Genomic DNA, 53,076 nt, shown 5'->3' on the forward strand with positions numbered 1-53,076 from the left:
GTGGCAAAATGGGACGAAACGTAACATTACTTCGTTTGAAACTTACGCTTCGTCCCGTTACCGGCCCGCTACTGGGCGCGCGCCACAGTTTGCGCCACAGTCACCCAGCACAAACCCCGCAAGATGACCCGGACCGCGCACAAACCAGTCCGCAAACGGTACCGCAACCAGTCCGTAATCGGTGCCGCAACCGGTACCTCACACGACCGACACCGGTCCGTCTCCATCAGCAACGTCACTCAGCCAAGCGCCACTCGGCCAACACCACGCGGCCAACACCACGCAGCCAACACCACGCAGCCAAGCGCCAAGCCGATGGAGAGCAACCAGGCATCACCCAGCACGACTACTCCAGCCCCGCTACTCCAGCTCCACCGCGCCGGTGTACAGCTGGTAGTACTCGCCCTTGAGAGCGATGAGCTCGTCGTGCGAGCCGCGTTCGATGATGCGGCCGTGGTCGAGCACCATAATCACATCGGAGTTGCGCACGGTGGACAGGCGGTGCGCGATCACGAAGACCGTGCGCCCCTTCATCAGCGCATCCATGCCGGCCTGCACGACCTCCTCGGTACGGGTGTCGATCGAGGAGGTGGCCTCGTCGAGAATCAGCGCCGGCGGATCGGCCACGGCGGCACGCGCGATGGAGATCAGCTGGCGCTGACCCTGCGAAAGCCCGGAGCCGTCACCCTCCAGCACCGTCTGATACCCCTGCGGCAGCATGCGGATGAAGCCGTCCGCATTGACCAGACGCGCCGCCTCGATGCACTCCTCGTCGGTGGCATTCAAACGGCCGTACCGGATATTGTCCATCACAGTACCGGTGAACAGGTTCACGTCCTGCAGCACCACGCCCAGCGAACGGCGCAAATCGGGCTTGCGGATGTTCGCCACGGAGATGCCGTCGTACAGGATCTGGCCTTCCTGAATGTCATAGAACCGGTTGATGAGGTTCGTGACCGTGGTCTTGCCGGCACCGGTGGCACCCACCAGCGCCACCTTCTGACCGGGCTTGGCGAACCATGTGATGTCGTGCAGCACCGGCTTGTCCGGATTGTAGCCGAACGTCACGTTGGTGAAGCGCACATCACCGCGCAGCAGCGTCAGGCGTCCGTCCGGCGAAGTGACGGCCTGCTCCCTGGCCTTGATGGCCACCTCGCGCGCGGACCCGCGCAGCTTCTCGGCGGCCTTGAGGGACCGGGTGCCGTCGTCGCCGGCCTCGCGCTTCCACGCCCAGTGGCCGGTCTCGTGATCGACCTCGCGCATCGTGCGGCCGTCCTCGTCGAGCTCGACGTTCACCAGCGTCACGGTACCGCCATCGGTCTCGACCAGCTCGTCCATCAGCGCGAAGATGCGGGAGGCACCGGCCAGAGCCATCATCACCATGTTGAGCTGCATCGACACCTGGCCCAGCGGGTTGATGAACGAGCGGGAGAGGGTCAGCAGCGAAATCAGCGTGCCCAGCGTGAGCGGACCCGCACCGGACAGGCCGAAGTTGCCTACACCGGCGAGCGCCATGGCGCCGCCCACGATGGCGAGCAGGATGTAGAGCACGTAGCCCATGTTGCCCACAATCGGCATGGTGACGTTGCCCCAGGTGTTCGCTTCGGCCGACGCCTCGAACAGCTCACGGTTCTTCTCGTCGAAGGTCTTCTGCGTGGTGTCCTCGTGATTGAACACCTTGATGACCTTCTGGCCGTTCACCGACTCCTCCACGAAGCCGTTCACGTCGCCGAGCCACTGCTGCTGCTTGACGAAGTACCGTCCGGCGCGGGAGACGACCGCGCGCACGATGAAGAACAGCAGCACGGTGAACAGCAGCACGAACAAGGTGATCGGCACGGACAGCCACAACATCGAGACGATGGCCGCGAGCGCGGAAACCAAGGAGGCGAACATCTGCGGGAACGACTGCGAGATCGCCTGACGCAGGGTGTCGGTGTCGTTGGTGTAGCGGCTCATGATGTCGCCATGCTCGTTGGTGTCGAAGTAGCGGATCGGCAGGTGCTGCTGGTGGGCGAACATGTCGTCACGGATCTTCTTGAGCGTGCCCTGCTCGACGGTGACGACCAGCCACACCCACAGCCAGCTCGCGACGATGCCCGACACGTACAGGCATCCCATCAGGGTGACCGCGCGCAGCAGCGGACCCCAGTCGGGGTTCGTCTGGCCGACCATCGGCAGGATATAGGAGTCGATCAGGGACTGGAGGAACAGCGCGGAACCGGCTTGGGCGGCGGCGCCGATGAGGATGCACGCCACAATGAGGACCACGCGCAACCGGTACTGCAGGATGTATCCGAAGATGCGCTTGGTGGTGCCGGGCGCGGCCTTGCCCATCGCCGGCTTGCGGTTACGGAAGTTCTGCTGCTTCTGCTGGTCGCTCATCGCGTCTCTCCTTTCTGGTCGGCGCGCTGCCCAGTGCGCTGCTCAGCGCTCTGCCCAGTGCTCTGCTCGTTACGCTGCTCGGCACGCTGCTCAATACGGTCGGCTTCGCTATGCCCGACGGCCTCAACCGTCTTCCCGGCGTCGACCTGCGCCTCGAGCTCGGCCTGCCCGGCCGCAGTGTTACGGGTCTGGGATTCGTAGATGGACCGGTATTCGTCGCAGGTCGCGAGCAGCTCCTCGTGGGTGCCGCGGGCCATGATGCGGCCCTCGTCCATCACGAGGATCATGTCGGACTCCTGCACGGAGGCCACGCGCTGGACGATGATGATCTTGGTGGTGTCCGGGATTTCGTGGTGGAACGCCTCGCGGATCAGTCGGTCGGTCTTGGTGTCCACGGCGCTCGTGGAATCGTCCAGGATCAGGATCTTCGGCTTCTTGAGCAGCGCGCGGGCGATGCACAGGCGCTGTCGCTGGCCGCCGGAGACGTTGGTGCCGCCCTGTTCGATGTACGTGTCGTACTTGTCCGGGAACTCCTGGATGAAGCCGTCGGCCTGCGCGAGCTGGCATGCGTGGCGAATCTGCTCGTCGGTGGCGTTCGGGTCGCCCCAGCGCAGATTCTCCGCGATGGTTCCGGAGAACAGCACGTTTTTCTGCAGCACCATGGCCACCTGGTCGCGCAGCACCTCGAGGTCGTAGTCGCGCACGTCGCGGCCACCCACCTTGAGCGAACCTGCGGAGACGTCGTACAGCCTTGGGATGAGCTGGACGAGCGAGGACTTGGCCGAACCGGTGCCGCCCACGATGCCGATGGTCGCGCCGGAGGGGATTGTGAGGTTGATGCTGTCGAGTACGGGCTTCTCGGAGCTGTCGGAGTAGCGGAAGGTGACGTCGTCGAACTCGATGGATCCGTCCGCCACAGTCGTCACCGGAGCCGCCGGGTCGCTCACGGTGCTCTGCTCCTGCAGCACCTGGCAGATACGCTCGGCGGAGGCCTGGGAGATGATGATCATGACGAAGATCATCGACAGCATCATCATGGCCATGAGGATCTGCATGGCATAGGTGACCAGCGCGGTCAGGTCGCCGGTGGTCAGTCCTACGGCGGCGTTGTTGCCGGAGGCGACGATCTGCTGGGCGCCCAGCCAGGAGATGAGAATCATCGAAGCGTAGACGCAGAACATCATAATCGGGCTGTTGAAGCTCATGATGCGCTCGGCCAGACGGAAGTCCTTGAAGATGCGCTTGGAGATGCGATCGAACTTGTTGATCTCGAAGGATTCGCGGTTGTAGGACTTCACCACACGGATGCCTTGCAGATTCTCGTCCACCACATTGTTGAGCGCGTCGTAGGTGTGGAACACGCGCTCGAACACCGGATGCACCAGCACCGCGAGACCGCACAGGCCGATGGCCATGATCGGGATGCAGGCGAGGAACACCATGGAGATGCTCGGGCTGATGCGGAACGAGAAGATCCACGCCACAATCACCATGATCGGGGCGCGCACACCCATGCGGATCATCATGCCGTACGCCATCTGCAGGTTCGTCACATCGGTGGTCAGGCGCGTGATGATCGAACCGGTGGAGAACCGGTCGATATTGGTGAAGCTGAAGCGCTGCACCTGCTCGAACTGGTCGTGGCGCAGGTTCTTGGCGAAGCCGGCGGCCGCGATGGCGGCGTACTTGCCGGCGAAGAAGCCACAGCTCAGGGAAACCAGCGAACAGATCAGCAGAATCAGGCCGAACTTGACGATGGCGGGCATGGAACCGCCACTGATGCCCTGGTCGATGAGCAAGGCCATGACCGTGGGGATGACGATCTCCAGAATGCTTTCGACCAGCACGAACACCGGGGCGAGCAGGCTCTCCTTGGTGTATTCGCGCATGGACCCGGCCAGCGTGCGCAGGATGTGCTTCGGCTTGGCCGGTTCGACGGCCTTGCGGGACTTCTCGATCGCCGCCTCGGTCGCGGCGGCGCTGGCGCCTGCGCCATTGGGCGTATCGGGAGTCGCATCGATTGTCTTATCGCTCATTCATCTCCTCCTTCGTATCGTTCTTCATGTTGTGCTCCACATCACAATCGGATGGCTCAGAGGCATAGCGGAGCCGCTCGGATTCACGCTCGGGATCGCGCTCGGATTCACGCTCAAACTCCCGTTGCGCCGCGTCCACGTTGTCCCGCAGACGCTGCACATATTGCATGAGCTGCTCGGTCTCCGTCGGGGTGAATCCCCTCGACAGCAGACGCTCCACTCGCTCGCCATTCGCCGTAAGGTCGGCAACGATGGCATCCGCCTTCTCGGTGAGCACGATCTTCTTGAGCCGGGCGTCATGGGCGACCGATTCGCGCACGATAAGCCCTTTCTTCTCCATCAACGCCAGCACGCGCGAGGCCGTGGACCGGCTGATGCAGAACTTCTGCTCGATGGTGTGCTGGTAGATGTCCCTATCCCGGTTGCGGGCGAGGAACATGATGATATGTGCGTTCCCGCCGGTGGCGATGCGAGCCGATTCCGGCATCGTCTCGCCAAGATACCGGTTCACCGCTTTGACGAGCGCCCGCAAATCGAAGCTGAGGATACGACGGTCCACAACCCCTCCATTCGCGACTGTTGCTTATGCACCCTATATGCACCCTATCTGCAACGAAGCATGGTATTACGTCCCATATACAACAGTTCCATATACAACAATCGGCGTGTCGCGAAAACTGCCATCCCAAGGCAAACAGCCCCAGCACAGAAGAAATCAGCCACAAGCCACCGCATACGGCTGAGGGGAGCCCGAAACCCATCGGACTCCCCTCGGCATGCACACGAGCGAGCGCGTGACCTACTTCGTCAGCTTGGCGTACTCCTCGAGCATGAAGGCGGTGAGATCCTTGCCGGCCGCGCCCAGCAGCGTGGGCAGCGAGTTGATCGGCATGGAGTTGAGAAACAGGCGCATCATGGCGTTGTCCGGCAGCTTGGGCAGCTCGCCGCGTTCGCCGGCGGCGTCCACCGCCTCGACCACCTTGGCGCCGACCGGATCGGCGGACCATTCACCGAAGGACGACCATTCGGTCAGCGGCATGGATTTGCCGTCGCCCTCCAACGCCACGGTCGCGGTCGCGGCGATGTCACGGCTGGACGTGCCCACCTCGACCGTGTACTCGCCGGCCTCCACATGCCAGTCACCGTACTTCTCGGACCAGTAGGCGAATGCGCGCTCGTCCAGTTCGATGGTCACGGTCTTGGATTCGCCGGCTCCAAGGAACACCTTCTCGAAGCCCTTGAGCTCATGGACCGGGCGGGCCACGTCGGACTTGCCGGGCGCGACGTACACCTGCACGGTTTCGGCGGCGGGCACGTCGGACGTGTTGGTCACGGTCGCGGTCACGGATGCGGTGTTTGCACCGGTCTTGGCCACGGCCACGCCGCCGATTTCAAACGTCGCGTAGCTCAGGCCGTAGCCGAACGGGTAGTCCACGGCCTTGCCGTAGGTGTCGTAATAGCGGTAGCCCACGAACACGCCCTCGCCGTAGTCCACATGACCCTCCTCGCCGGGCCAGTTGAGCATGCTCGGGTCGTCGTTGATGTCCATCGGGATGGACTGGGCGAGCCTGCCGGACGGGCTCACCTTGCCGAAGATCACGTCGGCGAGCGCCGGCCCGCCGGCCTGGCCGAGCAGCCACGCCTCGAGGATGCCCTTGGAGTACTTGGCCCACGGCGCCACGGAGACGACGGAGCCGTTGGACAGCACCACGACCACGTTCGGGTTCACTGCGGCCACTTGACGCAGCAGCTCGATCTGCTTGGCGGGCATGTCGATGTTCTCGCGATCGAAGCCCTCGGATTCGGCCTCCTCCGGCAGACCCAGGAACATGAGCACGGTTTCGGCGCGACGTGCGGCCTCGACGGCCTCAGTCTCGAGCGCCGGGTCGGCGGGAGCGAGGTCGAGCGTGAAGCCGGGGGCGAAGTCGGCCTTGATGCCGCGCGCCGCGAGCGTATCGAGGAACGAGGTCATCTTGGTGGGGGTGATGTGGGAGGAGCCGCCGCCCTGATAGCGCGGGGTGCGGGCGAATTCGCCGATGACGGCGATCGTCGCGGCATCGTCAGCCCGCCCGTCGGCGGCCGGAGCGAGAGGCAGGATCGCGTCCTCGTTCTTGAGCAGCACCATCGATTCGACGGCGGCCTGATGCGCCACCTCGTCATGGGCCTCCACGTCGAAGCGGTAATCCTCAACGCTCATCGCGGCGCGGGCCTTGTCGGTCAGGTCGATCATGCCCTGGGCCATGCGGTCGAGCTGCGCGGGGTCGATGCGGCCGTCGCGCGCGGCGTAGACGATCTGCTCGTCGGTGTAGCTCGGCGGCATTTCGAGGTTGAGCCCGGCGTTGAGCGAGGCCACGCGGTCGTGGTCGGCGCCCCAGTCGGACATGACGATGCCCTTGAATCCCCACTCGCCGCGCAGCACGTCGGTGAGCAGCCAATGGTTCTGGGCGGAATGGACGCCGTTGATCTTGTTGTAGGAGCACATGATGGTCCACGGCTGGGCGGTCTTGACGATGTGCTCGAAGGCCGGCAGGTAGATCTCGCGCAGGGCGCGCTGGGAAATGCGGGCGTCCACGCGCAGGCGGTCGGTCTCCTGATTGTTGGCGGCAAAATGCTTGAGCGAAGTGCCCACGCCCTTGGACTGCACGCCCTCGACGATGCCGACCGCCTCATGGCCCGCGAGGTACGGGTCCTCGGACCAGTACTCAAAGCAACGGCCGCCCAGCGGGTTGCGCTTGATGTTGACGCCGGGACCAAGGATCACGGCGACCTTCTCCTGCACGCACTCCTCGCCCATCGCCTCGCCGACCTCGCGGATGAGCGCCGGGTTCCACGAGCTGGAGAGGCCAGCGGCCGGCGGGAAGCAGGTGGCCGGCACGGAGTCGTTGAGATCGGTTTCGCTGGTGTTGGAGGCCAGGGATTTCCTCAGGCCGTGGGGGCCGTCGGTGATCATGTAGCCGGGGATGCCCTTGTGCTCGACGCCCTGCAGATGCCAGGCGTCGCCGCCGGAGGTCAGGGACGCCTTCTCCTCGAGGGTGAGATCGCTGACGGATGGATAGGACGGGGTCGTGCTGGTTTCGCTCATGATGCCTCTTTCCTTGAGTCATTTTCCTTGGGTCGTCGCGATGGGTACGCGGGTCCGATGTGCGGTCACGTCGGTTCATTGGATTATGCGCGACGCGTGTGCGGCGTCACGCACCGGCCGGGGTTTCTTCCGTGAATCCCACGGCCGACTTTTCATCGACCAACCGGTTGGTAGGTAGATTATCAAAGCCAGAAGCACAACACGCCGAAATCATTTGGAATCCTTACCAACCAACCGTAAGGTAGCGGATAATCTTGCTTGATACGATGCAGCGATGCACTGTGCAGAAAGCGCCGCGCAAGCCCTATCCTCCGCGCCTGCAACCTGCAACCGCACCAGTTACCAGCTCCCGACCTCGGGAGCGGAGAAGAGAAACGCATGAACGACCCCACCCCCTCCCCCGCCGCGTCGGCGGACGACCGCCGCAACGCCATCATCGAGGCGACCGTCGAATCCTTCGGCAGGCTCGGTTACTATGGCACCTCGCTGCAGCGCATCGCCACCGAGGTCGGGCTTACCAAGGCCGGCGTGCTGCATTACGTGGGCAGCAAGGAGGGGTTGCTGGACCTCGCGCTCACCGAAACCTACGACCAGCAGACCGTGGACATCATGGCCGCGATGGTCACCGAGGAGCGTCCGCTCATCGCCGAGATGTGGCGCAAGGTGGTGGCGGTGAACGCCGCCCGTCCGGCGCTGGTGCACATGTTCTCCACCCTGAGCGCCGAAGCGCTCGACCCCGCGCATCCGGCACACGACTATTTCGCCCGCCGCGAGCACGACACCGTGGCCAACGCGCTCAACATCAACTGGCGCGTACCGGATGGCGTGAACGTGGAGCATCTTCTGCAGGCCGGCTTCTCGATGATGGACGGCCTGCAGCTGCGCTGGCTGCGCTCCCCCGGCCGGGACCTTGCCGCCATGTGGGCCGACTGCGAGGACGCGCTTATGCCGCTGCCGCTGTGGGAGGGGTATCGGTAGGGCACCGGCCGGTTCTGTTTCCGCCGGCACCTCCTCCTCCACCCACACCGACATCCACCCTGGTGCCCCACACCCTCGCCGGCACCGGCCGCAACACCGGATACCAACCGCGGCCACGACCGCAATGCCGGCACCAAACACCAATCCCAAATCCCGCCCCCGAATCGCGATTCCACAATCCAACCCGAATCACGATTCCGTAATCCCCCACCCCCAAATCCGTATTTCAGATTCCGACTGAAGACTCCGGTTCTGGGCATATGCGGCATATATACGAACCCCCACAACGCATTCTGGGCATATGCGGTACATGAGGAACGGATTTCCCCTTCCTCATGTACCGCATATGCCCAGAACCGGCTTCATGGTACGGATATGCCCAGAATAACTGGTCGTCATATGCCCAGAACAGCCATCCCGGCACACCGAACCGTCGTCATATGCCCAGAACACTCACCAGGGCAGATGGGATATGTCTTCTTTTGCCCAGAACACCTAGTTGAAGACGCCCCGAACGATCAATCGGCTGAACCGAGTATCACCGAACCGACCGACAGCGGCTACTTGCACACATAGTGCTTGCAGTAGCCGGCGATGTCACGAATCACCTGATGCGCTTCGGTGGCCTCGGGATCGCCGGCCTGCACGATGTTGAAGACGTGGCCCAACACACGCTCACCGCCCTTAGGCCACACGCTCATCGCATGGTCCCTATGGCGAGCGTGCAGGATGCGCGCCAACTCGTAGGTGTTGTCGGCGATGAAATCCTCCACGCTGGTGATCATGTAGGTGGGCGGCACGCCGCCGTCCACCACCAGCTTGTCGAGATCAAGGTAGCGGTCGATTTTGATGTGGTCGGCCGGCGTCTGCAGATAGCCCTCCATGTAGTAGCCCAACGCGGTGGCGTGCACGCCGCCCGCGAGGCGGAACATGCCGGAGGTGACGACCAGCGCCTTCACATCGAGGCCGGAGGGCCGCAATCCCAGTGCGCCTGCAAGTTGCGCAGAGCCGTTGGCCGCGGTCAGGTACAAGGCCAGCGCGCCGCCGGCGGAGTCGCCGGTCACGCATACGCGCCCAGTGTCGAGCCCGTACGCCGACCCGCGGTCCCGAATCCAATCAAGCACCGCCATGGCGTCGTTCAGCTGATCGGGGAAACTGACCTGAGGCACAAGACGGTAGTTTGCGTTCACCACGGCGAATCCTTCGCGGGCGAGCAGCATGTCGCGGCATTCATTGTTCTCCTTGTTGCCGTAGTACAGGCCACCGCCATGGAAATCGACGATAACCGGCAGTTTGGCGGCGCCCGACGCGCCAGCCTGGGCCGGCCTATAGATATCAAGCAGATGGTTCGTATCGCCATCATCCACGTAGGAGATGTCCTTGATGCGCTCGACGTCCTCCGGCAGCACCTGGGCGGCGAGGTGCTGCGCGTCGCCGGCCGCCATGGCGCTGACGTTCGCGGCGAACAGGTCACGTGCTTCCTGACTGATCATGATTGGCTCCTTTGCATGAAATCACTTCTGTATTTGTATACGATGAAGGCCCCGACTGGTGTCGGGGCCGAGTTCATAGGCATCGTCGTCCATCGGCAGGGCTGCCGACGAACGACGATATCCGATTCCTTACCAGCCGTTGCCTCAGCCGCGCACCGGCAGCACGATCGCGGACGGGGTCGCCCCTCCCATGTGGATGGTCTGATGCGCCACCTGCGTTTCGGTCTGCTCGCTCCACAGGCCTGCATGGTTGGTGTGGATGGAGTACTGCGGGAAGTCGGAGGATGCGATGTCACAGCGGATGCGGGAACCGGCCGGAATCATCCAGCAGATGTCCCACATGTCGATGGTCACGCGGCGGACCTCCCCGGGTGTGTAGGAGGCGGCATTAGGCGTGTCCAACGCGATGGTGGTGATGGACGTGCGGTAGTTGCGTGCGGTGCCGTCCGGGTCCACGCACATGAGCTTGGCGGTGAACGCGGTGTCCGGGGCGCTGGAGGAGACGTACAGCTCCACGCTGATCTTGCCCTGGATGTGCAGGTCACGCTCGAGGGGCGCGGATTCGAAGGTGATGACGTCATCACGGAATCCGGGTTCGGGCTGGATGCGAGCGCCGATCTCGTTCATGGTGGTCAGCAACGCCTCGCCGCCGCGGGTTGGGACCGGGTTTGCGGGGTCGTAGTCATAGGAGACTTCGGACGGCTCCTCCGGAGCGGCCTCGGCGATGCCCGCGCCGGCCGTCAGATACAGGCGCTGTTCCTCGACTTCGCCGGCGGGCAGCGGCCAGGATTCGGCGGTCTGCCATGTGTCGCTGCCGATCTCGTAGTATTCGACCTTGCGCTCAGGGGTCTTCTTCTGCTTGAGGGTCAGGTCGAACCATTCGAGTGCGGCGGGCACCTCGGTGGCGTCCAGGTTTTCGGGCTCGAGTCCCTCCAACGGGTTGAGGAAGTAATGGTTCCAGCAACCGATGCGCAGCCAGGAGTGCTCCTTGATCTCCTCGTTGAGCGAGGCATAGCCGGTCAGGGCGCTGCCGAGGTGGTGGTCGAACCAGCCTTCATGGATGAACATGGGCACCTTCACATGGCTCGGAATCTGCTTGAGCAGACCCCAGAAGCCTTCATCCCAGTACGGATCGTCGCCCTTGGGGTGACTGATCCAGTCGCGGTACCAGTCAAGCCGGCCGCCCCACATATCCTCATCGACGGTCATTTGGGGAAGATGACGCGAGGATTCGAGATAGTCGGCGGTCACGGGATGGCCGGCGTTCTGCATGGCCCATGCGGTGAGCACGTCGCAGCGGAAGGAGCCCTTCTGGTAAGCGGAGGAGAATCGGTCGGTGCCGTAGTGGTTGGCGCAGATGGAGGCGACCTTCGGCGTGGTGATGTCGGCCACGGTCCAGCAGGTCAGGGACAGGTAGGAGGTGCCCCACAGCCCGATCACGTCGATCCAGTCCTGCTCCTCACACCATGCGAGCAGGTCGGCGCCGTCATTGCGCTCGTTGACGTTCGGCTCCCACTTGCCGCCGGAGGTGTAGGTACCCCGGCACCACTCGCATACCAGCGCATATCCGCGCCGGTTGAGCTGCTCACCGTGCAGCTTCCACAGTTCGACCTGCTGCGGGTAGGGGCAGCGGACCACGATGGTCGGATAAGGACCCGGGATGGCGGGCTTGAAGATATCGACGGTGAGCTCCACGCCGTCGCGGCAGGTGACCTTCGTGGTCTCGCGTTCGCCGACCTCATATTCGGGTTTGAACGGGGAGGATTCGTACTGCCTGGTGATGTTGTCGAGGTAGCGGGCCAGGAAATCGTCTACATCGCTCATGATGTACTCCTTATATATGCATCCGTCGCATATTGGACGAGTCGTGTATTGAAGTGTTGTAATGCGCTTGTGAGATATGTGGGTATATTGATTGGCTTGTTCGATTGTCAGGCGAGCTGCTTGGCATCACCCTTGAACGGACGCATGCGGAAGCCGACGATCACGCAGATGGCGGCCACGACGTACAGGGCCACGTTGCCGAACAGGGACGGCACATAGGAGCCGGTGGCATCGAACACGGCGCCATGGGCGGTGACCGCGATGGCGGATGCAACACCGCCGAGCATGCTGACGATGGCGAGAATCTCGCTGTAGTCACGCTGGCCGAAGGACTGACGGATGAACCAGGGCAGGGCGACCAGTACGACGCCTTGGCCGATGCCGGCCATGAATCCGGCGACGATGGCCGGAGTGGGCGTGGTGGCGACGGCCATCAGACCCCAACCGGACAGACCAATCAGCGAGTAGATGACGACGGCGAGCTCGGGCTTGATGTGATCAAGCAGGATACCGATGGTGGCCTTGCCGATGGCCGCGCCGAACATGATGCCGGAGACGACGAGTGCGCCCTGCTCGAGGGACAGACCCTGAGAAATCTCGTGGGCGGAGATGTGCTGGACCACGGCCGCGACGATCTGCAGCAACACGGAGACGGCGGCGAACAGGATGAAGGTCGGGCTGCGGAACGCCTGCTTAGCAGGCAGACCCGGCAGTTCGGCAGCTCCCTTGGAGGCTTCCTCAGTCTCGCCTTCGATGTGACCGTAAGCATATTCGCCCTTGGACTCGTCGGGACGGAACTTGAACACGAACAGGGAGAACGGCAGGATGCAGACGACGAGGAGAAGCGCCGTGATCCTATAGGAGTTCTGCCAGCCGAGGTTGGTGATGAACGCGGAGACGACTGGATTGAAGATGGTGCCGCCAATGCCGGAAAGACCGAGCGCGATGCCCATCACGGTGCCAAGCTTGGCCTCGAACCAATTGGCGAGCAGCACGCTGGGGGCAAGGGTGATCGGGATGACATACAGGATTCCCATCAACGCGAATGATATGTAGAACTGCCAGACCGCGGTGAAGAACGATTGGATGAAGAACAGGACGGCCACACCGGCGACGCACACACTGATGAGGATGCGCGCGTCGACGACCTTCATCAGCTTGCCGGCGAGCAGCATGGCCGGCAAGGCGGCAAAGGCCATGATGGACGAGGCCAGTGCGATCTGCGTGCGCGAGACGCCCAGCACCTCACCGAGCGTGGTGAAGTACAATCCCGGCGTGTTGACGATCAGGCCGAATCCGACCAGCGATAGCACGCAGCAACCAATGAAAATCCACCACGAACGGGCGGATGATTTGTTTGTCGACATCTGAACCTCCATGTCCAGTTGTTATTGATTGTTTCCCTAAACCTCTTCCTCCCCGCTTTGGGAGATATGAGGTCCATCGGCAAGCAGCTAGGTAAGTGACTACTTACTTTTGTTATATCATGTAAGTTAGTAATTACTAACCTATTTGTCAAACGGGGACACGCCGAACATATGGCCGCCCCGTCGATACAATCGACACAACAAATGACTGTTGTATGCACACCGCTCTCACCTCTGCCGCCCTGCGACGATGGGTGGGGCGGCACACGAAGACCGGCAGAGAGGAGATTCATGGGAACCCGCGGAGAGGAGCGCCTTCGGGAAATCATCACGGCGGCCACCGAAGTGGTGGCCGAGCGCGGCTACTATGGCATGACCATCCAAGAGGTCGCGGACCGCGTGGGTATCACCCAGGCCGGACTCCTCAAATACGTGAAGAACAAGAACGGGCTGCTCACGCTCGTTCTGCAGCGATACGACGAGACCAACAAGGCCGATAGGGACTACATCAGCAGCCGTCTTTCACTCACCGCCGAGCAACGGGAGCAAACGCCTCTGCTCATGCCCGAGTACTACCGCATCATCGCCCGATACAATCAGGAACGTCCCAAACTCGCACAGCTCTATCTTGTGCTGCGCGCCGAGGCCATCGACCCCAATCACCCGGCGCATGACTACTACGCTCATCGAGGCGAGCGCATGCGCGCCAAAATCTCGGCTCTTCCCTGGAAACTGCCGCCCGAATACGACACTCCATACAAAATCGGCCGACTGTCCATGTGCATCGGATCGGCCATGGAAGGACTGCAGATGCGCTGGCTCGGTGAACCAAACATTGATTACCTCGCCAGTTGGGCCGAATATGAGGACATACTTTTCCCCCTACCCCACTGGGAAGGCTACCGCTAAGGGCATCGCGACGGTGAATCCGCCGCTCACTCCAGCGCCAATCGCATGAGGTCATCGAAGACAGCCTCGTAGCCGTCAGCATAGAAGTGCAGGCCCTCCTTGCTGTAGTCGGCCTTCAACGAGCCACTCCCATCGCGCAGGGCCTCGGCGACATCGGCATAACGAACACCGCGCGCCTGTGCGATCGATTGAACGACAACATTGGCCTCATCGACACGCGCGTTGGTGCGATGCCGGAAGTCAACGCCCCCGTTCTGCGCCAACATGGCCTCATTCACCGGGTAGTAGGCGAGCATGACAATATCGGTCGACGGCAGCGCATCCTGTATGCGCGCGATGATGCCGTCGTAACGGTCGCGGAACATTTCGGGGTCGAAGTCGGCATCGTTGAGATCGTTCGTGCCGATGTTGATAATCAGGCGACTCGGTTTGAGGTCGAGCACCAGCACATCCAGATTGGCCGCGAAGTCAATCGTCGTGAAACCACCGACGCCCCGGTTGTACATCGGCTCATGAATGCCACAATCGACCATGAGTTCGTTCAACGGAAACTGCTCCATGAGCGATGAGCCGGCGAACACCACCGCTCCGCGCCTGGCAAATCGGTTCAGCCGGCGGTACTGCTCGATCTTCTGCCTTTTCTCAATTTCGAAATATTCCCGGATATCCACTTCGACTCCTTCGCTTGACACGTACCCGTATGAATCATTGAAAAGTTAGTAATCGCTTACTAACATACATCTCATGGAATCCTCTCGCAACAGACCGTGGCAAAGAGACGGCCAAGCAACGGCCACCAATTCCAGCTTCGTCGGATCAACTCCCATGCGCATGGCCGAAACACCGCTTCCTCAAGCCGGGGTGGCGCTGGCTGTGTTCTCCTTCGGCAATCTCGCATCCTCCCTACTGCCGGACTCATGGTGGGGGCCGGTGCACGCCGCCTGCGCGGTGCTGGGTTTGGCACTGCTTGCTCCCGTATTGGCCAGACATGGCATCGCCGTCCGTGACGCTTCGGTACGCGCCACCTTGGCCAGCGACTATCACAACCCGATGATCGCACCGCTGGCCACCACCATGCCGATGGCCTTGATCGTCTTGGGAACCTATCTTGTTCGCTTCGGCACCCCCGGCCTGCTATGTGCGCAGGTCATCTGGTGGTTCGGAGTGCTGTGCATCGTGGCGCTGATGGCGTATCTGGCATGGCGATTCGTGCTATGCGGATTCTCGCTGGCCGACGTATGCCCGGCTTGGCTGGTCGGATTCGTCGGCATTCTGGTGGCTGCGGTAACCTCCGGTACCGTCGGACTCGCTTGGGCGGGGCAGATTATTTATGTAATCGGCTTCGCTATCGACATCATCATGTTGGTATTGATTTCCAACCGCATCGCATGGCATGGTTTGCCGGCGGCCATCAAACCTACATTGACCATCTACAGCGCGCCGATCAGTCTTCTGGTCGCCTCGTATTTCAGCACCAGTACGCGGCATGATCCCGTGTTCACGCTGGTGCTGCTCACCTGTTCCCAGCTGTTGTTCGCGTTCGCGGCGATACTGCTGCCATGGATGCTGACTACCCCGGCATCCCCCGCCTACGCGGCGTTCACTTTCCCGCTGGTCATCACCGCCACCGCACTGCATGACGCGCTGACGATCTTCAAGGACGCCGGTTGGCATGTACCGTCGTGGGCATATTGGCTGCAGGTCGGCGAAACCCTGCTCGCCGGTGTCATGATTGTCGTCGCCATGGCGGCATTCCGGCATGTGTACGAATCCCTATAACGCATTCTGGGCACATCCAGCATCTTTGCGTGCCCACTCAACGCATTCTGGGTATATGCGGTACATGAGGAATGGATTTCCCTCTTCTCATGTACCGCATATACCCAGAACCGGCTTCATGGTATGGATATGCCCAGAATAAACGGTCGTCATATGCCCAGAACAGCCGCTCCTGCATGCCGAATTGTCGTCATATGCCCAGAACACTCACCAGAGCATACGGGATACGCAAAAGGCGGCCCCGTCTTGCCGGAACGAGCAAGGGCAGGGCCGCCTCAGGGGATATCACGGGGAACGCGAAGCGGTGGCGTCACGCCACGGTGAACGCGGTGCGCTTCAGGTCCTCGCGACGGGACGAGTGGCCGATGAGCAGTTCGAACTCGCCGGGCTCGACGATGCGGTTGGCGTCCGGGTCCACGATGGTGCAGTCGGCGACCGGGATGTCGAAGGCCAGGGTCTTGGTCTCACCGGGCTCGAGTTCCACGCGCTGGAAGGCCTTGAGCTCGCGATCGGTCCAGCTGTAGGAGGTGACGATGTCGCCGATGTAGGCCTGCACCACCTCGGTACCCGCACGCTCGCCGGTGTTGGTCAGGTCGATCTCGGCGTGCACGGTGTCGCCCACCGCGAACGCGCCGTCCTCGCCGGTCGCGTCGCCGACGATTCGGGGTTCGCCGTACTCGAACGTCGTGTAGCCCAGACCCTCACCGAACGCGAACGCCGGGTCCTGGGTGAGATCGGCGTAACGGTCGCCGTGCTGTCCGCGGACCTGGTTGTAGTAGACCGGCAGCTGACCGGCGTGACGCGGGAAGGTGACCGGGATGCGGCCGGACGGGTTGGTGAGGCCAAGGATGATCTCGGCGATGGCCTGGCCACCCTTCATGCCGGGGTTCGCGGCCCACAGGATGGAGCCGGTTCCGGTGGACGGGTCGCTCACGCGCTTGGCGAACACGCCGTTCTCGCCCACGATGGAGGCGGGCAGCACCTGCGGCTTGGAGCTGATGAGCACGGTGACCATCGGCTTGCCGGTCTCGCGCGAAACCGCCGCGAGCGCGTCGAGCAGCGCGTTCTGGCCGCCGAGCAGTTCGAGCGTGGCGGTGGAGCAGGTCTCGCCGACCAACTGGACGACGTCGCCGACCACGGCCACGATGAGGTCGGCCTCGCGGGCGTTGGCCACGGCCTCATCGATCAGCGTCTGATCGACGGCGGCGCTCACGCCGATCTTCGGACGTGGCTGGCCGTCCGGGTACAGTTCGCCGGCCGGGTCGGTCACGAGGTCCACAACGTTCGAGCCGCGGGCGTAGGTGACTTCGCAGTCGTCGCCGGCGAGTGCACGCAGGCCGTCAAGCACGGTGGTGATCATCTCGCGCGGCTGGCCGTCTGGCATCCATGCGACCTGGCCGGAATTGCCGGTCCAGTCGCCGAGCTGGTTCTGGGCGTCGTCGGCGAGCGGACCGGCGACGGCGATGCGCTTGGCGCTCCCACCTTGGGCACCAGCGGTGAACGGCAGGCCACCGTCGTTGCGCAGGAGGGCCACGGCTTCGCGCGTGAGCTCCAGATTGATGCGCTGATGCTCTTCGGAGCCGATGATCGCCTTGATGCGGGCCTCGTCGGGCAGTCGCGGGTCTTCGAACAGGCCGAGACGGAACTTGAGCGCGAGGATGCGGGAGACGGCTGCGTCGATCAGCGATTCGTCCAGCAGACCGGTGCGGACGGCCTCGATCGCGCCCTCGTAGAACTGCGGGGTGGTCATGACCAGGTCGTTGCCGGCCTTGACCGCGTCAGCTGCGGCGTGCACGTAATCGGGCTTGACCTTCTGCTCCCAGACGGAACGGCCGACGTTGTCCCAGTCGGTGATGAGCGTGCCATTGTACTTCCATGCACCGCGCAGCTTGTCCGTGAGCAGCCACTTGTTGAATGTGACCGGCACGCCGTCGATGGATTCGTAGCCGAGCATGAACGTGCCGCAGCCCTCCCTGGCCACGCGCTCGAACGGCGGCAGGAACCAAGATTCCAGCTTGCGGTGGGAGAGGTCCGCTTCGGAGGCGTCGCGACCGCCCTGGGTCTCGGAGTAGCCGGCGAAGTGCTTGGCGCAGGCCAGAATCGCGTCCTTGGGCAGGGGCTCGCCGGCTTTGGCGCCGCCCTGATAGCCGCGCACGATGGCGGAGGCGAGCTCACCGATCAGCGTCGGGTCCTCGCCGAAGGTCTCGTCCACGCGGCCCCAGCGGGTGTCGCGCGCGATGCACAGCACCGGGGAGAAGGTCCAGTGCACGCCAGTGCAGGAGACCTCCTCGGCGGTGGCGCGGCCGGCGGCCTCGATCTTGGCCGGGTCCCAGCTCACGGCCATGCCCAGCTGGGAGGGGAAAATGGTGGCGCCGGGCCAGAACGAGTAACCGTGGATGCAGTCGTCGCCGATGACCAGCGGGATACCCAAACGGGTCTGCACGTTGACCATCTTGACGGCGCGAGGCAGATCGGCGGGGCTGGTGTGCAGGATGGAACCGACGTGCTTGTTGACGATGAGGTCCTCCAAATCGCCGCCTCGCGCGTCGAGCTGCATCATCTGGCCGACCTTCTCCTCGAGGGTCATGCGGGAGAGCAGGTCGGCGATGCGCTCGGCGTCAGGCAGATTCGGGTTCTTGTAGGGCGGGGTCGCGGTGTCCTGGGTCATGGTGTCTTCGCTTTCTTCGATGAAATCGAACATCTATAATTACCATTCGGTAATTTATCACCTCGAAAAACGACACGCAAACCGGACGTGCGCATCGCGTCGCGTCACAGCATGGCCCGTCGCAGCGAAAGACACCCACAGGAATCAAGAGCCCCGCGCACAGCCGGTGGCAACCGCGCAGACATCATGCAACGCAAGCTCACGTCGCGCAACGCAAGCGCACACCGCACGGCGCACAGCTCACGTCGTATAGCGCACCATGGGAATCAGGAAAACAGCCTCAGCAATACCCGTCCCACAACGGCGAGGGGAAGATGGCCGGCTCCAGAGAAATCCATTCGTCATTAAGGTCGATGGCCGGCTCACGCAGCCATCGCAGCTGTATGCCGTCCATGATCTCCAGAGCGCGCCGCACGGTGGGACGCACTTCCTCGAAATCCCCGAACGATTCAGGAACGCGCCAATCGAAATGCGAGTAATACGCCCAGATGGAGTCCGGACGGCCCGAAAACTCGTCATGCAGCGGATGGTCCGGATTGAACGATTCGACCTGAAGCATCGAGAACAACTGGACAAGCCTGGGCCGCTTGGAATTGTGACGCACTAAAAAGCGCAGGTATGCGGGCAGCCTGAGGTTGCCGGGCTCCGAACCCGGCAGACCCGTGGCCATGAAGTCCTCGATATTGCCGGACATGTTGTAATTCTCGCGGTACACCATCGCCAGCAGGTTGTCCTTGCTGCCGATGTACCGCAGCACGCCTTGTTTGGTGACACCCACCCTATCCGCCACATCCTGCACGGACATGCCGTTGTATCCACGCTCGGAGATCAGACGGACCGCGGCATCGAGAATCTCCCGACGCCGCTCCTCGGGGGATTTGCGGACGCGCTTAGGCTGGGATGCGGTTGGTGTGGACATAGTTGACCAGTGTAAACCAACCGCATTCCGATGGCATTCCGATGGCAGCGTACGGCCACCGCCCGCGCCTGGATACGTAACGCACCGGCGACGCAACCCGTAACGCCGTGCATCGACCGCGTGGCGTACGGACGCCGCACATCCATGTCGCGGGGCCGCGGCACGCGCCACCATGCAGACCCGCTACACCGCCACTTCACCGCACCGCTACACCGCTACACCATCACACCGCTACATCGTGCGCAGCAACGGTTCGGCGAGCGCCTGAATCACCGCCGTCGGCATGTGCGAATCATCGAAACGATGGCCGGGGTGGTCGCTCGCGGCGCTTTCCAGCGTGTGCAGGGCGCCCAACGCACCGGCGCCGCTCTCACGGATGAGCGCATACGCCCGCTCCTTGGTCAGATAGTCGATCTGCGCGTCGTAGAGCACCGCGAAGGCGTCCGCAAGCGCCGGATCGTCGGCGATGCGTAATCCGTCGGCGTCAATTACGACTTCAGCTTCCACCGGCACATCGGCTACCGTCAGCGACAGGCTCAGCGATTCAGCGTCGTAGGCCGTCTGCACCTCGACCGGCTCGCCGCCGACGCTCGCCGACAATGCGGCGCTCGACGCCACGCCGCGGAACGTGACGGTCCACGTACGTCGTTCGGGTACGGCCGCGGCATTGCCGGCGACCGGCGCGATGATGAATCGGGTCTTGGCACAATTAGCCGCGCCGCTGCGATCCGCCGCACCCCGCAGCACCAAGTCCGGTATCTCCGCACTCTGCACAGTCGTATCTTCCACATCCGAGCTACCGGAGGACTGCTCTGACGCGCCGCCGGCGACGGCCTCTCCCCCACCCCACTGCAGGGTCAGCGACGTGACCGCCAAGGCCGATTCGTCCGGCCGGGCCTGGTTCGTGCCGTCATCCTCCTTGAGCTCGAACGCGCCGGATGCGCCGGGGAAGACCGTCACCTCGAGGTGACGCGGATTGCCCACGGCGTTGATCGGCCCGTTGGATTCGTCCAGTCGCTGCAACGGCACGATGCCACCGGCCTTGGCGAATACGGGAATGCCGTCCAATCCGCGCCATACCTCGAACTTACGGCCATCCGCCGGACGGGATTCGTAGCGACGGCCGGTGAGGAAGTCGAACCAGGTGCCCTGCGGCAGCCATACGTCGGCCTTGGCCATCTGCACGCTGCAATCCGCCGGCGCGACGATTGGCGCGACGACCAGCTCGGTGCCGAAACGGAACTCCTGCTCCACGTCGTATGCGGTGTGGTTCTCCGGTGCCTGCCAGTACATCGGTTCGACCAGCGGACGGCCCTCGACGGCCGCGCGCCAGTTCATTGAATACAGGTACGGGATAAGCTCGTGGCGCAGACGCAGGGCCGTATCCATCGCGGCCTCGGTTTCGGGATGGAAGTTCCACGGCTCCTTGCCGTTGAACGACGAATCAGTGGAGTGGAGGCGGTTGATGGGGCTGAACGTGCCAAGCTGGTACCAGCGCGCCTCGAGCTCCTCATCTCGGTAGCCGAACATGTGGCCGCCGATGTCGTGGCTCCACCAGCCGTATCCGATGTTCGAGGCCGTGGCGGTGAAGTACGGCTGGAACTTCAGCGACTCCCAGGTGACCACCGTGTCCCCCGAGAAGCCCACCGGATAACGGTGCGAGCCGGGACCCGCGTACCGGGAGAAGGTCAGCGGCCAACGGCCATCACGACCCGAATCGAGATAGTGCATGTGGTTGAGCATCCACAACGGATCCAAGCCCTTCTGCCGGGTCACCCCGCCCTGCTGCCAATCCAACCACCAGAAATCGGTGCCCATGTCCTCGAGCCGGTGGTGGAGACGGAAGTAGGCGTCCATGAAGCGCGGGCTGGTCAGGTCGAACTCAACCGGATCGCCGCTTGCTGGGTCGATGCCCATATGCCGGGCCACATCGGTGTACCCGTCCTCGTAGGCGCGGATGCCATCGCGCGGATGCACGTTGAGCGTGGTCCTGAGGCCGTGTTCATGCAGGGTGCGCTGGAACCGCTCGGGATCCGGGAAGAACGCGCGGTTCCAGGTGTATCCGGTCCAGCCGGAGCCGTACTTGGGGTCCACGTCGTCCACGAGATGCCAATCCATGTCGATTACGGCGGTGGTGAACGGCAGGCCCTCCTTCTCGAACCGGTCCACAAGCTCCATGTATTCGGTTTCGGTGTAGCGATGATAGCGACTCCACCAGTTGCCGAGCGCGAAGCGCGGCAGCAGCGGGGTCGGGCCGGTGAGCCGGTAGAAGTCCCGCACTGCCTCGATATAGCGGTGTCCATAGCCGAAGAAATACAAATCGATGCCATCGTTGTCACGCGGCACGACCCATGTGCCGAACGGGTTCGCCTCGCCCTTGACCTCGACGGCCTCGGCGCCTTCGACGATGACGTTCGAGGCGGAGTCGTCCAGCACGGCCCAGCCGTCGCGGGAGACGACGCCGAGGCCCAGTTCGGTCTCGCCGTTCACTTCGTCCAGCGTGCGGGCGGTGCCGCGAAGGTTGCCGCGCTGCGCGTCACCGTAATGCCAGGTGTTCATCTGCGAGTTCGCCACGCCTTTGACCACGATGCTCAGGCCCTCCTTGCTGAAGGGCTGCATGTCATAGGTCAGACGCAGGGCCGGCGTATCAACGATGAGCAGGCCGTCGCGGACCGTTTGCGTGAAGTGTGGGGCGGCCCCGTCCGGTTCCATACCGTCTGCCCCCTCACCGCCCCCGAGCCAGTTGCGGTCCACCACCATCTGGGTGGCGCGGTCCTCGAAACAGCCATCATCCTGCCATTCGAGCCGTATCAGCGATTCGGTGAGGACGCCGATGCGCCAGCGGTCGCCCTGAATCACCGCCTTGGGGTTCATAACGGGGTTGGTGCGCAGTTGCGGGAAGGTCATGCCGTGCTCCTTTGCGGGTGTGCCTTGGGTCCGTCGCGCACCGAATGCACGCCGGTCGAGCACTCGTCAGGCGGGCACGAAACGCACGCCCGGCACACGCGACGGACCATCGTCATGACAACGATAACATCATCAATTGACGCCCACCTGGCACAACACCCCACACCGAACCCCAGTCCCATCGATGAGTTACGATGAATTCATCGATGACGATTAAGGCTTAACGAGGGGACCGCCATGGGCCGACTGCATGAAAGCGCCACAATTGAATTCAAACGACAGCTCAACGATGCAGCGAAACGAGAGATCGTCGCTTTCGCGAACTCCGAAGGCGGTGACCTGTACATCGGCATCGACGATGACGGCATCCCCGTCGGCGTGGATGACCCCGATGCCGTGATGGGCGGCATCGGCGACATGATCCGCAATGCCATCAGACCGGATCTGACCGCGTACACCTCCATCGAATGCGAATCGATGGAGGATGGCGCCGGCGTTATGCGCAACATCGTCCATGTCACCGTACTGCGCGGCGTCAAGCGCCCCTACTATCTCGCCGGCAAGGGCATGCGCCCAACCGGGGTGTTCATCCGTCACGGAGTTTCCGCCGTACCCGCCAGCGAAGAACGCATTCGACAGATGATTCGAGATGACGACGTCACGGCGTTCGATGCATCCGTAAGCATCGACCAAGACCTGACATTCAACGAGGCAGATGCGATATTCGCCCGTCAACAGGTGCCTTGGGGCAAGCCCCAACAACGGTCATTGGGGCTCATCAATTCAGATGGGCTGTACACCAACGCCGCAGCCCTGATTTCGGACCAATGCCGACATACCATCAAATGCGCCGTATACCAAGGCAATTCGAAAGCGCGGTTCCTTGCACGTCAGGAGTTTCAGGGATGTTTGCTGCAGCAGCTGGACGATGTATGTCGTTATCTGGAACTCAACAATCCGATATGTTCCGATATCGTGGGCCTGTACCGCAATGACACCTATGCCTATCCACCAGCGGCCCTGCGAGAGGCTCTGCTCAATGCCGTGGTACATCGTGATTACGATTATTCGGGCCCCACCTTGGTCAGCATCTATGCCGATCGCATCGATTTCGTATCGCTTGGCGGACTGGTGAAGGGCATCACGCTCACAGATCTCACCAACGGCATCTCCCAACCCCGTAACACAGTGCTGGCAAACACGTTCTACCGGCTGGAACTTATGGAAAGCTACGGCAGCGGCATTCCCAAAATCATGGAAGAGTATGCCGGCAACAGCGAATCGCCCATTATCCGCATCACGCCAAGCGCATTCACCCTAAGTCTTCCTCGATTGGACGGCACAGGAAACGGGGGCAATCCGGTTCACGCCAATCCAACCGATCGGCCCGACACCAGCGATTGGTTCACCGCCAGAAACCCCTTCCCCTCCGGCCCCGCCATTCAGGAGAAGGGTAACGTCCAAATCGCCGTCCTCAACGGATACCCGACCGGAAAGGGAGTGGGCACTCTCGCCCTAGAACCGGCCGCCAGTACCACATCTCACATCGACGGCGTCACCGGCACCGAAGCACCGACCGGCGACATCGCGATGCAAGCGACACACAACGACTGCCCTTCCAGCCCATCGCAGCTCCCGCCGGCATCCCATACCGCAGCGCCTTCAACGCCGCAAACGAATGCATCCAATCCATCCAGCACATTGGAGGAGCTCACCTTGGCGTTGATCCGAAGCACCCCCGAAGGCATCTCCCGGCTGGAAATCCAGCAACGACTTGGAGTCAACAAAAATCGAGCGGCATACGCACTGCGCAAACTCGAGCACGCCGGCCGCATCATGCCCACCGGCAACGCCCGAAACACCCGATATGTCGCGGCGTGACGGACGCCAGGAACGGATGCCAGGAAGGTGATCCGACCATGCCGATTCCGGGCGATCCGACCATGCCCGAACCGCCCGGAATCGACGGGGACCAACGGTCATTCGTGCCGGCGGCGCGCATAGCTTCGGATGCCGCGCGCCGCCGGCACGAATCGGAGAAGACTACGCCACAGGCGCGGACTCGTCGGCCTTGTAGTCGAAGAAGTCGAAGTCGGCAGTGCGTTCGTGCAGGGCGGCGTCGGTGACGGCAAGACCCACCATCGTGCCGGTGAACTCGCCATACTTGCAGTACTCGTCGGAGAACGTGGTGGTGTCGAAGTCCGGGCCGATGCGGGTCCATGACTCGCCGTCGTAACCCCACTCGAACCATGTGCGACGACCTTCGACGTTGAGACGCAGGTACAGCGGTCGATCATCCACGGCGACCCGCGTGTCCAGCATCTCGGTTTTGACGCCGTTCTCAAGTCTGGTCAGCGAGATGGCCGGACCGCCAAGCGTCTCGGACCAATACTTGGCGAGGAAGATGTTGTTCATGTTGTCGTAGTAGATGGTCAGACCGGCATGGTGCTGGTAGACCTCGGGGTCGAACTCCATCTTCGTGGTCACGGTGGCATGCACACTGGTGAGCTTGCGCGCCACGAGGCTCGTGCGGTTGAGCGACGCCAGCGATTCCTGACCGCGCACGTGCAGCCAACCCGGCCGCTCGCTGACGTTCGCGAATGACGTGGGCATGATGCGCGGCGAGTAATACCAATTGCCAAGTTCAGGGCCATCGAAATCGTCGAACGACGGGGTCGCGCGCACCGGGACATCCGGCAGGTCCGGCTCCTCGACCTCAAGTTTGGCGAGGTTCGAGCCGTCGGCCATGCGTAGCCAACCGTCGTCGGTCCATGTCATCTTCTGGATGGCGGTCTCGCGGCCGAGCGTGCAGCGCAGTTCCGGCGCGAACGGCCGGCTGGTCAAGTGCACGAGATAGGTTTCGCCGTTCGGCAGGTCCACATAGGAGCCGTGACCCGACTTCTGCAGGATGGAATCCGGGTTGTAGTACCGGGGCTTCAGATGATCGTCGTCGGCGCGTTCGTTCGATTCGGTCGGCTGGGAGGTGACCAGCGGACCGTTCGGGTCCGGCTCGTACGGGCCCCACACGTTGCGAGAACGGCCCATGGTGACGGCATGGTTGTATCCGGTACCGCCTTCGGCGCACATGAGGTAGTACCAGCCGTTGCGCTTGGTCAGATGAGGAGCCTCGATGCAACCGCGGTCGGTGGCACCACGCCAGATGCGCTTGGGATAGCCGATCACATGCTTGGCCACCGGATCGTACTCAACCATGCAGATCACGCCCGGCTTCTCATAGCCTTCGCGCGTCTCCCATTCGAGTGAGACGATGTATTTGCGACCGTCATCGTCATGCAGAATCGAGGCATCGAAGCCGGAGGAGGTCAGGTAGACCGGCTCGCTCCACGGGCCTTCGATGCTCGGCGCGGTGATGAGGTAGTTGCTCACGTCGAAGTAGCGGGCGTTCATCGAGTTCATCACGCCGTACACCACGTAGAACAGCCTCTCGGACTCGTTGTAGGTCAGGCAAGGAGCCCAGATGCCTTTGGCGCTGGGCAGTTTGGTGAGGTCGGGCGTCTTGTCATCGGTGAGCACATGGGTGAGCAGCTCCCAGTGCTTCATGTCGCGCGAATGGTAGACGGGGATGCCTGGCTTCCATTCGAACGTGGATACGGCGATGTAATAGTCGTCGCCCTTGCGGCAGATGGCCGGATCCGGGTTGAATCCGGGCAGGATGGGGTTGTGCAGCATCGTTGCTTCCTTGTTTGATATGGCGTTTTGGAATGGCACGGATATGGATTTCGACTATTGACGGACGAATTACGACGGATGGCTGATGGATGACCGACGTTCACCCCGGTTCACCGTCGGCAAATCGAAGGACGCCGAAGACCGAACGGCGGCATCCGACGCTTGGGAGTCGGTCCTCGACGGTCCACTGTCGGACGTCGACGCAACAGTGTCGGTTCTCAACACTTGAGTGTCGGATTTCGTACATATGGCGTATGAAATCCGACAGTCAACCGACGATAACCTACAGCCAACCGTCGAATCCCGACACTGAAGCGTCGAAGTCCGACAGTTTTACGCTGAAAACCGACAGTCAACCGGCATAGTCCGACGATTAGAGTTGAAGCGCCGTGAGCAGCGGGAAGACCGCCGTCACAGCGCTTCGTACTTCGGGCCGGCACGTCGTCCGGTACGTCAGCCGGCACGTCGGCCCGACGCTTCAGACAACATGTCAGTCCAGCACGAAGGTGTTGAACGAACGCGGGGCGAGCGTGGCCTTGATGCCGCGGGAAGCGTCGGACGGGTCGGCGAACTCGAACGGCATCTCGGTTTCAAGGGCGTTCTGCGCCACCACGACCACCGTGCCATCCGGGTTGCGGAAGGCGATGGCCATCGAGTTGAAGTGACCGGTGGTGCCCAGCAGCACGGCGCCCGGACGCACGTACTTGGAGAAGTGGCGCATCACGTAGTATTCAGGATTGCGACGCACCTCGTGCGTATCGGCGGTGATGGTGAACAGCGAGTTCTGCCACCAGCCCCAAGTGGAATCCTGATCGTCGAGGATCATGTTCCAGTAGGTGTAGGCGGTGGCGCCGTTGCGGATGTAGTGGTTGATGAGGTGGAACACGTATTCGGCGTATTCCCAAGTGTTCTGGCCGTCGCCGCACTCGGACTCGGACTGGATGAGCTCGATCTCCGGCCACGATTCGTGCGTGCGGGCGATGCAGTTCTGTCCGGCCCACTGGTAGGCGATGCCCTTGATGTAGTGGCGGGCGCGGTCATCGAAGAGGATGTTGTCCACGAAACGGTTGTAATTGTTGAGGGCCATGCCGTAGCCGCCGCCGGTCCACTTCATGTCCTCCGGACCGTTGAGCGTGCCCAGCCAGATGTCGGTGTCGAGCCCGGCCTCATCGAACGCCGGTCCGAGGTAGTCGCGGATGAACTCCTTCAGAGCATCGGAATCCCACAGGGCGCTCGGGAACTTCTGGTCGGCGAAGACCTCGTTCTGCACATGCAGCTGGTTCACGGTGATGCCATGCTCGGCGTAGGCCTGAACATACTTGACCAGATACTTCGCGTACGCCTTGAGGTTCTCCGGCGTGCGAATCAGACGGCCGTAGTTGTAGGCCTTCGGGCGCTTCATCCAGGTCGGCGGGGACCAAGGGCTCGAGAACAGGCGCATATCCGGCTGCCATTCCTGCGCGCGGTGGATGTACGGAATCAGGGTCTCCTCATCGCGTTCGACGGAGAAGTGCTCCATGTCGTAGTCGCCCTCGACCTCGTCGTAGCTGTACCAGTGGTCGGCGAAGTCGTTGGCGCCCACGGGCGCGCGGTTGAACGTGAAGTTCATCTCGTCGGGGCTGAACAGCTCCTTGATGATCTGGTCGCGTTCGGCTTCGGTCACGGTCTGCAACGGCAGCCAGCCGAGCTCGTTGAAGCAGCCACCGAAGCCGCGCAGTTTCTGGTACTCATTACCGTCCAGCTGCAGGTCCGGCGCCGCGGTCGCTCCGGTGGCGGCCAGTTCGGCCGTGCGGTCGATAAGCTTGGCGTCCTGGGTGGTGGCGATCCATGTGGTCATGGTGTGGACTCCTTCGTTGGTTTCACGGAGATGGTGGGGCGGGTTCACGGCTTTGCGTGCGCACCAAAACACCCGCGCGCCAAAACCGTATTCCCACGACTCTTCGTTGAGTTATATCTGTGATGACTGTTCGTTATCGGATATTTATCTAATAACTACTAGATAAAGTATAACGCAGAAAGTTTGCTCACTTAACCAGCGTGTCTTGAGCGGAACGCACTCACGGCATAAATCTATCTACCTACCACTCAGTAATCAGGGAAATATCCCAATCACCCATCAGCGCGTCCGGAGCATACGACATGCGACGGGACCACATGGTGCCGGAAATATTCTTTTCAGCAATACCGGCTGCCATGCAAGTAAGGAATACATTACTTCAGGAGCTTGTTATGACGATGGTAATGAACATGGCAAAATCACTGCCAAAGGTCAAATCACCATTCCCACCGATGCCCGCGAGGCCAAGCGAAGTCGAACTTCGCAACGAAGACGATCTGACGACGCTCATCAAACAAGTACGCACCGAACGCGTCGAACAAGGGTAGCTTCACCGAATTCGTGCGATTCTTCGCATATTGACGTCCCCAGTACCGGCCTGACGAGGACGAACACCCCACCATGTAGGGAATGGCCCACCATGTAGTAAACGGCCCACGGTGTAGGGAGCGGTTTTTGCGTTTTGGCGGAATTCCGCCATTTTGCATCCCTACACCGTGGGTCATTTACTACACCATGGGGATTTCCCTACACGGTGGGACAATCCCTACACCGTGGGACGACGCCGCGGGAGCCACGCCGCATGGCCACGTACCACGCGCGCTCAGCCGACGATGACTATGAGGTTCCAGCGCGGGATGGTGAGCTCGTCGCCCGCCGCGACGGGCAGACCGGGGCGGACGGCCAGCGAAGCGGAGGCGGCCTCGTCGATCAGCCCGTCATGGCCAATGACCTGCGGGGCGACGACCACCGAACCGGCGACCGGGCTGGCGAAGGTGACCGACTCGGCGGAGTAGTTCAGCAGGTAGGTGACCGTCTCCCCCGCCGAGTTCACGCCCTGACGGACCACAACCTTGCCGGCGAGCGCCGCTCCAGCGCCCTCGACCCCGGCATGCTCGACAGCCTCGCGCATCACGGCACGCATCGTATCGGCATCGAGCAGCGTGCCGATCCATTCGGCGCTGCCCTTGCCGAATGCGTGGCGGGTCACGGCAGCATAGGATTCCCATGCGTAATGGCCGTAGCGGGCCAGCACTTCAGTGACGGAATCAGCCGCAATCGCAAGGCCGGCACCGGAATCGGTCACGGCCGCCGCATCAACGCCGGACGACCCCGCCGCACCAGAATCGTCCGAAATCCCGGCCGTTTCGACGTCGCCAGCGCCAGCGCCCACGCCCACACCACCAGCATCGCCCGCGACACTGCCCACAGCACTACCAGCCACATCAGCGCCACCACCCAGCACTCCGACCTTCAGCAGCTCAATCAACGCCTCGGCCTGCGCGTCCGGCGTGCCGGCGAGCGCGGCATCGTCCGCAAACGCCACACCCACGCGGCCCTTCGGGCGGGTGAACTGGTTGTAGGTCATGCCGAACACGTCGGTCAGGCCGTGCGGCGCACGGTCATGCCAGACGGTCACCTCGTCGTCGGTGACGAACGAGCGCATCGTGGAGACCAGATGGCCGCCACCGGCCACGAAGCCGCGCAGGCGTGCGATGGTCTCCTCCGGCGCGCAGTACAGCGCCGGCGTCACAATCATCGCGTACTGCGCAAGCCGTTCGCCGGGCGCGTCCACGGGCAGGAAGTCGCATTCCACGTTGAGTTCGAACAGCGCGTCGTACACGCGGCGCACGATGTCGTTGTAGTTCACGCCGACGCCGTCCGGGAAACCGGTCTCCACGCGCGACCAGTCAAGCGCGGACAGCGCCTCGTTGGACACCATGATGGCCACCTTGTTGCGCTTCCTGAGGTGCACGAGACGCTCGCCGACCTCCGGACGCGCGACCTCGCGGCCGAACACCCCGGCCTCCTCGTAGGTGGGGTTCGGCTCCATGTCGTGCGAGAGCAGGCCCTTCCAGTAGGTCTCGAACGAGTTGTGGATGGAATGCCAATGCCAATATTCGACCATGTCCGCACCGGAGGCCAAGTGCGAGTAGGCCTGCAGGCGCAGCTGACCGGGGAACGGCACCCAACCGTGCTGGCCCTGCGCCTCGGTCTCGAGCACCAGATAGTTGGCGCCGTTCTTGGTGGAGCGGGTCATGTCGCCGCCAAACGCGATTTCCTTGCCGGTCAGGTCGTCCTCGGTGGGATGATAGATGTCCACGCCGGTGATGTCCACGGCGGCCGACGCCTTGAAGTGGTCGACGGCCGGCTGGATGCCGTACGAGTACCCGCGCCATTCGAAATCGAAGTTCTGGGTAACAAACTGGTCCTCGCGGGCGTATTCGCGCACGATACCCGTCTGCCAGGCCAGGAATTCGGCGACCTGCGCGCGACGGAACCGGTCGAATTCGCCACGCAGCGACTGGTTGATGGAGTTGGTGACGTCCGGGAAGTCCTCCCATGCGTCCACGCGGTTGGACCAGTAGTCGAGACCGAAGTGGGCGTTAAGCTGGTCCAGATCATCGTGGAACTTCTCGCGCAGGTATTTGACGAACAGCGCCTGTATTTCCGGGCTCACGGAATCGTAGTACTTGGTCTCGTTGTCCACCTGATAGCCGATGACGGCCGGATGGCTGGCCACATGCTCGATGAGCCGGCGGATCACGCGCTCGCCGTAGAAACGGTAGGCGGGGTTGACGATGTCCATGATCTGACGCGGGCCGTACTTGCCCGGGCCGTTCGGCGTCACGGCGAGCACGTCAGGATGCAGGCGCACGAGCCAGGCGGGCACGGCGTAGGTGGGCGTACCCACGATCACGGCGATGCCATGACGGGCGGCGGCGTCCAGCGCGTGGTCCACATGGTTGAAGTCGAAGACGCCGGGCTGCGGCTCGCATGTGCTCCAGGTCGATTCGGCGATGCGGATCACGTTGATGCCGGCCGACTCCATCATCCGCATATCGGTTTCGATGCGGTCAGCGCCTGCAGGCATGTATTCGTCATAATAGGCCGCGCCGAACAGAATGCGGTCCACGCTGGTCTTGGTCATCAATGGTTCCTTTGCGCTATGGGCTGGTTGGGGAGGCTGGTTGGGGGCTGGTTGGATACGCCTATCGTAGGTCGAATGTCAGGGGCGTTGTCAGGCCTTCGATAAGTCACGCGACGACCTGAAGCGAATACTTCGGAAACGATGAGCCGGACTGGCCTGAATCGGACCGGCCCGGCACATCGTAACTGATAGGGGGAGGAAGAGGAAGGTGTCGCGCGGGCCGCAAGGAGGAGGAAGACGGCCCGCACGACTGTGACGTACGACTGTACGGCTATGGCTGGCGGACGACTGCTGGCAGCCGCCCGGCCGGCGCGTAATCGGCGTGTGTAGGAATCGCTTACTTGACGCCCTTGATCATCATGATGAACACGCAGCCGAGCAGCGCGAACACGATGGAGATCGGGAAGGCGGCGGCGTAGCCGAGGGTCACGGTGATCACGGACATGAGCACCGGGCCGAGCATCTGGCCGAGCGTGGTGGCGAGGTTGAGCACGCCAAGGTCCTTGCCGGCCTCCTCCTTGTTCGGCAGCACGTCCACGTTGAGGGCCTGGTCCACGGAGGAGTAGACGCCGTAGCCGAGGCCGGCGATGCCGGCGTACAGGAACATGCCCATGGTGGTCGGCATGAGCCACGGCATGGCCATACCGATAGCGAACAGCACGGAGGCGGCGATGACGGGCAGCTTGCGACGGCCGATAACGTCGGAAATCGGGCCGGCGACCACGGAACCACCCAGCGAGACGACCATGGTGATCACGGACATGGTGGCCATGGCGGCGCCGGCGGCCGTGTCGTCGAGGCCGATGTACTTCTGGAAGATGAGCAGCTGATAGACGGTGATCATCTGGTAGCTCAGCAGCATGCACAGACGGCCGGCGAACGCCTTGTAGAAGTCGTGGGCGGTGGAGAACTTCGGCGGAATGAAGCTGCGGAGCACATCGGTGGCCTTGCCTTCGTCCTTGGGCAGGAAGTCGGCGGAGGATTCCTTCGGCACGATGAGCACGGCGACGATGCCGCCGAGGAACATGAGCACGCCGGCGAGGATGAAGCCCGGGAACGGCTTCAGGATGAAAGCGGAGCCGATGAGGGTGCCGATCGGGGCGCCGCAGGTCTGGCCGGCGCCGAAGAAGGCAGACATCGTGCCGCGCACGTTCATCGGGATGCGGTCGGAGATCATGGCCACCAGCGGCGCGATCATGGCGTTGAGGCCGAACATGCACAGGCAGTAGATGATGGTGATGGCCACGGCGTTCGACACCATGCCGGTAAGGAACAGGGTTACGCCGCCGAGGACCGCGCCCAGCACGATGAACGGCGTGCGGCGTCCCCACTTGGAGCGGGAGCGATCGGACAGGGTGCCGAACAGCAGGTTGGAGACCAGCGAGGCCACGGCGGTGCAGGCGTTGATCACGCCGGTCAGGCCCTCCACGTCCGGGCCGAAGATGTTCTGCAGGTGCTTGGTGAGCAGCACGGCCGACACGATGGCCAGACCGCTCATCCACAGCAGACCGAAGACCAGGAAGCCAGCGCCGAAGCGGAACAGCGTGGCCTTGTCCATCTGTTTGCCGGTCTCGGGGGACAGCGACGGGTCCTTGCCGGCCGCGGCGATGTTCGCATTGTATGCCGCAAAACGCTCTTCGGCGGAGGCGGTCATTGCATCACTCATCTTTGAACCTTACCTTGTTGATTTGCCTTCCCTGACATACCTAACGTTCGTTAGATAGCTTTGAGAATACTCTCGCCTGCGCCACTCTGTCAAGTCATTATCTAACGGTTATTCGTTATAGAAACCAGCAAAAAATCAACGTTTCTTCGCTTACATACGGCACATCGGCGTGTCGCAATCACGATATCTACGATTTGTTAGACCGGAGTTAGCCGCAGTTCCCTGAATCAGTCTCGGCCAAGGCCCGAGGCCGGCCTCGAATCGACTACGACCCAAATCCGGCCCACACTCGGATCACCGATAGTTGTCCCACATCGGTGAGGGGAAGAGCAGCTCCTCGAACGCCAGCCATTCGTCGTACAGGTCCACCGGCGGATTGCGCATCCAGCGCAGCTGCACGCCGTCCATGGCCTCGATGCACCGGCGCACCAGCGGTTTCATGGAATCCTCCCACGAGCCCATCTGAGGCGGAATGCACCATGGATAGCGGGAGTAATGGTCCCAGACCTCCTGCGGGCGGCCATCGAAATACTCGTGCAACGGATGGTCGGGCCCCATCGCCTCGGCCTCCAGCGCGATGTACAGCGCCACCAGCTCGCGCCGCTGCGCGTTGTAGCGCACCAGATAACGCAGATAGGCGGGGAACAGCAGCCGGTCGGGGTCGCTGCCGGGCAGGCCGGAGGCCATGAAATCGTCCGGCGTACCGAATACGTCGTAGTTATCGGTGATGAGCATCGACAGCAGGCCTTCCTTATTGCCGATGTAATGGAGCAGTCCGGGCTGGCTCATACCCACGGCGTCGGCCACATCCTTCAGGGACGTGCCGTAGTAGCCCTTCTCCCCCACCAGACGCACTGCGGCCTGCGCAATCTCCGCGCGCCGCTCCTCCGGACTCTTACGCACTCGTCTCTGCTTCGTTGCTACCATGAAAACCAGTATATCGAATAACCGCTCGATATACTGGCTTTCATACAGGGTGTTGGATAGGGCGAACAGCTACGCCCGGCAAAACCTCGCCCGGACGGCCCATCCCACGCCCCTGTTCCCCGACCGCGTCGCGGCGGACGGGGAAGTCTGTACTTCGGGTGCCGGCGGCTACAGCCGCACGAGGCCACCGCCGTCCGCGGCCTGCTTGACGGCGGCAAGCACCTCAAGGGTCTTGATGGCGTCCTCCGGCGTGACCAGCGGCGCTTCCTCACCACGGATCACCCGCTCGAAATGCCTGAGCTGCAGGCGGTGCGGCAGTCCTTCGCGCACGCCCTGCACCTCGCAGGTGAACGGCTTGGTCCAGTCGCTCACGCCGCCCGCATGGGAGAACAGATGCAGCCGAGGCAACGACAGCGACGCCTTGGTGCCCATGATGTAGTAGGCGTCCGTGTCATACGGGGCGAAGAACGGGTTCTCGCGTGCGGTGGATTCCCAGTTCCACGGGCTTGCCGCGGAATCGGAGAGGGTGATGGTGCCGAGCGTTCCGGACTCGAACCGCACGGTGGCCACGGCGGAGTCCTCCACCTCGAATCCGCGCGCGGCATTGGCGGACATGCCTTGGATCTCCACCGGCTCTCCGATGAGGTAGCGCATAAGATCCACGTCATGCACCATGTTCACCAGAATCGGGCCGGCGCCTTTGGCCCGGCGCCACGGGATGTCGTAATAGGTGTCCGGCTTGTACAGGTTGTACAGCACGGCGACGGTGACGATTCGTCCCAACGCGCCCGATTCGATGATCTCCTTGGCACGGCGCACCTTGGGGTTGTGCCGGCGGTGCTGACCCACCAACACGGGCACGCCGGAGGCGCGGGCCTCGTCGGCGAAGGCGCGGGCGTCATCCAGATCGTCGCTGATCGGCTTCTCCACAAGCGTCGGGATGCCGTGCGCCACCGTGTCGCGGGCCATCGGCACATGCAGGTTGTTCGGGGATGCGATCACCACGCCGTCGAGCGCGGTGCAGTCGAGCATCTCTCGGTAATCGGCGAACCACGGCACGCCGGCGTCCTTGGCCGTCTGCTCGGCGGCGGGCATCGGATCGGCGATGGCCACGAGCCGGGCGTCCGGATCGTCCTGGATGTAACGGATATGGTCGCGGCCCATGGCGCCTGCGCCGATGACGGCCAGTCGAAGTTGGTCGGTCATGATTGGAGTCTCCTTGATCGTTCTTGGATGTGTGATTGATGGGTGATTTGACGCGTGATTATGCGTGATTGACGTGTTCCGATGATCTCCCCACGGCGCGCGAGCGCACCCGTCTACTTGCGGACCGGCATCATCGTGCCGGCCTTCCGGACCCGGGCGGCGAGCAGCAGTACGATCACCAGTCCGGCGAGCGTGATGCCGGCGGCCGCGTAGAACGCCATGCGGTAGCCGTACGCCTCCGAATGCAGTCCGGTGGCGAGGCGAGGCCCGATCCACGCGCCGAGCGCGTAGCCGAGGAACATGATGCCGTAGTTGACGCCCAGATGCTTGGTGCCGAAGGTCTCGCCGGTCAGCGGCGGGTAGATCACCAGCAGCGCGCCGAACGCGAAGCCGAGCACGATCACGCACGCCACGAAGAACACGGCGTTGTATGCGAAGGACATGGCGATCATGGCGAGCGCAGTGACCACCAGCATGATGGACAGGCACTTGAACGCGCCGAACTTGTCGTACAGCGCGCCGAACGTCAGGCGGCCGAGGAAGTTGGAGATGGTGGAGATGGACACGGCCATCGCGCCGAACGCCGCGGCGGTCATGGTGCCCACCGCGCCGACGTGCTCCTGAGAGATCGAGGAGACGGCGCCCACGAGCATCGTGCCGGAGGAGGCGGCCATCGCGTAGACGGCGAGCAGCACATAGAAACGCGGCGAGGAGAGCATGGCCTTGACGTCGAAACTGCCGTCGTCGTCGGACTTCGTGGCCTCGGCAACCGGCGCGGGCTTATCCACGACGGGCGGATTCCAACCCTTCGGACGGTAGTCGGCCGGCGCCGGCTGCACGAACAGCGCGCCCAACGTGATGGTCACCCAGAAAATCACGCCGAGGATCTTCAGCGCATTGGACACCCCGAACGCGCCGGACAGGGCGTTGGCCACCGGGGCGAGCGTGGCCGGGCCGATCGCGGCGGCGGCCAGCAGGATACCGGAAGCCTTGCCTCGGATGTCCGGGAACCAGCGCTGCGCGGTGGTCAGGGCCGGGTTGTACACGAGGCCATTGCCGATGGCGGCGATCAGGCCGTGGCAGATGTAGAGCATCGGCAGGCTGTCGGCCATGCCGGTGAGAAACCAGCCCAGGCCGAACACGAAACCGCCGACGAGCATCACGGTGCGCGGGCCGAACTTGTCGCAGATGCGCCCGGAGAAGATGCCGGTGACGGCCATGACCGTCTGGAAGATAGAGTAGGACAGGCTCACCTCGGCGGTGCTCCAGCCGTGCTGTTCGGACAGCGGGTTCAGGAACACGCTGAACAGCGCGATCGAGGCCACGAAGAACATGACCACGAATGCCGCGGTCAGGATGCCGTATCGGTTCGGCTCGTGTGTGGTGGTTTTGGTGGAAGTCATGGTTGCTGCTTTCTGCGGTTGTGATGTCGTGGGATTACGACGTCCGGCGTCACGGCATCGCGGAAAATCGCGCGAATCATGGCGAATCGCGACGCCGGTATCGTGGATTCGGTGGCCTTACAGCAGACCGCGCTGCTTGAGGGAGTTGATGGCGAACTGTCGGCGGCCGCCCGGCTTGGGCGTCAGATCGCCCATCATGAGATGGAATCCGCCGTCCACGCTGATTTCGTCACCGTTGACGAAATCGGACCGCGGGCTCGCCAGGAACGCCACGGCATTGGCGATGTCCTGCACCTCGCCGATACGGCGGGAGGCGATGAGCCGTTCGCGCTCCTCGGTCACCTTCGGGTCGGCGTAGAACGAGGCGCTCATCGGCGTCTTCACGAAGCACGGGCACACGCAGTTGGAGCGGATGCCGAACGGCCCCCATTCGGCGGCGATCATCTTGGAGAGCATGCCAAGGCCGGCCTTGGCGCACGAATACGCGCCGGAGAAGGTTTCGGGCGAGTGGGACGCGACCGTGGAGATGTGCACGATGCGGCCGGACTTGTGCTCGAGCATCACCTTGCCGAATGCCTGCGAGAGGATGAACGCGCCGGTCAAGTTCACGTTGATGACGTCCTTCCAGTCGGCGAGCGGCAGGTCCTCGAGCGGGGCGAAGCGCAGGATGCCGACCGTGTTGACGAGCACATCCACTGTGCCGAAATCCTCGACGATCCTGTTCCTGAGGATCTCCACATCGTCCGCATCCGAGACGTCACAGCCGTAGCCGTGCGCGTCCACGCCGTATTCGGCCGCCAGCTGCGCCGCATACGCCGCCGTGTGCTCCTCGCTGATGTCCACCAGCGCCAGTCTGGCTCCGGCGTGCGCGAGTTCGGCTGCGATGGCCGTGCCCATGCCGCCCACCGCGCCGGTCACGACGCATACGTCGCCGGCAATCCCCAGCCAGCCGCCATCCGTTCGTTCATCCGTCATTACGAACCTCCTGTGGTATGTCCGGCGTGCGTCCATGCGCGCCGTTCTCCCGATTTGCCGCGCCATCAGCCGTGATGACGTTCGGTTTTCGACAGCTGCGATGCTAAACATTGCCCCGAGGGCAAGGTCAAATCCGAGACGGTCGCGCCGGCGATTCTGCCAAAGACGGCAGCGCCGGGATATGGGATACGGGATACCGTAGGATACGGGACCACCGGGGATTTGCATGGCACGGCCATCGAGGAGGTTTTCGATGCGGGACGACGACGATCTGCTGACCATCGGCGAGGTGGCCAAGCTGGATGGCGTGAGTACGAAGGCGCTGCGCTATTACGATGCGCACGGCATTCTGGCGCCGATCGAAACCGACCCGCGCACCGGATACCGCTATTACGCGCCGGACCAGCTGCTGGAGATGGATGTGATCCGGTTATGTCTTGAGGCGGGTGTGCCGCTGGATTCCATCGAGACTTTCCACCAGACCGACGGCTCGCTCGACTGGCGGGCGTTGATGGAGATCGGCCACGATCGTGTGGCGCGGGAAATCGCACGGCTGCGCACGTTGGAGACCAGCCTCAATGACTATCTGGGCGAAATGACGCGCAAGGCCCGCACGCCGGCGGACGGCGTGGTGCGCTCCGATCTGCCGCCCACATGGATGGTGGGCCGGCCGTGGCCGTACTACGGCGGACCGTTCGTGTTGAAGCCGTATCTGCGCGCGATGACGTTGCTGCGCACGGCGGTGCGCGAGGCGGGATTGCCGAGACTGCTGCGGCGTGGCATCATCATCGATTGTCGCGAGGGGCGAGCCTATGCCTATCAGCAGTTCGAGCCGGGGATTGGGGAGCCACGAAGTGACGCGGCGGAAAGCGCTATGACGGGGATTGACGCAACGGGGATTGACATGGCAATACCCGGCGCGGCGGGAACCGGAAAGGAGCCAGATCAGGACATCAGCCCAACCGACAACCGCACCGTACCAATCAACGACGCGTCACATGCCGGCGATGATTCCGTCGATTCACCCGACTTCGGATTCGACCCCTCATTGACCGTCTTCCACCCCACCGGAGGCCCCGCCGAGGGACAGGTCATCGAACGCGAATCATTGACGGCCTGTTTCGATGACGCGCTGGCGATGGTCGCCCGCAACGATCCGAACAAATGGCCGCATGCCACAGTCTGTGAGATCTGGGGCAGCCATACCGCCGACGGACGGGTCCGCGTGCGCTACACCCGTCACCGCTGCGGCGTGGGTCGAACGGCATAGGCCCGGTGAGTGCGCAATCCAACGCAATACAGCGCAATACAGCGCAATCTGCGCGTTTACAGGTTCACACCGGCCTCTCATGGCTCCCAAAATAAGCCATCGGCCTGCGGCGATTGGATTGACCAACTCCGCAGGCCGATTCGATAGCGCACCCTATTGCCGGGGCCGCCGCTCCGGACAAGCCCGGGCGATATCCGGAAGCTCCGGGCGGGAGCGCCGCGTTATCTGTGCTTCCGGGACCGTCTTACTCCTGGAACACGTCCGGATGGTTCGGGTCGCCGGGGATGTCGGCAAGCAGACCCTCGAGGCCGAGGAACTCCTTCCAGAACTCGAGCGGCTGACCGTACGGCGACGACTCGCGGCCGTGGGCCTGGATATTGGCCTTGGCCTCGAACACGTCCTCCTCGCGAATGCCGTCGAAGTAGCTTTCGAGACGGTCGCGGTTCTCGGGAATGTAGAACAGCGAGGAGATGATCTCCGTCAGGCGCTCGGCGCGCTCGATGGGCAGCGAATCCCAATGGCGCAGCTCGATGAAGTTCTTGAGGCGCACGTCGTTGAAGTGCGTGGAGATGATGTGGTTGATCTCGTACGGATTGAGCTCGCGGTCCGGGTACACCTCGCCGGCATTCTCGCGGAAGGCCGGGCGATGCAGCTCCTTGGGGCTGGCGCCGGAGGCCACCGCCTCGGGCGTGTGGGTCAGGTCGGCGAACATAAGCGGCGTGGAAAGCACGTCGATGGCGTAGTCCTCCCAGCCGAAGCGCGGGTCGAACAGTCCGGGGATCACGTTGGTGCGCTGGAAATCGAGGAAGTCCCACATGCGCTGGCGCAGCAGCGGGTATGGGTTGATCTCACCCTCGAAGTACGGGGTGTTGCGGAAATAGTACGCCAGAATCGGGCCGATCACCGTGCCGAGGCGCAGCTTGTCGATGGCGTCGCGCTCGTCCACGTAGTCGATGCTCACCTGGGTGGAGGCGGAGCAACGCATCATGCACGGTCCGAATTCGCCCACGCGGCCCAGATAATCGGTCATCGCGTCATAGCGGTCCTTGGGGTTCACGGGCACGTCCACGAAGCTGGACTTGGGCTGGTAGCCGTAGTTGACGAGACGGAAGCCGAGGTCCTTCAGGATCGGATCGGCCTCACGGCGGAACTTCGAGTACAGGGCCACGAGGTCGCTCGGCTGCTTGAGGATGCCAATCGAGGTCTCCACCTGGCCGCCGGGCTCGAGTGAGACGGCCACGCCGGGGCGGCCCAATCCGACCAGATGCCCGTTCTCCCAGTACTCCTTCTCCTCGTCGTAGTAGGGGGCGAGCCTCTTGAGCAACGCCTCGATACCATTCGGCTCGTAGTAGCTCACGGCGGTATCGGTGCCGTTGTGCACGGGCAGATGCTCGATCTCCACGCCGAATCCGCCAGTGCCGCGCTGGGAGCGGCCGTTCTCGAAGAACTTCAGCAGACTGTCCACATGCTTGGGGTTCGGCTTGGCCAGCAGGTGCGCATAACTAATTCTCGGGGTAACCATGATTGGTATCGTATGCGAGCAGGCTTACGGCCGCGCCCGAACGCCCACGAATCCGCTATACGAAAAACCGATAGCAGGCTCCGCTTGGGGTTGGGAGTGGGTTTGGTGTCCCCTCTGACGCGTCACGGGTTCATTTGTGCAACCGCTCGCGGATGAGACGGCGACGACTCCCCTCAGTCGCTGCGCGACAGCTCCCCTCAGAGAGGGAAGCCAGAAAGAGCGATGCCGCCCAGGACGGTGACAATAGTCCGTTCCGGGGGGGCAAACTTGATGATAAATACAACTTTGCCCCCGGAAGGAGGGGTACGTCTCCTCAGTCGCTGCGCGACAGCTTCCCTCGGAGAAGGGAGCCAAGGGGTGATACCGCTTCATAAGGAAGCTGTTGGATTGGTGGGTGGTGTCTCCCGACCGTAAGCTCGACCGAACGGCCTTGAGTGTGTCGGGAGACACCACCCACCAATCCAACAGCGGCAGTACCTAATCTCAGCCGGCTATAACCGGTAGCCTCGGGACAGACCTCGGGGCCTGAATCAGTCGGCGGCGGTGAAGCCCTGCGGTTCGCCGGCGTCGGCGAACTTGGCGTTGTGGGCCTTCTTGGCCGCCGCGATCATGAGCTTGATGCGGTTGAGCTGGTTGGCTTCGGAGGCGCCCGGATCGTAGTCGATGGAGACGATGTTGGCCTGCGGGTGCAGTCGGCGGATCTTGCCGAACATGCCGCGTCCGGTCACATGGTTGGGCAGGCAGGCGAACGGCTGCGCGCAGATCACGTTCGGGCATCCCTGCTCGATGAGCTCGAGGATCTCGGCCGTGAGCAGCCAGCCCTCGCCGGCCTGCACGCCGATTGAGGTGACCTCCGCGGCCTTCTTGACGAGCTCCGGCATCGGCTCGTCGCGGCGGAACTTGCCGTGCGAGAGGTCCAGAGCCGCGTTGATCGGCGCGAAGTAGCGGTCGAGGCCCCACCGCATGACAGCGTAGGCGAACTGGTTACCGCCCATGCCGAGGTTGTGCTCGTTCCAGTCGGTGATGTACGGCTTGGTGGTCATGAACTCCATGATGCCGGGCACCACGGCCTCGCAGTCCTGCGATTCGATGACGTCGACCACATGGTTGTTCGCGTCAGGCTGGTACTTGACCAGAATCTCGCCCACCACACCGACACGCACCTTGCGCGGCACATCCTTGAGCGGCAAAGCATCGAAGGACTTGACGATCTCCTTGGCGAGCGTACCGTACGGCAGCCAACCCTTCTTGAGCCACGGGGTCTTCGCCGCGGTCTTCGAATAACCGTGATGCTCGATGGTCTCGCGCACGATCACATCCCACTGCTCATACAGCTTGTTCGCCGAGCCCTGCTCCACCTCGTACGGGCGCACGCGGTACAGGCACTTCATGAGCAGATCGCCCAGAATCAGCGCCTTGACCGCACGGTGCAGCATCGGCACGGTGGCCTTGAAGCCGGGATTGTCCTCGAGACCCTGCGTGGAGATGGCGATGATTGGAATCTGCGGGTATCCCGCGTCGATCAGGGCCTTGCGGATGAGTCCGAAGTAGTTGGTCGCGCGGCACATGCCGCCGGTCTGGGTGATGGCGAGCGCCACATGGTCCGGATCGTACTTGCCTTCGAGAATCGCATCGACGAGCTGGCCGATGACCATGATGGCCGGGTAGCAGGCGTCGTTGTTGACGTACTTCAAGCCGGTCTCCACGTCGCTGCGGCTGGCGTGCTTGAGCACGTCGAACTTGTAGCCGCCGGAGCGGATGACCGCCTCCACCAGCGACAGGTGGATCGGGCTCATCTGCGGAGCCACGATGGTGTAGTCGCGCTTCATGTTCTTGAGGAACTTCTGGCGGTGCGCATAGCGGGACATCGTGGCGTTGTTGTGGCCGGACTTGCCCTGCTTGGCCTTGGTATTCTTGGCGCCGGCCTGCGGCTCGTTCACGGTGCCGTCGGAGCCGGACAGCACGTTCCGGGCGTCCACGGCGGCCTTGATGTCACGCTCGGCCGCCTTGCGGGAGGCCTCGCGCATGGACTTGGTGAGCTTCGGATTGGCGGCCATCGTGGTGTCGAGCAGCACCTGACGACCCGACGTGGGGGCCTTGGAGCCGGTCTTGCGGAAGCCCATCGGCTTGGGACCGACAGCTGCGGCACCGGCTGCGGACCGCGCCTGTTCGGATTCGGCCTTGACCTTGGCTTCGGCCGCTTCCACGGCGGCCTGCGCCTCGGCGAGCGCGGCCTTGGCGGCGGCCAGATCGGCCTCGGCCTTGGCCTGAGCCTTGCGCTGGGCCTCGAGTCGCTGTTCGACTTCGGCGGACTTCGCTGCAATCGCCTTGTCGTCCAGCAGCGCCTGATCATGCTTGTCAACGCCGGCAATCGCACCGGCAGCGGCGCCGGCGGCAAGCGCGCGGGTGGCCCGCTCTTCGCGGCGTTTGTTGGATTCGCGTTCCTCCACGGCGGCCTTGAGCGAGCGCAGACGAATCTTCGCCGCGCCGAGGTTGGAGACCTCGTCAATCTTGAGCAGCGTGTACACGTCGGCCTTGTCCGCGAGGATCTCGGCCACCTGATCGGTAGTGATGGCGTCGAGGCCGCAGCCGAAGGAGTTGAGCTGCACGAGCTCGAGGCCCGGATAGGAGGCCACAAAGTGCGCGGCCGCGTACAGACGGGAGTGGTAGGCCCACTGGTTGGTCACGCGTAGCGGCATCTTGGTCACCGTGCGGTCGCCGACGTGCCGGAACCCGGCGGCGTTCTTGGCGCGCGGGTCGGCCTCGCCTTCGGAGAGGAACTCGGTGAGGTTGAGCTTCTCCCCCGGCTGCAGCTCGCAGATCGAGTCCTCGGAGAGCACCACCATACCGAGCGCGCAGATGGTCTCGGGGATGCCGTGGTTGATCTCGGGGTCGATGTGGTAGGGACGGCCGGCGAGCACGATGCCGCGGCAGTTGTGCTCCTTCATGTAGGCGAGCGCGGCCAGACCCTCCTGCTGCACGTCGTGCTTGAAGACCTTGTCCTCGGCGTAGGCGGCCTTGACGGCGGTTTCGGCCTCCTCGCGCGTGACGTTGGCCCACGCGAACTCCTCGACGATGCGGTCGACCATGAGCTCGTGGTTGGCGAGGTTGAAGTACGGGTGCATGTAGCGCACGTCCGGGTCGCGCAGCTCGGGCATGTTCGCGCCGACCACCAGCGGGTAGTTGGCCACGACCGGGCAGTTGTAGTGGTTGTCCGTGTTCGGCACGAGGTTCTCCTCGTACGAGACGCACGGGTAAAAGATGGTCTTGATGCCCTTGTTGAGGAGCCACTTGATATGGCCGTGCACGAGCTTGGCCGGGTAGCAGATGTTCTCGGAGGCGATTGATTCGATGCCGGTCTCGAACAGCTCATGGGAGCTGCGGCCGGAAATCATCACCTTGAAGCCGAGCGAGGTGAGCAGCGTGAACCAGAACGGGTAGTTCTCGTACATGTTGAGCGCGCGCGGGATGCCGATTTCGCCGCGGGTGGCCTTCTTGTCGGTCAGACGCCGGTAGGCAAAGCAGCGCTTGTACTTGTAGTCGTACAGGTTCGGGCGGTCGGAGCGCTTCTTCTTGGCGTCGCCTCCGCGTTCGCAGCGGTTGCCGGTCACGTAGCGCGAACCGTCGGCGAACGTGGTGATGGTGAGCTTGCAGTGGTTCTGGCACAGCTTGCACACGTCGCGTTCGGTGGTCATGGACAGGTTGTCGAGCGCGTCGCCGGTCAGGATGGAGCTGGCGGTGTGGTGCACGCCGTTGACGATCACCTCGTTGTCGTGGCCTTCGGCGGTTGCGGCAGCGTTGGTCGCGGTCGCGCCGGCCTGGTCGGCGGGAACCTCAGCCGCAGCCTCGACCGAACCGCCGTCGGCCAGTACATGCTCATGCGTGTCATCCGCCACATCCTCGTAGTGCATACGGGCGGTCAGGGCTGCGCCGAACGCGCCCATCAGACCGGCGATGTTCGGACGGGTCACCTCGCGTTCGGTGAGCAGCTCGAACGCGCGCAGCACTGCGTCGTTGAGGAACGTACCGCCCTGGACCACGACGGTATCGCCGAGTTCGCCGGAATCACGCAGTTTGATGACCTTGTACAGGGCGTTGCGCACCACGGAATAGCACAGGCCGGCGGCGATGTCCTCGATGGAGGCGCCTTCCTTCTGCGCCTGCTTGACGGAGGAGTTCATGAACACGGTGCAACGCGAACCCAGATCCACCGGATGCGTGGAGGCGAGCGCCTTCTGCGTGAACTCCTGGATGGTCAGGCCCATGGACATGGCGAAGGTCTGCAGGAACGAACCGCAGCCGGACGAGCAGGCCTCGTTGACGGCGATCGAATCGATCACGCCGTCGGTGATGGCCAGATACTTCATGTCCTGACCGCCGATGTCGATGACGGCGGTGACGCCGGGGCTCACCATTTCGGCGCCGCGGTAGTGGGCCATGGTCTCCACCACGCCCTCGTCCAGATGCAGACCGGTGGTGATCAGGCCCTCGCCGTAGCCGGTGGCGCAGGAGCGGGCGATCCACGCGCCTTCCGGCAGTTCGGACTGGATCTTCTTGACGATGTTGATGGCGGCCGTCAGCGGGCTGCCCTCGTTGTTCGCGTAGGAGGACCAGACAATCTCGCGGTCGTCGTTGACGAGCGTGGCCTTGATGGTGGTCGAGCCGGCGTCGATGCCCAGGAAGTGCGGGCCGTGCGCGCCCTCGAGCGTGCCAATGTGGACGTGCTCGCGGTGGTGGCGCTGGTTGAACGCCTCACGGTCGGCCTCGGTGGGGAACAGCGGCGGCATGGTGGGAGTGTTGGAGGGCAGGTTCTCCAGCTCCTCCAGGCGCTTCAGGATGTCGGCGCAGGTGCGGGCCTCGAAATGATGGCCTTCGTCGTCGGTGTCGATGTCGGCCTGCAGCGCCGCGCCGAACGCCACGTACAGGTGGGCGTTGGTGGGCACGATGAACTCGTCCACCTTGCCTTCGAGTGCGCGCTGGAAAGCCGCGCGCAGTTCGGACATGAAGAACAGCGGGCCGCCGAGGAAGATCACGGTGCCGTGGATCGGGCGGCCGGAGGCGAGGCCGGCGATGGTCTGCGTGGCCACGGCGGTGAAGATGGAGGCGGCGAGGTCGGGCTTGGCCGCGCCGTCGTTGATGAGCGGCTGGAGGTCGGTCTTGGCGAACACGCCGCATCGTGATGCGATCGGATACAGGTTCTGGTAGCTCTTGGCCATCTCGTTGAGGCCGGCCGCATCGGTGTCGAGCAGGGTGGACATCTGGTCGATGAATGCGCCGGTGCCGCCCGCGCACGAACCGTTCATGCGCTGTTCGGGCGTGGGCTTCAGGTACGTGATCTTGGCATCCTCGCCGCCGAGCTCGATGATGACGTCCGCCTGCGGGTATTCCTTGTCAATCGCCTCGGTTTCGGCGATGACCTCCTGGATGAACGGCACATGCATGTTGTCAGCGAGCGCGAGGCCGCCGGAGCCGGTGATGGCGAGGCGAATCGGCTCGTCGCCGCGGCCGAGCTCCTCGAGCTTCTTATGGATGTCCACCAGAAGACCCGCCACGGTGGCGCGCACGTTGGCATGATGACGTCGGTAATCGGAGAACAGGGTCTCGGCCAGGGAATCGGACTGGTCGAGCACTACGGCCTTGACGGTGGTGGAACCGATGTCCAGCCCCACACGCAGGGGCTTGGCGCCCTTCGATGCGTTCGTCGCAGGCGCATTCGTCACGTCTGCGGTCGCGTTCGATGCGGTATCAACCATGCTTTCCTCTTACGTTGGTCCTCCGGAATCACCCTCCCCCAGGGCACCATGAGACCGCCACGGGACGGCTGGCAGGTGCACTGCGGACGGCTTCGCCCGGCTACTTCATGGCTTCAGAATAGTCCGACCACCTTCCCAACGAGCCCGCAGCCCGGGTGATTTCGCTCACGGAATGCCGGTAACGCCACAGTTCGCGCCGATATGACGTGTAATGCGCGGCGTTGAGTGCCGACCGCCAGCCTCGCATTGTATTGCGATTTGGCCGCCGTTTGCCGGCATTGCATGGAGAACCAAGCTTATCGGCTGCGCTTGCCGCGGCACACAACACTGAAAAGAAAGAGCAGACTTCATAAAGTATTTATGAAATTATGATACCATCTTCATAAATCATTTATGAAGTTTGTGCACTGATGGAAAGGTCCGGCATCATGGCAGTAACCGCACAATACTTCGCACCCGACTATCCCGCACTCGTGCGCGAAGCACTGGAATACCGTTTCCCACGCCCCGTCAAACGGCATCCGATCATCGACGAATTACCCGAGCCCGCGATGTTCAATCTCGTGCATATCCTCACCGGGATGCGCCGCAGCGGCAAGACATTCCACCTCTTCCAACTCATTAACGACCTGCTGGACGCAGGAACGGCACGCGAGCGCATCCTCTATTTCAACTTCGCTGACGAACGACTCCAGCCCATGCCTCCCGATGCGCTCAATCAAGTAGTTACGGAATATTGGAGACAATGTCCGACCGCACGCGAACAAGGCGCATTCCTTTTCCTTGACGAAGTGCAGGAAACCGAACACTGGCAGGGATTCTGCCAGCGACTCGCCGAACACGAACGAATCACCTTAGTCATCACCGGATCGTCATCCAAACTGTCCAGCGAACAAATCGCCACACAATTCCGTGGACGATCGTACTCACATGAAGTGCTGCCCCTCTCATTCCGTGAATACTGCGATTTTCACGGACTCGACGCGCCAAGCGACACCGGCAACGCCTTCTCTGCACAAACCGTAACGGCCATGGAATCGGCATTTGACCGTTACCTCATAGAAGGCGGCTTCCCGGGTGTGCAAACACTGCCCAATACCGGACGTATCGATATGCTACAAAGCTATATGCGTGACGTCGTGGCCAGAGACGTGGCCGAACAGTTGGGCCGTGGGGAAATCGCCCTGGCCAACCAAATTGCACTGTTCGTGTTACGCAACACTGCATGTGAACTCGCCGTCAACAAACTCACCGCACAGCTGGAACAAGTCGGATACAAGCTATATTGGAACAAAGCCCGGCGCATCCTCGACCTTATGGAACAGGCATTTCTCTGCTATGAGCTCAACGAATACACTACATCGCTTAAGCCCAATACAACCACTGTGCCGAAAATCTACGCCGAAGACCCCGGTCTGGCCTATGCGGTTTCGCGCGCGAACCAACAGGATGTAGGCAAACGTCTGGAGACCGCCGTCTATCTGGAATTGCGCCGACGTCAGGCGGGAAGACGCACTGATTCCATCACCTCATTGACCATGCCTACGGCCAAACAGGAGAAAGTGGATTTCCTCATAGGCGATGCACTCGGCATCGAACCATATTCCGCCATCCAAGTCACAGCGGATATGACAGCCCCCAAGACCAAGGTACGCGAAATCCGAGGGCTCGAAGAGACCATGAAACGCATGTCCGGCGTGAACGGCACTATCATCACGCTACGGGAGAACGACGTCATTCATACCAGTACCGGAGACATACAAGTCATTCCCGCATGGAAATGGGCGCTGCAGACTCCATCCCGATGATCATCCGCCCAGCGGCCTTCTGACGATGACGCATCATGGACGCGCCACCGTCAGGAGGCTTGGCTGCCCTCGCCGGCCTCGCGGTCCTTGAGGTAGATTTCCGGTATGTCGCGCTCCTGATCGTGGAGCTTGGCCCAGATGACCGGTTTGCCGGCCTCGAGAGACTTCGGCACGTCGAGGATGCGCTGGTTGGCCGAGCCGCGGAACTGCAGCAGCGAGTTCTTCTGGTCCTTGAGGTAGCGACCGTCCACCAGAATGTCGATGAGGTGGAGCAGCTCAAGCTTGTCCGGGGTCTCCCCTGGACGCATCAGCTCCTCCCATGTGTAGCCGGTCCAGCACCAGATGTCCTTGGTGTGACCGAATTCGCGACGGATGCGCTGCGCCAGCGGCACCAGCACGGGCGTGTTGAGCATGGGCTCGCCGCCGAGGAATGTGATGCCCTGCACCCAAGGCGCCCTGAGATCGTCGATGATCTTGTCCTCAAGCTTGGGCGTGTATTCGTGGCCGGCGCGGAAATCCCATATGGAGGCGTTGAAGCAGTCGACACAGTGGAACGGGCAGCCGGAGACATACAGGGAGTTGCGCACACCCTCGCCGTCGGTGACGATGAAGGTCTTGTAATCGGCGATCATGCGCTTGGACATGCGCCGGCCGTCCCATTGGCCCGCCTTCGGATCGTTGGCGAGCCCATGGGACGGCACGGATGGACCGCGCCCGGTCTCATCGGGCGCGAAATCACGACGGATCACTTGGCCTCTTCGAACCACTCGCGGGTGGTGCCGTCGTCCAAGGTCACGCGACCGGTCTCACCGCTCATGTGCTTGACGCGGTGGGCGATCTCCTCGTGACGGCCGTGCACCATCGGGCGCTGGACCGGGCTGCCAAGGTAGCCGCAGGTGCGCTTGGTCACGTTGCACTTATCCGGGTCGGAGTTGCCGCACTCAGGGCACTTGAAGCCCTCTTCGGTGGGCTCGAAGTCGCCCTGGAAGCCGCACACGAAGCAGTGGTCGATCGGGGTGTTGGTGCCGAGGTAGCCGATGCCGATGTTGTAGGCGTAGTCCCACACAGCCTCGAGCGCCTTCGGGTTGTCCTGCAGGCACGGGTACTCGCAGTAGTTGATGAAGCCGCCGGAGGCGTAGTACGGGAAGTCCTTCTCGTAGTTGAGCTTCTCCATCGGGGTGGGCTGGAGCCACACCGGGTAGTGGAACGAGTTGGTGTAGAAGTCGTGGTCGGTCACGCCCTCGATGTGGCCGAACTTCTCACGGTCCATGCGGTTGAAGCGGTCGGTGAGGGACTCGGCCGGCGTGGAGTACACCGAGTAGTGGTAGCCCTCGGCCTTGCTCCACTGCTTGCACAGCTCGTTCATGCGCTTGACGATGGACAGCGCGAACTCCTTGCCTTCCGGGTCCCAGCCGTGGTCGCGAATCCAGTTCTTGCCATAGAAGACCGCGGTGGTCTCGGCGAGGCCGATGTAACCCAGCGACACGGTGGCGCGCTCGTTCTTGAAGAGCTGGTCCACGTTGTCGTTGGCGCCGAGGCGGCCGAAGGCGCCGAAGCGGAACAGCGTGGGGGCGTTGACCGGGGTGGCCTCCTTGCAGCGCATGATGCGGAACTGCAGAGCCTGGTGGGCCACCTCCATACGCTCGTTGAACAGCTTCCAGAAGCGGGCCTTGTCGCCGTGGGATTCGATGGCGATGCGCGGCACGTTGACCGTGACCACGCCGAGGTTCATGCGGCCATCCTCCTCATCCTTGCCGGTCTCGGGGTTGATCCAGCCCTGCAGGAAGGAACGGCAGCCCATCGGGGCCTTGAAGGAGCCGGTGATCTTGACGATGTTCTCGTAGAAGACCACGTCCGGGTACATGCGCTTGGTCGCGGACTCGAGCGCCAGCTGCTTCAGGTCGTAGTTCGGGTCGCCCGGATCGGCGTTCACGCCGTGCTTGACGGTGAACACGAGCTTCGGGAAGATGGCGGTGTGGTGTTCCTTGCCGAGACCGCGGATGCGGTTGAGCAGGATCGCACGCTGGATCTCACGGGAGAACCAATCGGTGCCGAGACCGAAGCCGACGGTCACGAACGGGGTCTGGCCGTTGGAGACGCGGTTGGAGTTGATCTGGTACTCCATGGTCTGCATGGCGTCGTAGATGGCCTTGCGGGTGCGGATCTTGGCGAGGATCTCGCGCTCCTGCTCGAGCTCGTCCACATCGGTATGGAACGGGGTGTCCATCGGCAGCGGCTCGCGGGAGCCGAAGTGCAGCTTGGCCGGCTCGTTCTTCTTGGCGTTCTCGACCTGGCGACGGGCGAATTCCACCGGCATGCCGTCGGGAATGGTCTCGCGTGCCTCCTCGAGGAACTTCTCGTAGTCCTTGCGGGCATACTGGGCCAGATGCTCGTCGGCGCGGTTGGCGGTCTGGCCGCCGTACTGGCTGGAGGCCACGTCCTTCATGATCTGGGTGATCTGGGTAGCGGCGATGGCGATGGACTTCGGCGAGGCCATCGGGGCGTTGCCGAGCGTGAAGCCGTTGGCGAGCATGTCCCAGAAGTTCGGCAGGGAGCAGTTCGACTGGGCGGTGAACGGCGAGTAGTCGGCGTCGTGGAAGTGGATGTCGCCCTTCATGTGGGCGTTGGAGACCGCCGGGGGCAGCATGTTGAACGCGGCGGCCTTGGAGACGGCGCCCGCCAGCAGATCGCGCTGGGTGGCGTAGACGTTGGAGTCCTTGTTGGCGTTCTCGTGGATCAGCGTCGGGTCATGGTTGATGAAGCGGGCCACGGCCTCGTTCACATCGGTGGCTTTGGCGCGCTGGATGTCACGGTCGAGACGGTAGTTGGTGTAGGCGCGCGCCACGTCGTACAGGTGCGCGTCGATCAGGGCGTGCTCGACGAGGTTCTGGATGTCCTCGATCTTGGCGGGGCCGTTGTAGCGCTCCTTGATTTCGCCCTCCACCTGATTGGCGAAACCGCGGATCATGGCCTCCTCCTCGGGGCCGACCTCCTTGTTGAGATCACCGAAGGCGGACTTCACGGCCGAGATGATGTTGATCGGATCGAAATCGACCACACGGCCGTCGCGCTTCTCCACGAGGACCTGAGTGGTCTTCGGGGCCTTCCTGGTCTCGCTGTCGACGACGTTCTCATCCAGCACATGTGCGCTCATCGGGAACCTCTTTTCTTCCTATTTCCGTACTATCCATCACTGCCCATCCGGACTCTCACGAGCCCGGTTTTTGGCCGCACCTGCCGTAGGCCAAACGAATTACATGGGTGTCGTTTCCTTGAACCTATAGAAGGATACGGCATCCCCACCCCTATATCTAGTACTCAACCATGGCGTGTTGAACTATCTGTAGTGTTGAGCGGCCATATTCCGCCAAAATCACATCCATGTGATTCATGTGACGATTTTTTGATTGCGTGTCGCCGTCCGAGCCCTCTCATTTTGACCTCCCCTCATGCTAAGTACCATCCGCGACGCTTCTTACGACATCGGATACGGTCCATCGTCGCACATGATTTTCGGTTCGGTAAAATTTTTCCCTCATCAATATTCGCACTTATAGTGGTGGACATGACTACTGCAATGGGTTACTCATCATCGCCGGGAACGCCGACCGCCGCGTCTCTTGCGTCGGCCGGCTTTGCCGCCGCCCCCGGCAATGGCTCGCCCGAGCCGGGCACCATCAACCTGCCCAACGAGCCGCGGCCCGCGGACCAGTTGCCGGCCCGCGCCGGCGAGACCACAGCGCAGAACCCGTGGCCGGTCAGCGTATTGAGTCAGAAGTTCTACGGTGCCGTGGAACGCTGGCCCGCCGCCTGGGTCACCGGGCAGATCACGCAGATCAACACCCGCCGTGCCGGATCGGCGTACATCACCCTGCGCGACGACTTCGAGGACATCGCGATGGAGGTCAACGGATTCGGCAGGTTCGCCGCAGCCGCAAGCCAGTTCGTACAGGGCGACCGCGTCGTGATCCACGGCAAGGCCAACCTGTGGATGAAGCGCACTTCCCTGTCGCTCCGGGGAGACACCATCCTCAAGGTAGGCACCGGCGGCAGCCTCAAGGCCATGATCGATGAGCTGCGCAAGCGCCTCAAGGGAGAGGGCCTGTTCGACGTCGACCACAAGCTTCCCCTCCCGGAGTTCCCCAAGACCATCGGTCTGATTTGCGCGCCGCAGGCCCGCGCCGAGGGCGACGTAATCACCAATGTGAATCTGCGGTGGCCTACGGTCTCGTTCAAGGTGGTGCATGTGCATGTGCAGGGCGAGCAATGCCCCGGCGAGGTGGTCCAGGCCATCGAACGCCTGAACGCCGACCCGGATGTGGATGTGATCATCGTGGCCCGAGGAGGCGGTTCCTTCGAGGATCTCATCGGATTCTCGGATGAACGCGTGGTGCGCGCCGCCTACTCCTGCACCAAGCCGCTGGTCTCGGCCATCGGCCACGAGGACGACTGGACCCTGCTCGATCTGGTGGCGGACCTGCGCGCCTCCACCCCGACCGACGCGGCCAAGCGTGTGGTGCCGGACGTGAACGAACAGTCCCAGCTCATCGAAGGTGCTATCGAACGCATGCGGTTGCGCGTCCGCTCCCGCGTGGAGAACGAGATCCGACTCATCGAGGGGTATGCGAACCGTCCCAGCCTCACCCAGCCGCACACCATGCTGGAGCCGCATCAACGCTTGATCGACGACTCATTGCAGCGGCTGGACATCGGATTGCGACGAATCGTGGACGACGCGCAGCTCACCATCGAAAAGGCGCATGCGTCATTGACGGCCCTGAGCCCGCAATCCACGCTCAACCGCGGGTACGCCGTGGTGCAGTCGGCGGATGGCCATGTGCTGGATGACGCCTCACGAGTCAGTCCCGGCGACGACATCACCGTGACGCTCAAGCAAGGTGTCATCACCGCGACCGCCACATCCACCGCGCGGTGACCACTGTGCGGTGACCACTACGCAGTAATCCTCGCACAGTGGTCACCGCGCGGTTCCACACCGGCATCGATACCCATCATGCGCATACGCGCATCCCTACCGTATATATAAGGAGCAATCATGACCAACAAAGACACCAACCCCAGCACCACCCCAGCGTCGTCGTTGACCGACAAGGAGCGCGAAGCCATCGCCCAAATGCCGTACGAGGAGGCACGAGACAAGCTCATCCAGGCCGTACAGGCATTGGAGACGGGCGGCCTCAACCTCGACCAGTCCATGCGCCAGTGGGAAATCGGCGAAGCCCTCGCCAAGCGCGCACAAGGTCTGCTGAACGACGTGCGCGCCAAGCTTGACCAGGCCCAAGCCGAGCAGGCCGCCAATCAGGCGACTGCTGGAACTCAGTCCAATTTGGACTGAGTTCCCCTTCGGCCTACGGCCTCACCTCACCTACGGATGGTCCACCGGACCATCCGCTTCACGGTTCGGCCCAGTCGAACCTCGACTGAGTACCCGCCTCGCGGCACAGCCGCTCACCTCGTCTACGGACAGTCCACCGGACTGTCCGCTTCACGACTCTCCTCC

Annotated in this window: 32 protein-coding genes; 9 read left to right on the forward strand and 23 right to left on the reverse strand. The window is 62.8% G+C overall.

Annotation, left to right across the window (positions count from 1 at the left end; all coding sequences use genetic code 11):
* Positions 1-360 precede the first annotated feature (360 nt).
* The 4 genes from BG22_RS03765 to BG22_RS03780 all read right to left on the reverse strand — a co-directional run bounded on the left by BG22_RS03765 (position 361) and on the right by BG22_RS03780 (position 7,503).
* On the reverse strand, positions 361-2,385 hold the full coding sequence (locus tag BG22_RS03765) for an ABC transporter ATP-binding protein (RefSeq protein ID WP_140493374.1): 2,025 nt from the start codon (positions 2,383-2,385) through the stop codon (positions 361-363).
* Complete coding sequence (locus tag BG22_RS03770; protein WP_140493437.1) at positions 2,382-4,274, reverse strand: ABC transporter ATP-binding protein; 1,893 nt, start codon at positions 4,272-4,274, stop codon at positions 2,382-2,384. Before BG22_RS03770 ends, BG22_RS03765 begins: the two co-directional genes overlap by 4 nt.
* Before the next feature lie 136 nt (positions 4,275-4,410).
* Positions 4,411-4,980 carry a MarR family winged helix-turn-helix transcriptional regulator gene (locus BG22_RS03775; protein WP_181163359.1) on the reverse strand — a complete coding sequence of 190 codons (570 nt, stop codon included), beginning with the start codon at positions 4,978-4,980 and terminating at the stop codon, positions 4,411-4,413.
* 240 nt (positions 4,981-5,220) lie between these two features.
* Complete coding sequence (locus tag BG22_RS03780; protein ID WP_140493377.1) at positions 5,221-7,503, reverse strand: exo-alpha-(1->6)-L-arabinopyranosidase; 2,283 nt, start codon at positions 7,501-7,503, stop codon at positions 5,221-5,223.
* A 378-nt stretch (positions 7,504-7,881) separates the two neighbouring features.
* Here BG22_RS03780 and BG22_RS03785 point away from each other — a divergent pair, with 378 nt between their 5' ends.
* Complete coding sequence (locus tag BG22_RS03785) at positions 7,882-8,481, forward strand: TetR/AcrR family transcriptional regulator (protein WP_094666872.1); 600 nt, start codon at positions 7,882-7,884, stop codon at positions 8,479-8,481.
* Positions 8,482-9,041: 560 nt separating this feature from the next.
* On the opposite strand, the gene BG22_RS03790 is transcribed toward BG22_RS03785, so the two are convergent.
* From BG22_RS03790 to BG22_RS03800, 3 genes are all read right to left on the reverse strand, one after another.
* A complete protein-coding gene (locus BG22_RS03790; protein ID WP_140493380.1) occupies positions 9,042-9,974 on the reverse strand; it encodes an alpha/beta hydrolase in 933 nt (310 codons plus the stop codon).
* Positions 9,975-10,118: 144 nt separating this feature from the next.
* Positions 10,119-11,798, reverse strand: coding sequence for a CocE/NonD family hydrolase (locus BG22_RS03795; protein WP_140493383.1), 1,680 nt, complete (start codon positions 11,796-11,798; stop codon positions 10,119-10,121).
* 107 nt (positions 11,799-11,905) lie between these two features.
* Positions 11,906-13,165 (reverse strand): MFS transporter, encoded by a 1,260-nt coding sequence (locus BG22_RS03800; protein ID WP_140493386.1) that lies wholly within the window; start codon positions 13,163-13,165, stop codon positions 11,906-11,908.
* A gap of 291 nt (positions 13,166-13,456) precedes the next feature.
* Between BG22_RS03800 and BG22_RS03805 the strand changes: the two genes are divergently transcribed.
* Entirely contained in the window at positions 13,457-14,074 is a 618-nt protein-coding gene (locus BG22_RS03805; protein WP_140493389.1) for a TetR/AcrR family transcriptional regulator, read from the forward strand.
* A 26-nt stretch (positions 14,075-14,100) separates the two neighbouring features.
* Here the strand turns inward: BG22_RS03805 and BG22_RS03810 are convergent, their stop codons facing one another.
* The gene (locus BG22_RS03810) at positions 14,101-14,745 is read right to left on the reverse strand and encodes a GDSL-type esterase/lipase family protein (protein WP_140493392.1); all 645 of its coding nucleotides are present in this window, start codon (positions 14,743-14,745) and stop codon (positions 14,101-14,103) included.
* Positions 14,746-14,905: 160 nt separating this feature from the next.
* Here BG22_RS03810 and BG22_RS03815 point away from each other — a divergent pair, with 160 nt between their 5' ends.
* A complete protein-coding gene (locus tag BG22_RS03815; protein WP_181163360.1) occupies positions 14,906-15,853 on the forward strand; it encodes a TDT family transporter in 948 nt (315 codons plus the stop codon).
* Between the two features lie 310 nt (positions 15,854-16,163).
* Here BG22_RS03815 and BG22_RS03820 read toward each other — a convergent pair whose 3' ends face one another.
* The 3 genes from BG22_RS03820 to BG22_RS03830 form a co-directional block, all read right to left on the reverse strand.
* The gene (locus BG22_RS03820; RefSeq protein WP_375137689.1) at positions 16,164-18,554 is read right to left on the reverse strand and encodes a glycoside hydrolase family 3 N-terminal domain-containing protein; all 2,391 of its coding nucleotides are present in this window, start codon (positions 18,552-18,554) and stop codon (positions 16,164-16,166) included.
* A 247-nt stretch (positions 18,555-18,801) separates the two neighbouring features.
* Positions 18,802-19,440 carry a TetR/AcrR family transcriptional regulator gene (locus BG22_RS03825; protein WP_140493398.1) on the reverse strand — a complete coding sequence of 213 codons (639 nt, stop codon included), beginning with the start codon at positions 19,438-19,440 and terminating at the stop codon, positions 18,802-18,804.
* Between the two features lie 231 nt (positions 19,441-19,671).
* Positions 19,672-22,347, reverse strand: a complete 2,676-nt coding sequence (locus BG22_RS03830; protein ID WP_140493401.1) for a TIM-barrel domain-containing protein — start codon at positions 22,345-22,347, stop codon at positions 19,672-19,674.
* A gap of 237 nt (positions 22,348-22,584) precedes the next feature.
* Between BG22_RS03830 and BG22_RS03835 the strand changes: the two genes are divergently transcribed.
* Positions 22,585-24,228 carry an ATP-binding protein gene (locus BG22_RS03835; protein WP_140493404.1) on the forward strand — a complete coding sequence of 548 codons (1,644 nt, stop codon included), beginning with the start codon at positions 22,585-22,587 and terminating at the stop codon, positions 24,226-24,228.
* A 162-nt stretch (positions 24,229-24,390) separates the two neighbouring features.
* Here the strand turns inward: BG22_RS03835 and BG22_RS03840 are convergent, their stop codons facing one another.
* Positions 24,391-26,037, reverse strand: a complete 1,647-nt coding sequence (locus tag BG22_RS03840) for a glycoside hydrolase family 43 protein (protein ID WP_140493407.1) — start codon at positions 26,035-26,037, stop codon at positions 24,391-24,393.
* A 490-nt stretch (positions 26,038-26,527) separates the two neighbouring features.
* Positions 26,528-27,874: a glycoside hydrolase family 30 beta sandwich domain-containing protein gene (locus tag BG22_RS03845; protein ID WP_140493410.1), complete on the reverse strand. Its 1,347-nt coding sequence runs from the start codon at positions 27,872-27,874 to the stop codon at positions 26,528-26,530.
* Between the two features lie 392 nt (positions 27,875-28,266).
* Here BG22_RS03845 and BG22_RS10795 point away from each other — a divergent pair, with 392 nt between their 5' ends.
* A complete protein-coding gene (locus BG22_RS10795; protein ID WP_181163361.1) occupies positions 28,267-28,422 on the forward strand; it encodes a hypothetical protein in 156 nt (51 codons plus the stop codon).
* 275 nt (positions 28,423-28,697) lie between these two features.
* Here BG22_RS10795 and BG22_RS03850 read toward each other — a convergent pair whose 3' ends face one another.
* From BG22_RS03850 to BG22_RS03875, 6 genes are all read right to left on the reverse strand, one after another.
* Entirely contained in the window at positions 28,698-31,025 is a 2,328-nt protein-coding gene (locus BG22_RS03850; RefSeq protein ID WP_140493413.1) for an alpha-amylase family protein, read from the reverse strand.
* 337 nt (positions 31,026-31,362) lie between these two features.
* Positions 31,363-32,691 (reverse strand): MFS transporter, encoded by a 1,329-nt coding sequence (locus BG22_RS03855; protein WP_140493416.1) that lies wholly within the window; start codon positions 32,689-32,691, stop codon positions 31,363-31,365.
* Between the two features lie 294 nt (positions 32,692-32,985).
* Entirely contained in the window at positions 32,986-33,618 is a 633-nt protein-coding gene (locus BG22_RS03860) for a TetR/AcrR family transcriptional regulator (RefSeq protein WP_140493419.1), read from the reverse strand.
* A gap of 168 nt (positions 33,619-33,786) precedes the next feature.
* On the reverse strand, positions 33,787-34,824 hold the full coding sequence (locus tag BG22_RS03865; protein WP_140493422.1) for a Gfo/Idh/MocA family protein: 1,038 nt from the start codon (positions 34,822-34,824) through the stop codon (positions 33,787-33,789).
* A 113-nt stretch (positions 34,825-34,937) separates the two neighbouring features.
* Positions 34,938-36,227 carry an OFA family MFS transporter gene (locus BG22_RS03870; RefSeq protein ID WP_140493425.1) on the reverse strand — a complete coding sequence of 430 codons (1,290 nt, stop codon included), beginning with the start codon at positions 36,225-36,227 and terminating at the stop codon, positions 34,938-34,940.
* 117 nt (positions 36,228-36,344) lie between these two features.
* Positions 36,345-37,202, reverse strand: a complete 858-nt coding sequence (locus BG22_RS03875; RefSeq protein ID WP_140493428.1) for an SDR family NAD(P)-dependent oxidoreductase — start codon at positions 37,200-37,202, stop codon at positions 36,345-36,347.
* Positions 37,203-37,455: 253 nt separating this feature from the next.
* On the opposite strand from BG22_RS03875, the gene BG22_RS03880 reads away from it, so the two are divergent.
* Positions 37,456-38,472, forward strand: a complete 1,017-nt coding sequence (locus BG22_RS03880; RefSeq protein ID WP_140493432.1) for a MerR family transcriptional regulator — start codon at positions 37,456-37,458, stop codon at positions 38,470-38,472.
* A gap of 244 nt (positions 38,473-38,716) precedes the next feature.
* On the opposite strand, the gene BG22_RS03885 is transcribed toward BG22_RS03880, so the two are convergent.
* Together BG22_RS03885 and BG22_RS03890 are read right to left on the reverse strand one after the other, a co-directional pair.
* On the reverse strand, positions 38,717-39,994 hold the full coding sequence (locus tag BG22_RS03885) for a glutamate-cysteine ligase family protein (protein WP_094666894.1): 1,278 nt from the start codon (positions 39,992-39,994) through the stop codon (positions 38,717-38,719).
* A 530-nt stretch (positions 39,995-40,524) separates the two neighbouring features.
* The gene (locus BG22_RS03890) at positions 40,525-45,747 is read right to left on the reverse strand and encodes an acyl-CoA dehydratase activase-related protein (protein WP_258186193.1); all 5,223 of its coding nucleotides are present in this window, start codon (positions 45,745-45,747) and stop codon (positions 40,525-40,527) included.
* A 428-nt stretch (positions 45,748-46,175) separates the two neighbouring features.
* Here BG22_RS03890 and BG22_RS03895 point away from each other — a divergent pair, with 428 nt between their 5' ends.
* Complete coding sequence (locus BG22_RS03895) at positions 46,176-47,555, forward strand: ATP-binding protein (protein ID WP_140493435.1); 1,380 nt, start codon at positions 46,176-46,178, stop codon at positions 47,553-47,555.
* Between the two features lie 50 nt (positions 47,556-47,605).
* Here BG22_RS03895 and nrdG read toward each other — a convergent pair whose 3' ends face one another.
* The gene (gene nrdG, locus BG22_RS03900) at positions 47,606-48,304 is read right to left on the reverse strand and encodes an anaerobic ribonucleoside-triphosphate reductase activating protein (RefSeq protein ID WP_233428012.1); all 699 of its coding nucleotides are present in this window, start codon (positions 48,302-48,304) and stop codon (positions 47,606-47,608) included.
* Complete coding sequence (nrdD, locus tag BG22_RS03905) at positions 48,301-50,709, reverse strand: anaerobic ribonucleoside-triphosphate reductase (RefSeq protein ID WP_094666896.1); 2,409 nt, start codon at positions 50,707-50,709, stop codon at positions 48,301-48,303. Before nrdD ends, nrdG begins: the two co-directional genes overlap by 4 nt.
* A 411-nt stretch (positions 50,710-51,120) precedes the next feature.
* Between nrdD and xseA the strand changes: the two genes are divergently transcribed.
* Positions 51,121-52,491, forward strand: coding sequence for an exodeoxyribonuclease VII large subunit (gene xseA / locus BG22_RS03910; protein ID WP_094666897.1), 1,371 nt, complete (start codon positions 51,121-51,123; stop codon positions 52,489-52,491).
* Between the two features lie 120 nt (positions 52,492-52,611).
* The gene (locus BG22_RS03915; protein WP_094666898.1) at positions 52,612-52,911 is read left to right on the forward strand and encodes an exodeoxyribonuclease VII small subunit; all 300 of its coding nucleotides are present in this window, start codon (positions 52,612-52,614) and stop codon (positions 52,909-52,911) included.
* Positions 52,912-53,076: the final 165 nt, after the last annotated feature.

It is taken from the genome of Bifidobacterium sp. UTBIF-78, assembly GCF_006408945.1.
Taxonomy (GTDB): Bacteria; Actinomycetota; Actinomycetes; order Actinomycetales; family Bifidobacteriaceae; genus Bifidobacterium; species Bifidobacterium myosotis.

What these genes read in the sequence shown, in the direction of transcription:
- BG22_RS03765 (WP_140493374.1), bottom strand. Translation starts at nt 2,385, where the DNA reads ATGAGCGACCAGCAGAAGCAGCAGAACTTCCGTAACCGCAAGCCGGCG.
- BG22_RS03770 (WP_140493437.1), bottom strand. Translation starts at nt 4,274, where the DNA reads ATGCGCGAATACACCAAGGAGAGCCTGCTCGCCCCGGTGTTCGTGCTG.
- BG22_RS03780 (WP_140493377.1), bottom strand. Translation starts at nt 7,503, where the DNA reads ATGAGCGAAACCAGCACGACCCCGTCCTATCCATCCGTCAGCGATCTC.
- BG22_RS03785 (WP_094666872.1), top strand. Translation starts at nt 7,882, where the DNA reads ATGAACGACCCCACCCCCTCCCCCGCCGCGTCGGCGGACGACCGCCGC.
- BG22_RS03790 (WP_140493380.1), bottom strand. Translation starts at nt 9,974, where the DNA reads ATGATCAGTCAGGAAGCACGTGACCTGTTCGCCGCGAACGTCAGCGCC.
- BG22_RS03795 (WP_140493383.1), bottom strand. Translation starts at nt 11,798, where the DNA reads ATGAGCGATGTAGACGATTTCCTGGCCCGCTACCTCGACAACATCACC.
- BG22_RS03800 (WP_140493386.1), bottom strand. Translation starts at nt 13,165, where the DNA reads ATGTCGACAAACAAATCATCCGCCCGTTCGTGGTGGATTTTCATTGGT.
- BG22_RS03805 (WP_140493389.1), top strand. Translation starts at nt 13,457, where the DNA reads ATGGGAACCCGCGGAGAGGAGCGCCTTCGGGAAATCATCACGGCGGCC.
- BG22_RS03815 (WP_181163360.1), top strand. Translation starts at nt 14,906, where the DNA reads ATGGCCGAAACACCGCTTCCTCAAGCCGGGGTGGCGCTGGCTGTGTTC.
- BG22_RS03820 (WP_375137689.1), bottom strand. Translation starts at nt 18,554, where the DNA reads ATGTTCGATTTCATCGAAGAAAGCGAAGACACCATGACCCAGGACACC.
- BG22_RS03825 (WP_140493398.1), bottom strand. Translation starts at nt 19,440, where the DNA reads ATGTCCACACCAACCGCATCCCAGCCTAAGCGCGTCCGCAAATCCCCC.
- BG22_RS03830 (WP_140493401.1), bottom strand. Translation starts at nt 22,347, where the DNA reads ATGACCTTCCCGCAACTGCGCACCAACCCCGTTATGAACCCCAAGGCG.
- BG22_RS03835 (WP_140493404.1), top strand. Translation starts at nt 22,585, where the DNA reads ATGGGCCGACTGCATGAAAGCGCCACAATTGAATTCAAACGACAGCTC.
- BG22_RS03840 (WP_140493407.1), bottom strand. Translation starts at nt 26,037, where the DNA reads ATGCTGCACAACCCCATCCTGCCCGGATTCAACCCGGATCCGGCCATC.
- BG22_RS03845 (WP_140493410.1), bottom strand. Translation starts at nt 27,874, where the DNA reads ATGACCACATGGATCGCCACCACCCAGGACGCCAAGCTTATCGACCGC.
- BG22_RS10795 (WP_181163361.1), top strand. Translation starts at nt 28,267, where the DNA reads ATGACGATGGTAATGAACATGGCAAAATCACTGCCAAAGGTCAAATCA.
- BG22_RS03850 (WP_140493413.1), bottom strand. Translation starts at nt 31,025, where the DNA reads ATGACCAAGACCAGCGTGGACCGCATTCTGTTCGGCGCGGCCTATTAT.
- BG22_RS03855 (WP_140493416.1), bottom strand. Translation starts at nt 32,691, where the DNA reads ATGAGTGATGCAATGACCGCCTCCGCCGAAGAGCGTTTTGCGGCATAC.
- BG22_RS03860 (WP_140493419.1), bottom strand. Translation starts at nt 33,618, where the DNA reads ATGGTAGCAACGAAGCAGAGACGAGTGCGTAAGAGTCCGGAGGAGCGG.
- BG22_RS03865 (WP_140493422.1), bottom strand. Translation starts at nt 34,824, where the DNA reads ATGACCGACCAACTTCGACTGGCCGTCATCGGCGCAGGCGCCATGGGC.
- BG22_RS03870 (WP_140493425.1), bottom strand. Translation starts at nt 36,227, where the DNA reads ATGACTTCCACCAAAACCACCACACACGAGCCGAACCGATACGGCATC.
- BG22_RS03875 (WP_140493428.1), bottom strand. Translation starts at nt 37,202, where the DNA reads ATGACGGATGAACGAACGGATGGCGGCTGGCTGGGGATTGCCGGCGAC.
- BG22_RS03880 (WP_140493432.1), top strand. Translation starts at nt 37,456, where the DNA reads ATGCGGGACGACGACGATCTGCTGACCATCGGCGAGGTGGCCAAGCTG.
- BG22_RS03885 (WP_094666894.1), bottom strand. Translation starts at nt 39,994, where the DNA reads ATGGTTACCCCGAGAATTAGTTATGCGCACCTGCTGGCCAAGCCGAAC.
- BG22_RS03890 (WP_258186193.1), bottom strand. Translation starts at nt 45,747, where the DNA reads ATGGTTGATACCGCATCGAACGCGACCGCAGACGTGACGAATGCGCCT.
- BG22_RS03895 (WP_140493435.1), top strand. Translation starts at nt 46,176, where the DNA reads ATGGCAGTAACCGCACAATACTTCGCACCCGACTATCCCGCACTCGTG.
- nrdD (WP_094666896.1), bottom strand. Translation starts at nt 50,709, where the DNA reads ATGAGCGCACATGTGCTGGATGAGAACGTCGTCGACAGCGAGACCAGG.
- xseA (WP_094666897.1), top strand. Translation starts at nt 51,121, where the DNA reads ATGACTACTGCAATGGGTTACTCATCATCGCCGGGAACGCCGACCGCC.
- BG22_RS03915 (WP_094666898.1), top strand. Translation starts at nt 52,612, where the DNA reads ATGACCAACAAAGACACCAACCCCAGCACCACCCCAGCGTCGTCGTTG.